Source organism: Pseudoalteromonas sp. SG44-1, assembly GCF_014164315.1.
Classification (GTDB): domain Bacteria; phylum Pseudomonadota; class Gammaproteobacteria; order Enterobacterales; family Alteromonadaceae; genus Pseudoalteromonas; species Pseudoalteromonas rhizosphaerae.
This window is the reverse complement of record NZ_JACJEW010000010.1, coordinates 1-57,671: the sequence shown is the minus strand read 5'-3', so window position 1 is coordinate 57,671 and position 57,671 is coordinate 1. Positions and strand designations below refer to the sequence as shown.

The 57,671-nt window shown below is 38.5% G+C and carries 53 protein-coding genes (1 of these 53 running past the window's edge); 22 read left to right on the top strand and 31 right to left on the bottom strand.

Translation table 11 applies throughout. From position 1 onward, the window contains the following. The 10 genes from fliL to H5187_RS06705 all read right to left on the bottom strand — a co-directional run. On the bottom strand, window positions 1-353 hold the 5' portion of the coding sequence (fliL, locus tag H5187_RS06750) for a flagellar basal body-associated protein FliL (protein WP_149981489.1). 178 nt of this gene lie to the left of the window's left edge; the window shows 353 of its 531 coding nt (coding positions 1-353); it begins with the start codon at window positions 351-353; its stop codon lies beyond the left edge, outside the window. Window positions 354-455: 102 nt separating this feature from the next. After that, entirely contained in the window at window positions 456-2,750 is a 2,295-nt protein-coding gene (locus tag H5187_RS06745) for a flagellar hook-length control protein FliK (protein ID WP_182797665.1), read from the bottom strand. Between the two features lie 129 nt (window positions 2,751-2,879). Next, on the bottom strand, window positions 2,880-3,326 hold the full coding sequence (gene fliJ / locus H5187_RS06740) for a flagellar export protein FliJ (protein ID WP_149981493.1): 447 nt from the start codon (window positions 3,324-3,326) through the stop codon (window positions 2,880-2,882). After that, window positions 3,326-4,660 carry a flagellar protein export ATPase FliI gene (gene fliI, locus H5187_RS06735; RefSeq protein WP_145239400.1) on the bottom strand — a complete coding sequence of 445 codons (1,335 nt, stop codon included), beginning with the start codon at window positions 4,658-4,660 and terminating at the stop codon, window positions 3,326-3,328. Before fliI ends, fliJ begins: the two co-directional genes overlap by 1 nt. A gap of 18 nt (window positions 4,661-4,678) precedes the next feature. Further along, on the bottom strand, window positions 4,679-5,497 hold the full coding sequence (gene fliH / locus H5187_RS06730) for a flagellar assembly protein FliH (protein ID WP_145239404.1): 819 nt from the start codon (window positions 5,495-5,497) through the stop codon (window positions 4,679-4,681). A 3-nt stretch (window positions 5,498-5,500) separates the two neighbouring features. Further along, window positions 5,501-6,541, bottom strand: a complete 1,041-nt coding sequence (gene fliG / locus H5187_RS06725) for a flagellar motor switch protein FliG (protein WP_145239407.1) — start codon at window positions 6,539-6,541, stop codon at window positions 5,501-5,503. Beyond that, a complete protein-coding gene (fliF, locus tag H5187_RS06720; protein WP_182718183.1) occupies window positions 6,534-8,249 on the bottom strand; it encodes a flagellar basal-body MS-ring/collar protein FliF in 1,716 nt (571 codons plus the stop codon). Before fliF ends, fliG begins: the two co-directional genes overlap by 8 nt. A 20-nt stretch (window positions 8,250-8,269) precedes the next feature. Continuing rightward, entirely contained in the window at window positions 8,270-8,602 is a 333-nt protein-coding gene (gene fliE / locus H5187_RS06715) for a flagellar hook-basal body complex protein FliE (RefSeq protein WP_145239413.1), read from the bottom strand. Between the two features lie 178 nt (window positions 8,603-8,780). Then, window positions 8,781-10,259: a sigma-54 dependent transcriptional regulator gene (locus H5187_RS06710; protein ID WP_182718184.1), complete on the bottom strand. Its 1,479-nt coding sequence runs from the start codon at window positions 10,257-10,259 to the stop codon at window positions 8,781-8,783. Next, window positions 10,256-11,368: a PAS domain-containing sensor histidine kinase gene (locus tag H5187_RS06705; protein WP_182739663.1), complete on the bottom strand. Its 1,113-nt coding sequence runs from the start codon at window positions 11,366-11,368 to the stop codon at window positions 10,256-10,258. Before H5187_RS06705 ends, H5187_RS06710 begins: the two co-directional genes overlap by 4 nt. A 140-nt stretch (window positions 11,369-11,508) precedes the next feature. Between H5187_RS06705 and H5187_RS06700 the strand changes: the two genes are divergently transcribed. Continuing rightward, entirely contained in the window at window positions 11,509-12,096 is a 588-nt protein-coding gene (locus H5187_RS06700; RefSeq protein WP_145239421.1) for a DNA-3-methyladenine glycosylase I, read from the top strand. A gap of 418 nt (window positions 12,097-12,514) precedes the next feature. Here H5187_RS06700 and H5187_RS06695 read toward each other — a convergent pair whose 3' ends face one another. Both H5187_RS06695 and H5187_RS06690 read right to left on the bottom strand, forming a co-directional pair. Further along, window positions 12,515-13,951 (bottom strand): sigma-54 dependent transcriptional regulator, encoded by a 1,437-nt coding sequence (locus H5187_RS06695; RefSeq protein WP_149981502.1) that lies wholly within the window; start codon window positions 13,949-13,951, stop codon window positions 12,515-12,517. Between the two features lie 163 nt (window positions 13,952-14,114). Then, window positions 14,115-14,900 (bottom strand): flagellin, encoded by a 786-nt coding sequence (locus H5187_RS06690; protein WP_149981504.1) that lies wholly within the window; start codon window positions 14,898-14,900, stop codon window positions 14,115-14,117. Between the two features lie 210 nt (window positions 14,901-15,110). On the opposite strand from H5187_RS06690, the gene pseB reads away from it, so the two are divergent. From pseB to H5187_RS06675, 3 genes are read left to right on the top strand one after another with little or no spacing between them, the layout of a single operon-like run. Continuing rightward, entirely contained in the window at window positions 15,111-16,112 is a 1,002-nt protein-coding gene (gene pseB / locus H5187_RS06685) for a UDP-N-acetylglucosamine 4,6-dehydratase (inverting) (protein WP_149981506.1), read from the top strand. Next, window positions 16,109-17,263, top strand: a complete 1,155-nt coding sequence (gene pseC / locus H5187_RS06680) for a UDP-4-amino-4,6-dideoxy-N-acetyl-beta-L-altrosamine transaminase (RefSeq protein ID WP_182718186.1) — start codon at window positions 16,109-16,111, stop codon at window positions 17,261-17,263. The genes pseB and pseC overlap by 4 nt, the downstream gene beginning before the upstream one ends. Before the next feature lie 38 nt (window positions 17,264-17,301). Further along, window positions 17,302-18,456 carry a Gfo/Idh/MocA family oxidoreductase gene (locus tag H5187_RS06675; protein WP_310737464.1) on the top strand — a complete coding sequence of 385 codons (1,155 nt, stop codon included), beginning with the start codon at window positions 17,302-17,304 and terminating at the stop codon, window positions 18,454-18,456. 5 nt (window positions 18,457-18,461) lie between these two features. Here the strand turns inward: H5187_RS06675 and H5187_RS06670 are convergent, their stop codons facing one another. The 5 genes from H5187_RS06670 to pseI are packed head-to-tail and all read right to left on the bottom strand — an operon-like array spanning window position 18,462 to window position 23,940. Then, complete coding sequence (locus H5187_RS06670; protein ID WP_182718188.1) at window positions 18,462-19,988, bottom strand: class I adenylate-forming enzyme family protein; 1,527 nt, start codon at window positions 19,986-19,988, stop codon at window positions 18,462-18,464. Beyond that, the gene (locus tag H5187_RS06665) at window positions 19,978-21,561 is read right to left on the bottom strand and encodes a hypothetical protein (protein WP_182718189.1); all 1,584 of its coding nucleotides are present in this window, start codon (window positions 21,559-21,561) and stop codon (window positions 19,978-19,980) included. Before H5187_RS06665 ends, H5187_RS06670 begins: the two co-directional genes overlap by 11 nt. A gap of 2 nt (window positions 21,562-21,563) precedes the next feature. Continuing rightward, window positions 21,564-21,806: an acyl carrier protein gene (locus H5187_RS06660; protein ID WP_076923517.1), complete on the bottom strand. Its 243-nt coding sequence runs from the start codon at window positions 21,804-21,806 to the stop codon at window positions 21,564-21,566. After that, entirely contained in the window at window positions 21,806-22,894 is a 1,089-nt protein-coding gene (locus H5187_RS06655) for an FkbM family methyltransferase (protein ID WP_182718190.1), read from the bottom strand. The genes H5187_RS06660 and H5187_RS06655 overlap by 1 nt, the downstream gene beginning before the upstream one ends. Then, the gene (gene pseI, locus H5187_RS06650; RefSeq protein ID WP_182794261.1) at window positions 22,891-23,940 is read right to left on the bottom strand and encodes a pseudaminic acid synthase; all 1,050 of its coding nucleotides are present in this window, start codon (window positions 23,938-23,940) and stop codon (window positions 22,891-22,893) included. Before pseI ends, H5187_RS06655 begins: the two co-directional genes overlap by 4 nt. A 186-nt stretch (window positions 23,941-24,126) precedes the next feature. Between pseI and H5187_RS06645 the strand changes: the two genes are divergently transcribed. The 18 genes from H5187_RS06645 to H5187_RS06560 all read left to right on the top strand — a co-directional run bounded on the left by H5187_RS06645 (window position 24,127) and on the right by H5187_RS06560 (window position 41,333). After that, window positions 24,127-24,852: a cytidylyltransferase domain-containing protein gene (locus tag H5187_RS06645; protein ID WP_076923520.1), complete on the top strand. Its 726-nt coding sequence runs from the start codon at window positions 24,127-24,129 to the stop codon at window positions 24,850-24,852. Window positions 24,853-24,920: 68 nt separating this feature from the next. Next, the gene (locus H5187_RS06640; RefSeq protein WP_182718192.1) at window positions 24,921-25,868 is read left to right on the top strand and encodes an NAD(P)-dependent oxidoreductase; all 948 of its coding nucleotides are present in this window, start codon (window positions 24,921-24,923) and stop codon (window positions 25,866-25,868) included. Further along, window positions 25,865-26,473, top strand: a complete 609-nt coding sequence (locus H5187_RS06635; protein ID WP_182718193.1) for an SIS domain-containing protein — start codon at window positions 25,865-25,867, stop codon at window positions 26,471-26,473. The genes H5187_RS06640 and H5187_RS06635 overlap by 4 nt, the downstream gene beginning before the upstream one ends. After that, window positions 26,473-27,747 (top strand): hypothetical protein, encoded by a 1,275-nt coding sequence (locus H5187_RS06630; protein ID WP_182718194.1) that lies wholly within the window; start codon window positions 26,473-26,475, stop codon window positions 27,745-27,747. Before H5187_RS06635 ends, H5187_RS06630 begins: the two co-directional genes overlap by 1 nt. Window positions 27,748-27,750: 3 nt before the next feature. Beyond that, entirely contained in the window at window positions 27,751-28,746 is a 996-nt protein-coding gene (locus H5187_RS06625) for a GDP-mannose 4,6-dehydratase (protein ID WP_182718195.1), read from the top strand. Further along, a complete protein-coding gene (locus H5187_RS06620; RefSeq protein WP_259399423.1) occupies window positions 28,724-29,416 on the top strand; it encodes a class I SAM-dependent methyltransferase in 693 nt (230 codons plus the stop codon). The genes H5187_RS06625 and H5187_RS06620 overlap by 23 nt, the downstream gene beginning before the upstream one ends. Beyond that, complete coding sequence (locus H5187_RS06615; protein ID WP_169019240.1) at window positions 29,416-30,372, top strand: thiamine pyrophosphate-dependent dehydrogenase E1 component subunit alpha; 957 nt, start codon at window positions 29,416-29,418, stop codon at window positions 30,370-30,372. Before H5187_RS06620 ends, H5187_RS06615 begins: the two co-directional genes overlap by 1 nt. Further along, a complete protein-coding gene (locus H5187_RS06610) occupies window positions 30,362-31,417 on the top strand; it encodes an alpha-ketoacid dehydrogenase subunit beta (RefSeq protein ID WP_076923526.1) in 1,056 nt (351 codons plus the stop codon). Before H5187_RS06615 ends, H5187_RS06610 begins: the two co-directional genes overlap by 11 nt. Next, window positions 31,417-32,187: an SDR family oxidoreductase gene (locus tag H5187_RS06605; RefSeq protein ID WP_145239465.1), complete on the top strand. Its 771-nt coding sequence runs from the start codon at window positions 31,417-31,419 to the stop codon at window positions 32,185-32,187. Before H5187_RS06610 ends, H5187_RS06605 begins: the two co-directional genes overlap by 1 nt. Then, window positions 32,188-33,966 (top strand): thiamine pyrophosphate-binding protein, encoded by a 1,779-nt coding sequence (locus H5187_RS06600; RefSeq protein ID WP_076923528.1) that lies wholly within the window; start codon window positions 32,188-32,190, stop codon window positions 33,964-33,966. Next, the gene (locus tag H5187_RS06595; RefSeq protein ID WP_145239468.1) at window positions 33,966-34,814 is read left to right on the top strand and encodes an FkbM family methyltransferase; all 849 of its coding nucleotides are present in this window, start codon (window positions 33,966-33,968) and stop codon (window positions 34,812-34,814) included. The genes H5187_RS06600 and H5187_RS06595 overlap by 1 nt, the downstream gene beginning before the upstream one ends. A gap of 3 nt (window positions 34,815-34,817) precedes the next feature. Then, on the top strand, window positions 34,818-35,873 hold the full coding sequence (locus H5187_RS06590; RefSeq protein ID WP_182718196.1) for an alcohol dehydrogenase catalytic domain-containing protein: 1,056 nt from the start codon (window positions 34,818-34,820) through the stop codon (window positions 35,871-35,873). Beyond that, the gene (locus H5187_RS06585; RefSeq protein WP_182718197.1) at window positions 35,870-37,318 is read left to right on the top strand and encodes a PfkB family carbohydrate kinase; all 1,449 of its coding nucleotides are present in this window, start codon (window positions 35,870-35,872) and stop codon (window positions 37,316-37,318) included. The genes H5187_RS06590 and H5187_RS06585 overlap by 4 nt, the downstream gene beginning before the upstream one ends. Then, on the top strand, window positions 37,315-38,034 hold the full coding sequence (locus H5187_RS06580; RefSeq protein ID WP_145239477.1) for a nucleotidyltransferase family protein: 720 nt from the start codon (window positions 37,315-37,317) through the stop codon (window positions 38,032-38,034). The genes H5187_RS06585 and H5187_RS06580 overlap by 4 nt, the downstream gene beginning before the upstream one ends. Before the next feature lie 30 nt (window positions 38,035-38,064). Then, on the top strand, window positions 38,065-39,522 hold the full coding sequence (locus H5187_RS06575) for an AMP-binding protein (RefSeq protein ID WP_182794264.1): 1,458 nt from the start codon (window positions 38,065-38,067) through the stop codon (window positions 39,520-39,522). After that, a complete protein-coding gene (locus H5187_RS06570) occupies window positions 39,522-39,779 on the top strand; it encodes a hypothetical protein (RefSeq protein WP_145239482.1) in 258 nt (85 codons plus the stop codon). Before H5187_RS06575 ends, H5187_RS06570 begins: the two co-directional genes overlap by 1 nt. Then, complete coding sequence (locus H5187_RS06565; RefSeq protein ID WP_182794265.1) at window positions 39,772-40,506, top strand: hypothetical protein; 735 nt, start codon at window positions 39,772-39,774, stop codon at window positions 40,504-40,506. The genes H5187_RS06570 and H5187_RS06565 overlap by 8 nt, the downstream gene beginning before the upstream one ends. After that, on the top strand, window positions 40,503-41,333 hold the full coding sequence (locus H5187_RS06560) for an AAC(3) family N-acetyltransferase (protein ID WP_182794266.1): 831 nt from the start codon (window positions 40,503-40,505) through the stop codon (window positions 41,331-41,333). The genes H5187_RS06565 and H5187_RS06560 overlap by 4 nt, the downstream gene beginning before the upstream one ends. Here the strand turns inward: H5187_RS06560 and H5187_RS06555 are convergent. The 14 genes from H5187_RS06555 to flgJ form a co-directional block, all read right to left on the bottom strand. Further along, window positions 41,315-42,694: an FAD-dependent oxidoreductase gene (locus H5187_RS06555; RefSeq protein ID WP_182739659.1), complete on the bottom strand. Its 1,380-nt coding sequence runs from the start codon at window positions 42,692-42,694 to the stop codon at window positions 41,315-41,317. The genes H5187_RS06560 and H5187_RS06555 overlap by 19 nt on opposite strands. A 51-nt stretch (window positions 42,695-42,745) precedes the next feature. Continuing rightward, on the bottom strand, window positions 42,746-43,411 hold the full coding sequence (locus H5187_RS06550) for a class I SAM-dependent methyltransferase (RefSeq protein ID WP_169019233.1): 666 nt from the start codon (window positions 43,409-43,411) through the stop codon (window positions 42,746-42,748). 1 nt (window position 43,412) lies between these two features. Continuing rightward, window positions 43,413-44,720, bottom strand: coding sequence for a DUF4910 domain-containing protein (locus tag H5187_RS06545; RefSeq protein ID WP_182794267.1), 1,308 nt, complete (start codon window positions 44,718-44,720; stop codon window positions 43,413-43,415). A gap of 2 nt (window positions 44,721-44,722) precedes the next feature. Further along, window positions 44,723-46,804: a 6-hydroxymethylpterin diphosphokinase MptE-like protein gene (locus tag H5187_RS06540; protein ID WP_182739656.1), complete on the bottom strand. Its 2,082-nt coding sequence runs from the start codon at window positions 46,802-46,804 to the stop codon at window positions 44,723-44,725. A 9-nt stretch (window positions 46,805-46,813) separates the two neighbouring features. Beyond that, a complete protein-coding gene (locus H5187_RS06535) occupies window positions 46,814-47,113 on the bottom strand; it encodes a hypothetical protein (protein WP_182718206.1) in 300 nt (99 codons plus the stop codon). Next, entirely contained in the window at window positions 47,103-47,531 is a 429-nt protein-coding gene (fliS, locus tag H5187_RS06530; protein WP_149981556.1) for a flagellar export chaperone FliS, read from the bottom strand. The genes H5187_RS06535 and fliS overlap by 11 nt, the downstream gene beginning before the upstream one ends. Before the next feature lie 28 nt (window positions 47,532-47,559). Further along, window positions 47,560-48,978 carry a flagellar filament capping protein FliD gene (gene fliD, locus H5187_RS06525; protein WP_182734918.1) on the bottom strand — a complete coding sequence of 473 codons (1,419 nt, stop codon included), beginning with the start codon at window positions 48,976-48,978 and terminating at the stop codon, window positions 47,560-47,562. A 31-nt stretch (window positions 48,979-49,009) separates the two neighbouring features. Beyond that, a complete protein-coding gene (locus tag H5187_RS06520; protein WP_149981560.1) occupies window positions 49,010-49,444 on the bottom strand; it encodes a flagellar protein FlaG in 435 nt (144 codons plus the stop codon). Window positions 49,445-49,521: 77 nt separating this feature from the next. After that, window positions 49,522-50,484 (bottom strand): flagellin, encoded by a 963-nt coding sequence (locus H5187_RS06515; RefSeq protein WP_149981562.1) that lies wholly within the window; start codon window positions 50,482-50,484, stop codon window positions 49,522-49,524. A gap of 165 nt (window positions 50,485-50,649) precedes the next feature. Next, complete coding sequence (locus H5187_RS06510; RefSeq protein ID WP_182718208.1) at window positions 50,650-51,618, bottom strand: flagellin; 969 nt, start codon at window positions 51,616-51,618, stop codon at window positions 50,650-50,652. Between the two features lie 430 nt (window positions 51,619-52,048). Further along, the gene (locus H5187_RS06505; protein WP_149981565.1) at window positions 52,049-53,011 is read right to left on the bottom strand and encodes a flagellin; all 963 of its coding nucleotides are present in this window, start codon (window positions 53,009-53,011) and stop codon (window positions 52,049-52,051) included. Between the two features lie 349 nt (window positions 53,012-53,360). Next, on the bottom strand, window positions 53,361-54,593 hold the full coding sequence (gene flgL / locus H5187_RS06500) for a flagellar hook-associated protein FlgL (RefSeq protein WP_149981567.1): 1,233 nt from the start codon (window positions 54,591-54,593) through the stop codon (window positions 53,361-53,363). 2 nt (window positions 54,594-54,595) lie between these two features. Further along, complete coding sequence (locus H5187_RS06495) at window positions 54,596-56,602, bottom strand: FlgK family flagellar hook-associated protein (protein ID WP_182797664.1); 2,007 nt, start codon at window positions 56,600-56,602, stop codon at window positions 54,596-54,598. Window position 56,603: 1 nt separating this feature from the next. Beyond that, window positions 56,604-57,572 carry a flagellar assembly peptidoglycan hydrolase FlgJ gene (gene flgJ / locus H5187_RS06490; RefSeq protein ID WP_182718211.1) on the bottom strand — a complete coding sequence of 323 codons (969 nt, stop codon included), beginning with the start codon at window positions 57,570-57,572 and terminating at the stop codon, window positions 56,604-56,606. Window positions 57,573-57,671 lie beyond the last annotated feature (99 nt).

Below are 57,671 nucleotides of genomic sequence, written 5' to 3'. Positions count from 1 at the left end.
AGTGGAATATGCTTTTTGGCCGTTTCTTCATTCACATCACCGCGCACTAATAATTGCACTTTTATTTGCACAATACGGTCACGACTTGCACCTGGTACGTTAAAAATAAAAGGTCGAGGCATCGCAACATATAAAGCACTGCCAACCTTTGCACCACTGCCACTTACCTCTGCAGTTTCAGTTGCAGGTGCAACCGATTCGTCTGCAAGTGTTTCAGGAGCAGCGTCTGAGCCTGACATCAAGAAAAAGCCAGCGGCACCACCAATTACCAATACCGCAGCAATAATAATTATAATCAGCTTTTTTTTACTTTTACTGCCATCTTCAATTTCTAAATTTGCTTCTTCAGCCATGCCGCTTTCCTTTATGCCTTGATAATAGCGATATTACGAGTGTCACCGCGCACCATCAAGTTATTTATTTTTATAGTCTTATACCTCATATAATAGCAGGTGTTAGGCATAGTAATCTATTGATGATGAAGATTGTTGCCCAGAGCCGCGAATTGGTTGCTGAGTTAATGCAGTTTCCTCTTCATTTTGTTGCTGATTTGCCTGTTGACCACGACCATTTTGTTGTCCGTCACCACCAGTATCACTTTGACTATTCCCCTGCTGGATACTGCTTTCACCCAGTTCAATTCCCTGCTGCGCTAACATTTCCCGTAATCTCGGCATTGATTGCTCAAGGGCTTCTTTGGCTTGCTGATTTTGCACCACAAAGTTAATGTGAGCTTGTTCTGCATCGCTACGAATACGAATTTGCATACTGCCCATTTCTGGCGGATCAAGACGTATTTCAGCTTCTTTATTATTAATGCTTAACAATGCACTCACTCGTTCTTGCAGTAACTTGGCAGCATCACTTTTCATGATATTCAACGCTTGTAACGCAGTTGGATCAATATTTATTTGTCTTGTCTGTGATGTAGGACTCGCTTGCTGAGCATGCATTACTTGCATATCAGCCAAAGCTTGTTGATAACTTTGCTCACTCCCTTCTACAGCCGTGGCTGTTGTAACTGCAGTGGTTAATCCGGTGAGCTGGCCAAACAATTGATTTACACGTGCCAATGTGTTGTCGCGCACAGGGCTTTGCTCTGCTTTAATATTTTCAGCAAATTGCTCGCTTTTTAGAACATTATCTTGTACTGCCAGTTTCACTTCTTGCTCTTTGCTTGCAGCCTTTATAAGTGCATATTGTGGCGCAGATACTTTATTTGTATCTGATTTAGCGGTGCTGCTATTGGTAGTTGTAGTGCTTGCTAAATTATCTGCCATTGACTGAACCGTCAATTGAGCTTTTGACTCAGTCCTTTTTTCAGTACTCTCTGGCTGGGCTAATTCAGTAATCGCCTTATTGATCTGAGTTAATAAAGCCCCTTTGGGCTGCTCATTGCTCACAAAATTTCGTAATTGCTGGCTTAATGCCTGTTTTTGCATAGGGCTTAACAGCGAAATATCTTTACTTAGTTGAGTTAGCTCTGCGGTGTTAATTGTCGCAACTGCAGTGGTAGGTTTTGCAGCTTCTTTACTATTAAGCGCTACAAATTCAGCCAGCATTTTTTTTAAGTCAGTTATGTTAGCCGGTGATGGATCTTGCTGACGAATGACATCAACCTGAGTTTGCAGCTGTTTTTGCTGCTCCGGTGTTAAGCTCGCCAACAGTGGATTTTCATTTTTTTGCACAGTTGTCGTTGAGTTAAGTAATACCTTGCTGATTTGCTCTAATACAGCACTATTATTACGCTTTGACTGTTCAGCTGCTTTTTCTGATACATCAGTTTGAGAGCTTGAAGCAACACCTTTAACCGCTTCAGCGTCCATTGCTACTTCAGTGGCACTTTTGATTGCTTGTTTAGCGTTAGCAGTAACGTTAGTAACTGCTGCATCTGCACTTAGTGCTGCGCTCTGTTGAGGTTTTCCTTGCTGAGCAAGCATAGCGTCGGAACCTTTAGCTAATACTTCACTGTCTTGTGGTTTACCTTGGCTTGTATTTCCAGCAGCAATTATTTGAGCTGCGTCATTGTCAACTTGCCCGCTTTTTAACGTAGTTGTAGTCGCAACTGCTTGTTGGATTGTTGGCTGCATTGCCATCGCTTTATTTTGCGATGTCTCTTTTGCGACTTGAATATCATCAATAATAGGAGTAACTGCATCATCAGGCGGAGTGTTCCCCTTTAGCTGAAGTTGTTTATCAATTGCCTCTGCCAGCACCTTTTTTTCTGTAAGTAACGATGGTTTTAGCTGTTTATCGACTAATTGTGCAATCGGATCATCAGTAGCAGGAGTCTCTGTATCAATAATAGGCGTAACATCATCAATTGGACGGGCTCCAGTGACTTTAACAAGCGTAGGGTCTATTTTTTCCTCGCTGTATTTCCCCAACTTTGAAAGTAATGAGGAATTTTCGACAGTTGGCGTATTATTTACCCGAGTGTCCATGTTATTAGCCGCCGTTATTTGCGCAAGCATTGCATCACCAGACATCGCATTTTCATCACTGTTGTCAGCAGACGTTTCTTGTGCTTTTTCAGCAACAATTACGGCTTCTGCTGAACGTGCCTCAGCACCCGTTGAATTAACCTTTATAGATGTTTCCGCAGCATTATTGGCACTTTGTAATTGGCTAAAAAAGTCACTATCAGTGCTTTCTTTATCTGCTGCTGCACCACCTTTGGCACTGTCTTTTTTATTTAACTGAACATCCTGCTCAGTTGAGATAAACACTGAAAGATCACTAATAGCCATAATTCACCTAGATTAAAAGTGGCAATTTGCCGCCGCAGTTTGCCAGAATAAATACTTATTACATTAAACAAGCAAATAATATGCCTAAGCTGATTTGAATTAATAAATAACCCTATTTTGGGCAATAGGCTATAAAACGCGACGTCTTTGGTAAAATTGATTTGCGGAAAATTCATCAAGCATTTTTTGTTCATTTTTTTGTGCGATCACATTCGCTTTAAGTTGCTGTTTTTCTATTAACTTAGCAACCGCTTTAGCCTTAATCTGCTGTTTCAGCCATAAACTTTGGCGTTGTGAGACAACTTGTTTAGCAGTACTAACTGTATTCGCTTGTTGACGAATGGCTTCTTCGATTTTGGCAATGAAAGCATGATATTGACTAAACCCGGCGCTACTTAAACCGGACTTTCCTTTTACATGTAATTGCTGAGTATATTCTAAGCGAAAGTTATTCAAGCCTTGCAATTTTTGTTGATTGCCTTGCAAGTTTTGCTGCGCTTGTAAATAATTTATCCGTAAAGCTTCTTCTTTATCATTTTCTATTTTCAGCAATAAACTGAGCTTATTGGTTGCCATTATGCTTGTCCTAATAATTGCGCAAGCCCTTGTAGGCCATCGTCATAGCTGATCACATCCTTCATGCCTTGTTGTAAAAATGCATTCACTCTTGGCATCATATTAATGGCCTGATCAAGCATTTGGTCGGTGCCTTTTTGATAAGCACCTAAAGTAATCATATCTTTATTTTGCTGGAACATTGAATACACTTGTTTTAACACTCGCGCTTGTTGCATATGTGCTTCTGAGACAACTTGTGGCATCACCCGTGAAATCGATTTTTCTATATCAATAGCAGGATAATGACCACTGTCAGCGAGCTCTCTGGATAACACGATATGACCGTCTAAAATGGCTCGCGCCGCATCAGCAATCGGATCTTGCATATCATCCCCTTCACTCAGTACAGTAAAAAACGCTGTGATAGAGCCTTGCCCTTCGCCGCCATTACCAGCACGTTCCACCAGCGCGGGTAGCTTTGCAAACACTGAAGGCGGATAACCTTTAGTCGCTGGTGGTTCACCAACCGCAAGCGCTATTTCGCGCTGCGCCATGGCATAACGCGTTACAGAATCCAGTAGCAATAAAACATTTAAACCTTGATCGCGAAAGTACTCCGCGATAGTTACCGCACTTTCACAGCCTTTTAATCGCATTAATGGTGATGCATCAGCGGGCGCGGCAACTACGACAGAACGTTTACGCCCTTCCACACCGAGTATTTCTTCGATAAATTCTTTTACTTCGCGGCCACGCTCCCCCACTAAACCAACAACTATTACATCCGCTTCTGAGCCTCGGGTCATCATACCCAGTAATACCGACTTACCCACGCCTGAGCCTGCAAATAGCCCCATGCGCTGGCCTTGGCCAACAGTTATCACTGAATTAATAGCGCGTACGCCAACATCCATCGGCTGCGTAATTGGTCGTCGAGATAATGGGTTAATGGAATTTTGTGCAAATTTTAAGTAATGCTCTGCTTTAATAGCTCCAAGCCCATCCAACGGACGCCCTAAGCCATCAACAACACGACCAAGTAAACACATACCAACAGGCAGTCCGGTATCATTTACTTGTGGGATAACTCGCGCACCAGGTAGTACACCAGAAATATGGTCATTTGGCATCAAGTAAAGCGTCTGGTCATTAAAACCAACAATTTCAGCATCAACAAAACCATGCATGGTTTCAATTTTACATTGGCTGCCAACTGGCGCGCGTAATCCTTTCGCCTCTAATGTTAACCCTACAACACGGGTTAAAATTCCCGCAACAGCAGGCGTTGGACTATGAATATGTTTTTGATACTGTTGTAAACGTTCACTTAATGGGCGTGGTTGAGAACTCATTGCAAACCAAAAATAGCGTTAGATACCACTACTATGCAAAAAACTATCCAACGTTTCTTTGACGCGGGTTTTTATAGTCATATCAATAGATGATTGTGGTGTTTTTACTTGGCAACCACCGCGATCTAAAGTCGGCTCTGCAACTAACTGCCAATGGTTTTCAGCTAGTGCAGCTTCACCATAACTATTTTTAACCAGTTCAATGTCTTCAGGGTGTAAATGAATACGCACACTTTGCTGCTCATTGGCTAACGCATCGATACACTGCTTTAAACTTTGCAAAATAATTTCAGGGGAGGTTTTAATTTCTTGATAAACTAACGCTTCGGTTAGCATTACGGTTAACTGTACAAGTTGCTTTTCGGCGTCATCATCGACTTTAGCTAATGGCGCTGACAAACTATCCAACAATGCTTTTAGACCCGTTAGCTGTTCTTCAATCAGTGGTTTTACTTCTTCTTGACCTTGTGTTTTACCAAGCTCAATGCCTTCTTTATAACCGGCTTCTTTTCCCTCACCTACGCCTTTTTCAAAACCATCAATATAACCCTGCTCGTGGCCTTGTTTTAAGCCTTCTTCGTAGGCATCTTGACGAATTCGTTCCAGCTCAGCCATCGTTAACGAAGGCAGCTCAGGCTCTTCGGGCTCTAGTGCTTGTTCACTTTCTTCAAGCTCTTTACGATATAAATCGGCCAGCGGTGTACCAAACGCCGTTGAACGACCATCGAATTTTCGAGTGTCTTGCGTAACATCTGGAATTGGCCAGTTTTCTAATAATTCATCAACTGCTTCACTGGCTCGTAAAGGACGACCTTGATATTGAGTAGGTTTGCTCATGGTTTACAAGAACTCCTCACCACCACCACCACCAAGCATAATTTCACCTGAATCAGCGAGACGACGTGCCGTAGATAAGATCTCTTTTTGCGCGGCTTCAACTTCGCTGATCCGCACAGGTGCCATTGCTTCTAAATCATCAGCAAGCATCTCTGCAGCCCGTTTTGACATATTGCCGAGGATTTTCTCTTTCAATGCATCATCTGTACCTTTGATGGCTTTCATCAGTACATCTTGTTGGACTTCTCGCAAGATAGCTTGAATACCACGATCATCAACATCCATTAAGTTTTCAAATACGAACATTAAATCTTGGATTTGTTGTGACATCTCTTCGTCATGCTCGCGGATTGAATCCATCAACTGACCTTCAATATTGGTATCGAGGTAGTTCATAATATCAGCCGCCGCTTTCAAACCGCCCATTTTCGCAGCTTGCGCACCAGCTTGTCCGGCAAATTGTTTTTCCATGATCTCGTTCAATTCTTGTAAAGCCGCAGGTTGTACTTCTTCAAGGTTGGCGATACGCATGGTTAAATCTAAGCGCACTTTTTCAGGAAACTGCGCTAAAATTTCGGCCGATTGCTCAGGCTCCAAATAAGATAAAACAATCGTTTGAATTTGCGGATGCTCATTGCGAATAATATTGGCAACTTGCTTTGAGTCCATCCATTTCAATGAATCAAGGCCTTTGGCACCGGATCCCATAACAATTTGATCTATGAGGCTTGCCGCTTTATCTTCACCAAGTGCCGCAGTAAGCGCTTTTTTGATAAAATCTTCTGATTGGAAGCCAATCGTACTAAAGCTTTGTATTTGTTCTATAAATAAATTGTGCACGGCACTGATTTTGGCTTGCGATAGATCATCTATCGCCGCCATTGCCATACCCACTTTTTGCACCTGTTTAGGTTCAAGGTGCTTTAATATTTGCGCTGCATCTTCTTCGGATAAGCTTAGCAATAAAATTGCGGCTTTATCTACACCGTCTAATTTATCAACATCAAACGCTGCTGGCAGTTGTTTTTGTTCTTGATCAGTCATCTTCAGTTAACCACGCTTTCACAACTTGTGAGGAGAGTTCTGGCTCATTTGCTACTAAGGCACGAACAGCTTTTAATAAGTCTTCATCGCCATGTAGGTCTGGTAACTGTAGTGTACCATCACTTGAGAAGCCAACCGAAGCAGAATCAAAATCTTTATTTAGCATATCTAGGGTGTTATCACCAATATCTACACCAGAACTAAGCGCATCATCATCATACTCTTCAAGGGTATCATCTGGGTAAATCAAGCGTTTCAGCATAGGTTTAACCACCGCCATGATTAGCACTATAATAACCAATGCGCCAAGCACTAAACGCACAACTTTCATAAACCAGTTTTGTTCCCACAGTGGTACTTCAATAGCTAAGTCCATCGGTTCACGTACAAACGGTACTGTCACTACTTCTAATGCATCACCACGCTGTAAGTCAAAACCCACACCACCTTGCAGTAAACGACGAATATTTGACAGTGCTTCAACTGAGCGAGGCTCCATAGTCGTTTCACCATTTTCACCCACTTTTGCCACATAATCGACTGCCACAGACACACTAATTCGACGAATAACACCACTTTGCTGACGTGTATGGGAAATAGTAGTATCAAGTTCATAGTTACGTGTCGCCTCTTTATGAGTGCGACTGGGTGATGAACCAGAGCCTGCACCACCTTGACCGGCAACTTCAGGAATATTCGAATCCACTGGGGGCTGATTTGTCAGCGCGCCAGGAATACCGATAGCTAACCCGCCGATGTTGTTTTCTTCAAAAGTGGTTTCGCTGCGTACCGCTGGTAAATCAGGGTTGTAGCGTTTTTGAGTTTCTTCAATCGCGCTAAAGTCCATACTTAAATCGACTTGTGCAGTGTAGTTACCCATGCCAATAACTGGCATTAAGATACCATCTATTTTATCTAGATATTCTTGTTCACGTTTACGTTCAATATCGTATTCTTTACGTGAGCGAGCAGCTAACGCACTTTGCGATCCTGAATTAAGTAATCGGCCATTTTGGTCTGTTACAGTTACTCGTGACGGCTCTAAACCTTGCACTGCTGAACCAATAATATCAACAATGGCGTCCACTTCTTCACTACCGAGCATACGACCACGTTTTAAAGTTAATACAACTGTTGCGGATGGTTTTTTCTCACGACGAGCAAAAACATTTTCTTTCGGGATTGCCAATAATACTTTAGCACGCGTGACATTTTGTAGTTCCTCGATCGTGCGCGCAAGTTGTTGTTCACGACCGTGCTTTAAACGTTCACGCTCTAAACGCTGACTAACACCAAAACCCATATCTTGCATGATAATATCAGTACCCGAGTTCGGCGCTTGCTCAATACCTTCGCGGGTCATTAACAATTTAATATTTTGATATTCATTTTCAGGAACAGAAACCACATTGCCATCAAGTTGATAGTCAATTTTTTGTGCATCTAAAAAATCGAGCGTTTGAATTAGCTCTTCCGTTGGCATTTTTCCAAGTGGACGCATATCTGGTTGACGTGCCCAAATAATCACAAAAATAGCGATCGCTAAACAAATCGCTAATGCAATAATTAAAGTGACCTGACGTAATACATCAACGCCGTTTAATGCACTTAAATAGCCTGACTTTTGTTCTTGTTGATCGTCATTATCAGTTTGGTCGATACCGCCGCCGGCCAAAGCAAGATCTGTTGATTGATTAGATTGCGCCACAATAATTCTCCACTACCTAGTTAAACAGGCATGTTCATGATTTCTTTATAGGCTTCTACAAGTTTGTTACGAACTTGTACAGTGGCTTCAAAGGCAACCGATGATTTTTGTGATGCGATCATCGCATCCGCTAATGACACATTTCGGTCGCCCATTTCAACCGCTACGACTTTTTGTTTTGCATCAGCTTGAAGGCCATTCACGGTATTGAGTGCATCACTTAACAAATCGCCAAATTGGGCGCTCGAAGTAGGCTGCGCCTGCGTCGGTAATTTGTTTACTTGATTACTACGACCAGCTTCGAGAGCCATAGATTGCATTTCTTGAAATAATGCGCTGTTTTGAATTTTCATAATTGTCTCTGACGATGCAGTTTACTAATAACTTAATAAAGCACAAAGCATGCCAACTAATAAATTAATTAATATCAATAGCTTGAGATGTGTTTTTGTTGTCAGAGTTTTGACAAGTTTACGCCCAGCAAGGCTGAGCGTAAATTAAATAGTGAAGGAAAACAAAAATTATAGAGGCTTAAGCAGGTAAGGTGATCCCCAAATCACGCATTTGTGCCAATTTATAACGTAATGTTCGTGGGCTGATCCCTAATGTTTCAGCTACATCTTTACGCTTGCCTTGACAACGATTTAGGGTCTCTAAAATAATTCTATGCTCTTTATCTTTAAGTTCATCTTTGTAACTTCCCGAATCCAAGCTTGGTAATTCTTCACGCAGCTGATTGCGTTCTGCTGTCGCTTTTATTGCTGGCGCTTGCAGATCATAATAAGCATCATTAGTTGGTGAACTTGTAACCGCCGAAGTAGTGTTTTCTGGTGCTGAATTAACCGGCACTAAACTTGCTGATAAAGCCGCAGTTAGAGGAGTCTGGGTTAAATTTTCAATAAAAATAGCACTTTCGTCAATCATATCACCGTGGCGTAATATCAACGCACGCTGGATCACATTATCCAGTTCACGCACATTACCTGGCCAAGTATGAGCTAATAATTTTTTCTCTGCCGGTTCGCTAAGTACAGCGATAGGCTCTTTGCTTTTATTGAGATGACGTTCAATTAAATGCTTTGCCAACACGACAATATCGCCTGGACGTTGACAAAGTGGACGCCACATCAACGGAAATACATTTAACCGATAATATAAATCTTCTCTAAACTGGTGCTTAGCCACAGCCTCTTTTAAATCACGGTTACTGGTAGCCAAAATACGCACATCTAGCTTAATAGTTTTGCGACCACCTAAACGTTCAACTTCGCGTTCTTGTAATACACGTAGTAACTTAGCCTGTAGGCCTAAATCCATCTCAGTGATTTCATCAAGTAAAATTGTGCCACCTTGTGCTTGCTCAAATTTACCCGGACAAGCTTGAATCGCACCAGTAAACGCGCCTTTCTCGTAGCCAAATAATGTAGCTTCGAGCATATTTTCAGGGATCGCAGCACAGTTTATTGCGACGAATGGCTGCTCTGCGCGATCTGATTTATCATGGATAAAGCGTGCGAGTACTTCTTTACCTGAGCCACTAGGACCAAGCACCATCACACTGGCATCCGATTTAGCAACCCGACTTGCAAGTTCTAATAGCTGAATGCTACTCGGATCGGCGACAATCGGGCCATCAGTTTCTTTTTCTGGCTCAGGTAGATAGCGGCTTACCATATTAAGTAGCACTTCGGGCGCAAACGGTTTGGCCATATAGTCAATTGCCCCTAACCGCATAGCCTCAACAGCATCATCAATAGTCGCATACGCTGTCATCATTAAAACCGGTAGATCAGGGTAATTAAGATTTATGCTGCGCAGTAAATCAAGACCACTCATCGCGCCCATTTGCACATCGCTCACGACCAGCGAAAAGCTGTCTTTTTTAAGTAGCACCATAGCTTGCTCAGCACTGTCAGCCGCAACGCAATCTATTCCAGACATTTCAAGCGTATCAATCAAGGCTTCACGAAGCCCTGCATCATCTTCAACCACTAAAATCGTGTTGTTCATATTGCCTCCGCCGATGTTGACTTTGTACAAATAGGTAACAGTAAACTAAAGCAGGCTCCGCCTTGAGCATTGTTCGTTACTGCAACTCGTCCTTGGTGTGCATTTGCGACTGAACTAACTACCGCTAAGCCTAAACCTGTGCCTTGGCTTCGGGTAGTAAAAAATGGTTCAAATAATTTATCAAGTAAGCTTAAATCGACCCCAGGGCCATTATCACTTACAGTAATACACACTAGCTCGGGGTCACTCGCATCCCGCTGCGCACTTAATTGAACGAGTGCATTACTGCCAATGACTTGAATACTATTGTGAATAAGGTTTTGAATGGCACTGGCAAGCGCAGTTTTATTGCCCATTATCTCGATATCAGGCTCAGGTAAACTGACCTGAAGTTCACTATTATTAAGTGCGACCATAGCATCAGCGCCAGTTTTCACTTCAGTTAATAATTGCTGCATGGAAACATGTTCAACAACTTGCTGATCGCCACTTTTTGCGAACAACAACATATCGTTTACTTGGGTTTCGAGATCTTTTAAACGCGACATTAACTTAGTATGAAAATTGCCTCGCGAGCTTTCGGGTAACCGCTTTGAACCTAAATTAGCGGCATACAAAATCGCAGCAGACAGTGGTGTTCGCACTTGATGTGCCAAAGATGCCACCATTTTACCCAATGCACTTAAACGCTGCATATGTGCAACGCGTGTTTGTAGACGACGCGTTTCGGTTAAGTCAGTCATTAAGATTAATTGCCCTGGCTCTGGCGCTAATGCCGTTATTTCTAACTTAATTAAGCGTCCATCTTTTAGCGATACTTCATGGCCATCATCTTGTTGGGGCCGAAACGAGCGCTGGATCACACTGAACCACTTTTCACCTTCGAGTGGCTCCCCTAGCATGTCTGTTGCAATTTGATTAGCTTTAGCGATCAAACCGCGACCATCAAGCACCACAACACCCGCAGGCATTGTATCTACTAAATGACTTAACCAACTGGCTTGCTGGCGTAATTCACTTAACTCACCAATGTACTCTTCTTGCAGTAAACATGGGTTATACTGGGTCGCTGTGATAAATTGTGGTTTTAAGACATTAGCTAAGGCCATAATGCATTCTCGTTTACAGGATCTAACTAGCTAAATGCACAAATTGTACCAACAATTATATTGATTAATTTCATTTGCTTAGCGTATAAATAACGCGACAAAAAAATGACAAACTAAAATAAGCAAAGCAAGGAGACACTATGAATTCAACAAATTTATGTCGCTGCCCTTGGCTCGATACCAGTAAAGATGACTATGTTGCCTATCACGATGATGAATGGGGGATCCCAGTATATGATGACCAAACACTTTTTGAATTTATTACTCTGGAATCAGCACAAGCAGGATTAAGTTGGTATACGATTTTAAAGAAACGTGATGGCTATCGTCGTGCATTTTTGGATTTTGATGTAGAAAAAGTCGCACAAATGAACGAGCACGATGTTGAACGATTAATGCTTGATGAAACAATTATACGTAATCGTTTAAAAATTGTAGCAACTATAAATAACGCCAAACGTTTTATTGAAATTCAGCAAGAATTTGGCAGCTTCAGTAACTATCAATGGCAGTTTGTAGGTGGTAAGCCGTTAGTGAATGAGTTAGATAAACTTAGTGACTACCCTGCAATCACAGAGGCCTCAACTGCATTTGCAAAAGATTTAAAAAAACGGGGATTTAAGTTTTTAGGTCCAACCACAGTGTACGCCCATATGCAGGCCTGTGGTATGGTGAATGATCACAGTAATGATTGTTTTCGTAAAGCTGAGATTATTGAAAAATACTAGGTGTTAAGAGCTAGAAAAGTGACTAGGCGCTAGGATCCTAAATCTAGCGTCTAGGAATTAATGGCTGAAGCCATTTCCTACAAATGCTTAACCCACATATAAGCAGGCTTCAGCCACGAAAGATTTATATATATTTTTATCTGCTCATTTGATCTCATTCACTTCTCTTTGTGCAAAAGACCTTTAAATGATTGATCCACCACAGAGAACTCCGAGTTCAAAGAGGAAGGGATTAGGGTCCTAGCCCTTCAGCTCCGTGTAGCGCGCAGCGCCTCGGTGGTAAAAATTAAGTAACTATTTGCAAGCACCGAAATGGTAGGTAGTGCTTTAGCGCGTCAATGAACTTATCACCGTAAACGACGACCACACTCTGTAATTACTGATATTGCGAAGTAAAATATTAGCAACTTAGCACGTGTTAATCTCGTGATAGGTTATATTTTTTCATTTTTTCAACTAAGGTTGTGCGGCGTACACCCAAGATCTCCGCAGCACGCGCTACGACATAATCATAACGCTCTAAGGCCTGAGTGATCAGGCTAATTTCCAGCTCAGCTAAATAATCTTTTAGCTCAATCCCTTCGTCGGGTAAAAGGTCTGCTGATGGCTGAATTGCTTCAACTTCTGGCTCATCGTCGTAATCACTAAAACCAGTACTGAAAATATCATTGAAAGCATCACGCTCCATAAGCTCTTCGGGATATTGTGGTTCATAAGCATCAACTTCAATATAACGATATTTTGCTGGTAGATCGGGAATATCAACCACTTTATCTGGCAACATGATCACCATACGCTCAACTAAGTTCGCTAACTCGCGAATATTCCCCGGCCATGTGTGCTCTTTTAAACTATCAATTGCCCGCTCAGTAAACTTAGCGGTAGTACCACTTTGCTCATTAATACGGCGCATTAACTCTTTTAATAATAATGGAATATCATCAGCACGTTCTGCAAGAGATGGGTTTTCGATAGGAAAAACATTGAGTCGATAATATAGATCTTCGCGGAAACTTCCTTGCTCTATCATTTGTTCAAGATCACGGTGTGTAGCAGCAATCACCCGTACATCGGCTTGAATTGGTTTTGTACCACCAACCCGCTCATAGCTGCGCTCTTGTAACACTCGCAATAACTTTACTTGCATTTGCAGCGGCATATCGCCAATTTCATCTAAAAACAGCGTCCCCCCTTGAGCAAGTTCAAAGCGGCCCTTGCGCGCTGAAATAGCACCGGTGAACGCGCCTTTTTCATGACCAAACAACTCACTTTCTAACAGCTCCGCAGGTATAGCCCCACAGTTAACGGGTACAAATGGCCCTGTATTACGTTTTGATAGTAAATGAACATTACGAGCAACCACTTCTTTACCAGTACCTGATTCGCCTAAAATTAATACGTTGGCGTCCGTTTTAGCAACTTGTTCAATTAAAAAGCGTACATCTTTAACCGCTTCAGTTTCACCAACTAAGCCATCAAAGGTTTTGTGCGGTTTTGCGTGTTTATGCTCATTTGGCAACATCCGTTGATACTGTTGGCAATCATGCAGTAATTGAGTCGTTACATCATGGTTAAAAGGTTCACAGATAAGGCCAACTACATTGGCAATGCTCAACAGTGGTTTAAGGGTTTCACCAATTAATAGAAATGGTATTGTTGGATGGCGCTTGATCACGCTTTCATGATCTAAGCTTTGCAATGCACCGAGGATCACCATACATGATTGCTTTTGGTATTTTTCACATTCTTGTTCAAGGCTTGCATCGTCAAGCAGTTGCACTGCCTCACCAATAAAGGTAAGCGCAGCATGTAAACCAATCGCACGATTATTATTATTGTCTAAAATCAAGATCATTATTTAGCGAACCACAGTTACTACAAGCTATTAATAATTTAAATTGTAAGCGAGTTTGACAGGGATGCAAGCACAAAGCGGCAGTTTTTTGACATAGATGCCAAAAAACAGACACTAAGCTAATTGCAAGTAATACTTAAGAATTACTGTTTTATCATAGCCGTTATAATAACCCTAAAATAGATTCAGCCGATTGGTTAGCTTGGCCACGCAGTGCTATTGACGCTTGAGCTAAAATATCATTTGATACCTGCTGTGAAACCGCCTGAGCATAATCGGTATCTTGAATTCGACTTTGGCTCGCGGCAATATTTTCTTGCTGAGTACCCAGGCCTTTAATAGTGCTAGCCAATGTATTTTGAAAAGCACCAAGTTCAGCACGCTGGGCGTTAATTTCGTCCGCCGCTTGGTCACTAATATCAATTGCAGCTTGTGCACCTGCTTGAGTAGAAATATCAATTGTTGATATTACTGATGCAAAACTACCATCCGAAGGAGTAACCGTTTGATTTGCATTCGCATCTGGACCAACTTGAAACGACACCGACTGACCATCAAACAAAGGTTTACCTGCAAAATTGGCATTTTCAAACGTCTCTGTAATCTGACTTTGTAATTGCACCACTTCTTCTTGCAAAGCAGCACGGTCATTATCATTTAATGCGCCATTACCTGCTTGAATAGATAATTCACGAATACGCGAGACAGCATCGTTGACACCCGACAAGTTTGACTCGGTCGCTTGCGAATAAGAAATACCATCATAGGCATTATTCACCGCTTGGCTGTAACCGTCTTGCTGGGAGGTTAACCGATCTATAATTTGCAATGCCGCGGCATCATCTGCCGCAGAGTTGACTTTTTTACCCGTAGCAAGTTGCTCTGCAAGCTTGTTACTGGTTTGCTGTGTTTGGTTTAAAAAACTAGTTGCTGGTGATTGAATTTTCATAACAGGCTCCGACACGCTGATTGGTTAAATTATAGCTTAATTTGCCAAATTTTGCACTTTGTACCATTGTTTAATTAAATTAACTTGGCATCGTGCTTGCTAACCTACTCTGTTAATAGGTAAAGTACTGAGCAGTGTATTAAATTTCACTTTTTGCGTATTTAATTTTTTACTATAACTACGCCAATGATAAATAACTTGGGTAAAACTATGTTCGATAACAAAACAATTTTAATTACCGGTGGTACCGGATCATTCGGTAAAAAATACGTAAAAACGTTACTTGAGCGATACAAGCCAAAAAAAATAATTATTTTCTCTCGTGATGAGTTAAAACAATTTGAAATGCAGCAAGACTTTGATCAACCATGTATGCGTTACTTTATCGGTGATGTACGCGACAAAGACCGCTTACGCCGTGCAATGCGTGGAGTAAATTACGTTATTCATGCTGCAGCTCTTAAACAGGTCCCTGCCGCAGAATATAACCCGATGGAATGCATCAAAACTAACATTAATGGTGCTGAAAATGTCATTGATGCTGCCTTAGACAATAATGTTGAAAAAGTCATTGCGCTTTCTACTGATAAAGCAGCCAACCCAATTAATTTATATGGTGCGACAAAATTAGCATCCGATAAATTGTTTGTTGCCGCTAATAATATTGCCGGTGGTAATCGCACCACATTTTCAGTTGTTCGCTACGGTAATGTAGTCTGCTCGCGCGGTTCAGTAGTGCCTATTTTCCAAAAGTTTATTGATCAAGGCCGCGACCATATCCCTATCACCCATGAAGAAATGACCCGCTTTTGGATCAGCCTTCAGCAAGGTGTTGATTTCGTTTTAACTAACTTTGAGAGGATGTTAGGGGGAGAAATTTTTGTTCCCAAGATCCCATCAATTCGTATTACTGATTTAGCAACAGCAATGGCACCAAACCTGCCACAAAAAAATATCGGTATTCGCCCGGGCGAAAAATTACATGAGGTGATGTGCCCTTCTGATTTGTGTTTTGATACCTACGAATTTGATGATCATTTTGTGATTGCACCTGGCATTAAATTTAGTAGTCGCAGCAATAATTTTGATACAAATGCATTAAATGAGTGCGGTAGGAAAGTTGAGATCGGATTTGAATATAGTTCTTTAAGTAACCCCCACTTCTTAACGATAGAAGAAATAGCAGCTTTTAATATTCAGGCACTTTTATGATCCCATATGGAAAGCAATCTATTGACCAAGCAGATATTGATGCGGTACTCAATGTCTTACAATCTGACTGGCTCACGCAAGGTCCTAAAGTACCCGCATTTGAAGCTGGCATTGCTAGTTACTGTAAAGTAAAGCATGGCATTGCAGTAAATAGTGCAACATCGGCGTTACATATCGCATGCCTAGCATTAGGCGTTGGAGAAAACGATATAGTCTGGACATCTCCTATTTCTTTTGTAGCATCAAGTAATTGCGCACTTTATTGTGGTGCTAAGATTGACTTTGTTGATATTGACTTAGATACCGGCAACATGTCGATTAAGGAACTTGAGCAGAAGCTGATCCTAGCAGAAAAAAATAACTGCTTACCTAAAGTTGTAATACCGGTACACTTGGCGGGTCAATCATGTAATATGCAAGCCATTCATCAGCTCGCTACTAAATATGATTTTAAAATTATCGAAGATGCCTCTCACGCCATTGGTGCTAAATATTTAGATAAGCCTGTTGGTAATTGTGAGTTTTCAGATATTTGCGTATTCAGCTTTCATCCTGTGAAAATCATCACGTCAGCTGAAGGCGGTATGGCGGTTACAAATGATGATAATTTAGCAAAGCGTTTAAAAAGATTAAGAAGCCATGGGATCACATCAGATGAAAGTGAAATGACCGATGCAAGCCATGGGCCTTGGTACTATCAGCAAATCGAGCTTGGCTTTAATTATCGAATGACTGATTTACACGCAGCGTTAGGGCTTAGCCAACTAAGTAAAGTTGACGAATTTATTAAGCAGCGACATCACCTTGCTAAAATATATGATACACATCTTAATTTAAATTTGGTTCGTCCATTGCAACAAATTGATACCTGTTATTCCGCTTATCACTTGTACATAATTCAACTTAATAATAGCGATGCAACTCGTCATAAAAACGCTGTAACTCAGCTTCGAGCAGTAGGGATCATTGGCCACGTTCATTATATTCCAATACATTTACAGCCATACTATCAAGCTCTAGGCTTTAAGGCTGGTGATTTCCCTAATGCTGAAAAATATTATCAAGGTGCTATCACCCTTCCTCTTCATCCATCGTTGAAAGAGCAAGAAGTGCATTTTATACTGAACACTCTACAGCAAATCTTAAATTAAAGTTTTCAACCTTTTTGACGATATAAACATATTATTTAATGAACCTTGAGGCAACTATGTTACAAACTCACCCGACTTTCAAACTTGCTTTTATTGGCGGGGGTAACACGTCAGCTGTTGGCTATGTACACTTTTGCGCAGCTCACATGGATCATAAATTTCAAGTTGTTGCCGGTGCCTTTTGTCGTAATCAAGAAAATAATCAAGCTACAGGTATTCATTGGGGGATCCCAGCAGAATGTGTTTACGCAGATTGGAAAGAAATGGTCGAAGCTGAAAAGGGTCACATTGATGCTTTTGTAGTGCTCACTCCAACACCGCATCATTTAGAAGTTTTACAGTATTTATTCGAAAAAAAATTACCCGTAATCTGTGAAAAAGCGATGGTTTGTGGACCACGAGAAATTGCAATTCTTCGCCCTTATTATGATCCAAAGAAACAATTTTTAGCTGTTACTTTTAACTACAGTGGCTATGCAATGGTACGTGAGTTAAAGCATTTAATAAATTCAGGAAAGCTGGGAACAATTCAAAAAATTCATTTAGAAATGCCGCAAGAAGGCTTTCGCCGCCCCCCCGATATCGCGGGAAAAACATCACAACCGCAGGCGTGGCGTCTGCGAGATGCTGAAGTACCAACCATTTGCTTAGATTTAGGTGTTCACCTTCATCACCTAAGTAGCTTTTTATTGAGTGAGGAACCAACTCACACATTAGCCGAATTTAGTAACCACTCTCAATATGCTAATTTAGTCGATGACGTACAAATGCTAGTAAAGTATGCCAGTGGCGTCAAAGGCAGCATGTGGATGTCAAAAACGGCTATTGGTCATCGTAACGGTTTACAGATCAGAGTGTATGGAGATACCGGAAGTGCTAAATGGTTACAGCTCAACCCCGATGAGTTAGAACTAAATTTTAATGATGGTAGGCGAGAGATATTAGACCGAGCGGGTCAGTGCGACTACGCCCACCAATTTAGATATAACCGCATGAAACCAGGCCACCCCACTGGTTTTGTAGAAGCATTTGCAAACTTATACAGCGACATCGCTGAAGATTTACAATGTTTTCAACTAGGGCAAGAAAATAACCAACCATACGTATTTGGTTTAGAACACGCCGCAGATGGCTTAAAGTTATTTGCTGCTGCTAAACGTTCGACACAAACACTTGGCTGGGAAAGCGTGTAATACGCTTAATTACAACTCTCTAGATATGCCTGCTTGATACTCGGTTTATGGATTTTACCCATTTCGGTTTTTGGCAGTCTTTTCATCTCAAACAAAATTCGCGGTTGCTGATAGTCAGTAAGTTCTTTGAATAAATGCATTTGCAACTGCATTTTTGCATTCACTGGCGCAGTATCATTACAAACAAAAGATAATAAAATGACTTCTCCAAATTTATCATCACTTACTCCAAAAGCCGCACACTCAGCAATCCAAGGTAAGTAATTAGTTACCAACTCAATATCGCTCGGGTAAACATTGATCCCGCCCGATTTAATAACTTCTTTTGTTCGACCAACATAATAAAGATAATTATCATCATCCAAATAACCAAGGTCACCAGTAAAAAAATAACCATCACTGTCGTAACTCTGCGCAGTTTGCTCTGGTAAGTTATAATATTGTGCAAACGCAGTTGGTGAGCGACAAGCTATTTCACCGATATTACCATTAGACAAAGTATTACGTTCAGCATCACATATTTTTATTTTCAGATTTGGTAAAGGCTTACCTACACTATTGATCGGTACATTCGGCTCGGTTATATCAAAATCACTGATCACCCCCATTTCTGATGCCCCATAACATTCATGAAAACGGCAATTCAAGGCTAATAACAGTGACTTTTTGTCGTCGCTTTCAAGCGTTGCAGAAGATGATACAACACACTTCAAGCTTGTTAACTGCGCTTTTGCTAACTCTGGGATCAAGGCCTTTAGTTGACTTGAAACAGCAAATAAAAAACTAATTTTATGAGTATTGATTGCATCAAGCCAAGCATTAACTGAAAACTTGGGTAAAATAACTACACTTGCGCCCAACATTAGTGGCATCAGTAAAGAGCGCTGTGCAAGTGAATGATATAAAGGTGTTGAAACCAACACAACATCGCTTTTATCTAATTGGTAATACTGAGCCGTCGCATCAAATGCGCGAACAATTTTAGTCGCTTGAGTAAATACTATTGGCTTAGGTTGACCAGTAGAACCTGAAGTCATGGTAAGAATATAAGGTAAATTGATATTTTCTACTGGAAACTCATCATATTGCGCCGTGGATGCAGACATTACATTGACCAAATCAATCAAGTTATCACTATTGCCACCTATCGTAATTATATTGTCGGTAGCTAAAACATCATTATTAACAAGTTGTTCAGCCACACTTATCCATGCTATAGCATACTCGCAATCAGCTACTTGTAACGCTTTTGATAAAGCCTGTCCTTTAAGAGTTAGTGGTAATGGCGCAAGCGCAATACCCAGTTTAGCCGCAGCTAATAAACAATATGTAAACTCGAGGTTATTTGGACAAAATAACGCAACTTTATGTCCTTGCTTAATTCCTAACTGAGTCAGGCCAGCAGCTAAAGAATCAACCTTATTTATTAGTTGTTGGTAGTTAATTTGGGTCTGTTGATATATACACGCAATTTTCTCAGGTTGAGTAACCGTATGTGATTGAACAAGCTGGTATATATTTTTATTGTGCATTTGGGTCCCACATTACAAAATTAAACTGCTCATCGGCCAAAGGAAATAACTGTTGCGTTACTTTATATTCTTTTGAATGTATTGGTATTGCCACAAATCCCATATAGCTATTTAGCAAATTTACAAATTTGTTGTCTTTGTGGATCACCGCAAGCCAAATAGCATTGGGATGACTCGCTTTACAAAACTCAAGTTGCCATTGTAAGGCGATCATAGCTATGGGCAAGGAAAGATCTTGATTACAAGAAAACCAGCCGCCATATAAATACTTATCTTTATATAAATTATGCCAGATATACAAACTTTGAGATTGCCTACTGCCTTCTCGCTCTGTAATCACAAAGTTAAAACGTGATTGATTAAACCACCATAAATAATGTTCCAATGGCTTAATAGCATTCTGCACAGTCATTCTCACGCTATTGCTAGGTAAGTTTCTAGCCGATAAATAACTATTTATATGGGTATCATCAACTTGGCAAACAACCAAATTATCTGTTAATTCAGTCTTTACTTCGCAGTGCTGCTCAGCAATAGCAAAACAATTTGTTGATATCTTCTCACCGACAAGAGCTTTAGCTATTCGCCGTGCCCCCTCGCCATCAACCGATACTTTTCTTTTGGCTACCAGCAATTGTAATCTTGGTAATTGACTAAGAGCGATATCAATTAACTCTCCTAATCGCAAAAAATCATCAATAGAAACATCATTAATATGGAGGTAGTGACCTAACCACTCCAAGATATCAATATCATTAGTCTGGTTATCCTCAAGAGAAAAAGTAATCGCTGGTGTTTTAGTCGCAGCACATTCATAAAAAGAGGTGCCTAATGCACCCACAAAAAGTGAGGCTCTTTCATAATACTCTTTCAGGCAAGTTACATTCTCTAAAATATTAATATTTGGAAACTCTTGCCCAATAGCATACATAGTATCTTTATTCGTTGCATAGGGACCTACCACTATATCAAAAAGAACATTTGCTTGAATGGCTCTTGGTAATCCATCAAAGATTCTTTTTAGAATAAAAAGATCACCACCGCCACCTAATGAAAATAAAACTCGAACGGGAAGATCTGACTCCGAAGAGTGCTTTTCAACGGTACGATATGTGGGATCTAAAATACAATAATTCGGGCCTAAAAGACGAACGCAATCAGTCGGTACTAGCGATTCATAACGGCTCTTTGTATTCGGTCCTACCCATTTATAATCAATCAAAAAATCGCAAGTATGTTGTCGCTCGTTATCATCAATAACGGTTAAGGTAAAACCGGATTTCTTTATCAACTGCTCGTATTCATGCGGTAAAGTATAACTATCAACTATTAAATGCGATAAACTATTCTGATGCATATAATTAATTGTTAAAAGTGCGTCCTCTTCATAATTTTGCCAATGAACATCAGCCACTTTAAAATCTGCATACAGCGTTTGGCTAAACTGACATAAATCATCAAGAATTATGTGGACACCTAATTGATGCTGTTTTAATGCAGAAGCCAAATGTTTCATTCGCATTAAATGACCAATGCCATTGTCTTGCTTATTAGTGATACGAATTGCAAACATAATTATTGCTTTGCCATAACCATATCAACAAATCCACTCACATAATTCGTCTTTGGATCAAGCAATTCCTGAGGTTCAATTTTTATACCGAAAGTCAATTCAATCTGCATTACTAATGTCAGAATCTCAAATGAATCCAAAGCTATATCATCCTTGAATGAAAGCTCTAAAATATTATCAATATCAACAGCGCAACCTCTGTCTGTAAAAAACTGATATAAAAAGTTAATAAGTTGATTTTTCATTAATGAGAACCTTTTGGAATACAATACAAAACGGTGCTTAACCCTAAATGTTCATGTACTCGTAAATACATATCGTAATTAGGCTGCAATTGATCGATAAATTGAGGGAGTTCCCATAAATCTTTCGGTTTATGGTAAACACAAATAGCTAGCACAGGCTGTTGGGTTTGAATTAAACTTTTGGCACCTTCAAGAGCAGCTAATTCGGCCCCCTCTATGTCCATTTTTATATAGTTTATATCCATAGCTTGACAAGTTGAGTCTAAATCAACAACAGATACTGAAGAATCATTTATAACTTCACTTTGTATAATATTGCTGGAGCTTGTTTGCCCTTGATTAAAATTAAGTAAATCAACACATTTCCAAACCCCCGAAGGGAATGCTTGAAAAGAAATTTCAGGATTATTTTTCTTTAGCCTGTTTTGTGTATTTGTAAGTGTTTGATAATTATTTGTATCGGGTTCAAATGAGGAAATATGCTCAAGTGTTATAATATTTTTTTTATGAAGTTCTACAAACGCCTCTACTGTATCCCCAGTATAAGCACCACAATCGATAAAACGAATTGGTGATTGAAAATTGAAAGGTATATCATCTGGGAAGTACTCAATTTTTCTATCCGGTTCAGGGTAGTCATCAATAGAAAGGGATGCCCTAAAAGCACACAATTTATCTAATATATTTTTACTTTTATCATCCCCCAAACGCGCTCGTAACCACTTAATACTTGGTAAATTCAACATATCATGATGACTTGTGCGCATCCATAAATGCTCTAGCTGTGCATATTCCTTAAACACTTCTGGGAACTCTCGTGCAGCCTCAAAAAAGCCAAGAACATTATTATAACCGAGCTCTTGTAGGCGCTCTTTGATTTGCCCTCTATTAGAGTTAACTAACGGCGTTACAGCAACAATGACTGTCATATTACGATCAGCTGTATGCTCATCAAAAATAGGTAAATTATACTTCATCTGGCTAACTAAACGTTGATCGATCCACCCATTAACTTGTAGCTTTTGCTTTACTAAAATTCTATAAAAACATTCTCCAAAATGACCCGCTCCGTAAATTAGATAGTTCATTTAATCGCTCCAACGTGATGCCAAGTCAAAGGCATACCTTTTTTAATCGCTTTCGTTGCGAGTCTGCCCGTTATAAATCCTAAATCCTTTGGCATCAGCTCACCTACACCAGGCCTTAGATTGACCACATTCTCTTTGTTCAAAACTTCACCAGCAGCAATATCCCTCACTGCAAATAGGCAACGCCTTGCTTTACTGGGCTCACTAGGGAAATGTACACTGCCAATAGCCAACTCAACTTGCCTAACTCCTTGAACTAAATCTTCAAGTTCATCTGGTGTCATGGAAAAAAAGCTATCAGCCGTTTCATCTTCTTTACTCATCACAAAATGCTTTTCTATAATTGTCGCCCCCATAGCTACAGAGGCGACAGGTATATGGTTACCTAATGTGTGATCCGATAAGCCTATTGGTACTTTAAAAACATCTGTTAAATGAGGGATTGTTTTTAAATTAATGCTTTGCGGGGGAGCTGGGTAGCTACTTGTACATTTCAATATAGCTAAATCTGTTACTCCTGCTTGGTGAGCAACTTTCACAGCTTCGTCAATCTCAGCAAGCGTTGCTCCACCTGTTGACATAATCACCGGCTTTCCAGTCGCAGCAACTTTTCGAATGAGGTCATGATCGATCAACTCTGGCGAAGCTATTTTATATGCAGGTGAATCAAAAGATTCCAATAAATCGACTGCAGAATCATCAAATGGTGAAGAAAAAATAGTGATACCGATTTCATTCGCCAGCTGAATTAAAGGGGCGTGAAAATCCCATGGCATATATGCCCCTTCGTATAAATCATATAAATATTGTCCTTGCCATGGACCTGTTGCTTCAAAATGCGGTAATTTACAATCCATTGTTAAAGTATCTGCGCGGTAAGTTTGTAACTTTATCGCATCAGCTCCGGCCTCTTTTGCGGCTCTAACTAACGCTTTCGCCTGCTCTAAATTTTGACCATGGTTTGCTGACATTTCGGCAATAATATACACAGGATGACCTGGCCCAATTTTTCTACCATCGATGGTAATTTCAGAATTAAACGCCATTTGCGCCCCTTAAATTGCACTGTCAAAAAATCATTAAATCAAAGCAAATTTCATACCTAATTATCTACAATAGCTTACAATTTGATAAACTATATTGATCCAAAAGGATTTTAACTTTTAAGTTATGTGCAAGAGTGTAATGATTTGCTATATTTATCTCAATAATAATTACGATTACCAGTGACCATGTCTGATGTATTAATAATAATTCAAGCACGTATGACATCAACCAGATTGCCTGCCAAAGTGATGTTGCCGCTGTGTGGCAAACCAGTGTTACAAATTATGCTTGAACGCTTACCAAACTGGCACGATCAAATCATTGTCGCAACAACTAATGATGGCACTGAGCAGCCTATCTTGGATTTATGCACACAGCTGAATATTAAAACCTACCAAGGGGATACACAAGACGTACTAAGCCGCTATTATCTGGCTGCTAAACATTATAATGCTCAATCATCTACAACCATAGTTAGGCTAACGAGTGATTGTCCACTGATTGATGAAGAGCTATGTAACAAAGTGATTAATGAAAGAGTGACTCAAACCTATGACATGGTTAATTTAGGTCCTCATAGTGGTTACCCTAGAGGACTTGACTGCTGCGCATTTTCATTTGATTTACTAGAGAATACCCATCTAAAAGCAACATCACCGGACGATCGTGAGCATGTTACGTTAGGCATGGCAAAATTTAATACTATAACGACTCACACATTCAGTGCGTATGAAGATTATAGCCACTTTCGCCTAACACTTGATGAACCAGACGATTACAAAGCAATTACCGCTGTTTATGAGCATTTTTTGAATAAAGTAGATTTTTCCTATAATGATTTAATAAAAACATTAAAGGAAAACCCTCACATCACCGATATAAATAAACATGTAGAGCAAAAATCTACTTAAGTTAGGCATAATAATTGTATGTCATTGAACATTATATTTATGACTACCAAAGAATTAGAGAATATTAAATGAATCCAAAAACAATATTAGTTACCGGTGCAACTGGCTATAAAGGAACTGTACTGGTTCCAAAACTACTGGCTTTAGGCCATCGCGTAATCGCGTTTGACATCCAATGGTTTGGTAATTTTTTGCCCTCTCATGACAACCTCTCAGTCATTAAAGGTGACGTACGCGACACTGATACGATTAACTTAGACGGTGTGGATTCTATTATTCATCTTGCTTCTATCGCAAACGATCCCTGTGGTGATTTAAACCCTAAATTAACATGGGAAGTGAGTGCGTTAGCAACTATGCGCTTAGCCGATAAAGCAAAGCGCTGTGGAATAAAACAGTTTATTTATGCGTCATCGGGTAGCGTATACGGCGTTAAAGATGAAGAGCAAGTAACTGAGGACTTAACGCTTGAGCCTATTTCTGAATACAACAAAACGAAAATGGTTGCAGAGCGTGTACTTCTTAGTTATGCCGACGACATGGCGGTACAAATTGTACGCCCAGCAACTGTATGCGGTTTATCTAAACGAATGCGCTTAGATGTTTCTGTCAATATGCTGACAATGCAAGCTCTAAAAAATGGAAAAATCACAGTGTTTGGCGGCGATCAAGTCAGACCAAATATTCATATTGACGATATTACTGATCTCTATATTTATATGCTGGATAATCCAGAGAAAGTCTCTGGTGTCTTTAATGCAGGGTTTGAAAATATCTCAATTATGGATATAGCAAAAATGGTACAGGCTAAAATAGCATGTGAGATTGAGGTTACTCCTTCAAATGACCCTCGTTGTTACCGTATTAATTCAGATAAGTTACTATCTAGCGGTTTTACACCCAATAAAAATGTCGACACAGCCATTACCGAAATTATTACAGCTTACAAACAAGACTTACTTAAAGATGAAGACCATTTTTACAACCTTAAATGGATGCAAAGAGAAGTTTTATGACTAACAACCAATCTGCAACCACTATAGCCAAGGATTCAGTGAAAAAACTGACAACAAACTATGTGAACACCCTAACGGATGTATTAAAACAGTTAGATAGTGAACAAGTTAAGAGTCTTGTTGATACCTTACTTACTATGAAGGCAAATAACGGCACTTTATATTTATGTGGCAATGGCGGCTCAGCAGCAAATGCAATCCACCTTGCAAATGACTTTACATTTGGTATTAGCCCAGAAGGTAATGCATTAAAAGTTGAAGCATTACCAGCAAACAGCTCTGTTTTAACTTGCCTAGGCAATGACATTGGTTATGAAAATATTTTTGCACATCAGCTAAAAGTTAAAGCAAATAGCAATGATATTTTACTTGTTTTATCTGGTAGCGGTAACTCTGAAAATATAATTAGAGCGACTCAACAAGCACTCGACATTGGCATGAAAACAGTGGGCATTTTAGGATTTTCTGGCGGTAAAGTTAAGCCGATGCTTGACCAAGTTTTCCATTTCGAAGTCCAAGATATGCAGATATCAGAAGATACTCAAGTTATTGTCGGGCATATCTTAATGAAAGCTCTATACAATGCATTACGTGAGGCTAATTAATGACCACCATTGTCTACGGAATTACAGCCTCAACAGAAATGTTTATCCGATCAGAATATAATACTGACAATAATATTTTTGCTTGTACAAATGGTGGCGAATCATACAAAGGCACGCCTGCAAAATCATTAGAAGAATTATCAAAACTAGAAAAAAAACAAACGCTCCAAGTAGTAATTTGTTCTGAATTTGTCTTTGATATCTTACAATCTTTAAATAAAATTGGTATTACCACTAATCAATGTTCTTTTTTTAACCACATGAGCGGTAAGCTCATTCCTTGTATACAAATGCAATTTGCTATTGATACTAAATCAACGTTATATGCTTTTTATGATCTCTCTTATAATTTGCCCTGCTTTGATGTAACTACTTTTATCGTTTTAGCTGAAATAGAACGAAAAAAACAAAATAAAAAAAATATTCAATTTGTAATTATCCCTAGCCATAGTGACGATACTCCAGGATTAAATGTATATCACGATAACGTTGATGCTAAATGGCGTATCGAAAAGGTTATTAAACCCATGTTTAATTGTCTTGCCTCATGCATAGGTATTGATCAGCCGATTTCGCAAAGTAGCCTTGTATACTATAAAAGCTTGAACCCTAGCATATATCCAAATAACTACTTTCAAAACCCTAGACAAGCAGCTGGAGATTTTAAATTATTAAAATCTTATGCCGAGCAAAATATTAAATTAAGTAACTTAGCACCTCCACAACAAGCTTATACTATTGTTAATGACTTCATAAGACATAACGTGGGCAAAAAAAAGCTAATAACAATTACATTGAGAGAATATTGGGCAAATTCCGAGCACAGAAATAGCAATACAACGGCATGGCTTGATTTTGCATTATCACTAGACCTCAATGAATACTTTCCGCTAATTATTAGAGATACTTATAAAGTAAGTGAGCCCCTTGAAGAAAAATATCAATCGCTTACAACGTATCCCCTTGCAGCTGTAGATTTAAGTATCAGGCTCGCCTTATACCATGAAGCGTATATAAATATGGGTGTTGACAGTGGTCCTCTTTATCCGATTAGCTATCTTGAAGGGGCTCGCTCAATCATTTTTAGATGGTGTTCGAATGATATTCCAAATCTATCAGACAGAACAAATAGCATGCACGGCTTTGAAGTTGGAAAAAATCATTACTTTAATGATAATGAATTTCAAATAAATGCATGGATGGATGATTCATTTGAAAATATTCAAACTCAATTTTCTCTTCTTGAGAATAAAATAAATAAGGCGGCAATCTAAACTATGAATGACTCATCAATTTTAGTTTTAGGAAGCAATTCATTTTCAGGGGCATCATTTTGTGCGCATATGCTAAAAAATGAGCAGCAAATTATTGCTGTTAGTCGCTCACCAGAACCTAATTCAGCATTACTCCCATATAGTTGGCAAAAAAATGCAGATAAATTGCAATTTAGTCAACTGGATATAAATCATCATCTGCAAAAAATTATTGATATTGTTAAACAAAAAAAAATTAAAAAAATATATAACTTTGCAGCCCAGAGTATGGTTGGTCAAAGCTGGCAATATCCAGAACATTGGTTTATGACTAACACTGTTTCAACGATCAAGTTACACAATTCTCTCCGACAATTAGATTTCCTTGAAAAATACATCCATATATCAACTCCCGAAGTTTATGGTAGTTGTAACGGATTAGTACCAGAGCATACTAATTATCAACCCAGTACACCATATGCAGTCTCCCGTGCTGCTGCAGATATGAGTCTACATACATTTGCAGATGTTTATGACTTTCCAGTGGTATTTACACGAGCTGCCAATGTTTATGGTGAAGGCCAACAGCTTTATCGCATAATCCCTCGTACTATTTTATATGCCCTACTAGGCAAAAAATTACAGCTGCATGGCGGAGGGCATTCAACACGATCATTTATACATATTGACGATGTATCTTCAGCGACACAACTTATTGGCGAAAAGGGTAAAAATGGTGATATTTACCATATTTCAACAGATAAAATGATCTCTATTCGAGTACTCGTTGAAACAATCTGCAATATGCTTAAGCTCCCATTTGAACAAGTGTGCCAATCGACTGAAGATCGATTAGGAAAAGATGCAGCATATTTATTAGACACAAAAAAAATTCGCTCCGAGCTAAATTGGCAAGATTCTATTTCATTAGAAAACGGCTTAGAACGAACAATTTATTGGATGAAGCAAAATTTAGATGTACTCGCCAAGCAAGAACATGACTATATTCACAAACCTTGAGGTAATCATGATAGGACAAGAAATAGATTTACTAAAAAATTACCCTAAGTCTAAGCGTGATCTTTCTGGTAGATTAGAAGCCAAAAGTGAAGCAGTTAGAGCTATAGCGCGCCAATTTGACGAGGAATTCTTTGATGGTGATAGAGAGCACGGCTATGGTGGTTTTAACTATCATTCACGGTTTTGGCAGCCAGTCGTGCCTGACTTTATTACGCACTTTGGCCTGCAAGAAAATAGCAGTTTATTAGACGTAGGCTGTGCAAAAGGATTTATGCTTTATGATATTTTACAACAGCTACCAACAATGATATTGAGTGGAATAGATATATCCCATTACGCATTAGACAATGCCAAACAGGAAGTAAAGCACTTATTACAACAAGGTTGCGCTACTAAATTACCTTTCGAAGACAATAGTTTTGATACTGTAATATCAATTAACACTATTCATAATTTAGATCTTAATAATTGTGCAAAAGCACTGCAAGAAATAGAGCGAGTTTCTAAAGCTAAAGCATTTATTACTGTTGATGCATATAGAAATGAACAAGAAAAAGAACGCATGGAAGCCTGGAATCTAACAGCCAAAACAATGATGCATGTTGATCAGTGGAAAGAGTTTTTCAAAGATACAGGCTACACTGGCGATTTTTATTGGTTTATACCCTAATGAAAAAACTTGATGCATATTTCGAATCATTAAGAATTCGAAAAATAGAAGAAATGATAGCCTTACGCTACCCTGAGCAAGAAATGAGATGCCCAACACATCTGTCAATAGGTCAAGAGCTAGTACCTGTTGTTGTTTCTAATTTTTTATCTAAAGATGATAAGGCTTTCAGTTCACATAGAGCACATGCCCACTATCTAGCCAAAGGCGGATCATTAAAGAAAATGATAGCTGAATTATATGGCAAGGCGACAGGCTGCACAGGTGGCAGAGGTGGCTCTATGCACTTAACAGACTTGGATTGCGGTTTTATAGCTAGCACTGCAATTGTGGGTAATAGTATACCACTGGCGGTTGGCAGTGCGCTAAGTCAAAAACTACAAAATAGCAATTTTTTGACCGTAAGTTATTTTGGTGACGGTGCAACGGAAGAAGGCGCTTTTTACGAGTCGTTAAATTTTGCAGCAGTTAAATCTCTTCCTATATTATTCATATGTGAGAATAACCGCTATTCAGTGTATAGCCCATTAGAAGTTCGCCAGCCGGTTAATAGAAGCATTACGGATTTATCGCAATCAATTGGAGTTGAAAGCTTTCACGCTGATGGAAATCTTTTAATACCACTAACCCATGCCGTTGAGAGTGCTATTGAATATATTAGAAAGAATAATGCCCCAGCACTCTTAGAGCTTGATACATATCGTCACAGAGAGCATTGCGGTCCTAATTTTGATGATGACTTAAACTACAGAGCCGCAGGTGAAGTCAAAACATGGCTTGAAAAAGATCCGTTAAAATTATTATTCGCGGAACTATCAGCAGATCAACATTTCGAGAAAACTCATAACGAAATGATTATCAAAATAAAAAATGAAATAGAAGATGCTTTTCTTTTTGCTGAAAATAGCCCTTTTCCAAATCCACAGTTAAACGAAGAGTTTCTTTATGCAAAATAAAACAACAACATTCGCTGAAGAAATAAACCAAGCACAGCACTGTGCCATGGCTGAAGACGATAGCATGATTTGTATGGGATTAGGTATTAATGATCCAAAAGCTATTTTTGGTACAACTACAGGCTTACAATCAAAGTTTGGCTCAGACCGTGTCTTTGATATGCCAACATCTGAAAATGCAATGACGGGTGTAGGGATTGGCGCAGCTATTACTGGCACACGTGTATTAATGACCCATCAACGAGTCGATTTTTTCTTGCTTGCCATGGACCAACTTGTAAATAATGCCGCTAAGTGGCACTACATGTTTAATGGGCAAATGACTGTACCTTTAACAATACGTTTAATCATAGGTAGGGGTTGGGGTCAAGGACCCACTCATCAACAAAGCTTGCAATCATGGTTTGCACATATCCCTGGACTTAAAGTTGTTACTCCAAGCTTAACTGATAATGTAGGACAGCTACTTTATCAAAGTATAATGGATAATAATCCAACTATTTTCCTTGAACATCGATGGCTGCATAACCAAAACATCGACAAAGAAACGTGCGTCGATTACAACTCAAACATGCAAACAACGAGAGTCATCAAAGAAGGTGAAGATGTCACTATCATCGCTAATAGCTATATGCTCCTAGAAGCCATACACTGCCACAACTTCCTAAAAAAACAAGGTGTTAACTGCGAGGTAATTGAGGTATCTGAACCGACAAATATTGATTGGCAAACTATTTATAACTCTGTCAATAAGACTCAAACCTGCATATGCACTGATATAGGACATAACTCATTTTCTGTCTCTAGTGAAATTTCAGCAAAAATATATGAAGCATGCTTTACTTCCTTAAAAAAACCAATAAAACGAATAGCACTCCCCTCTTACCCTGAACCTACGAGCTTTGGATTAACAAAAAAATACTACAAAACCAGAACTGAGATTACTAAAGCTGTATCTGAACTCCTTGATAGGGAAATATTTATGACCGAAGATGTAGAATTTCCTCACGATGTTCCTGGTAACTGGTTTAAAGGCCCGTTTTAATGAATCGAGTATTAATTACAGGAATAAATAGTGGTATTGGGCAAGCACTTGCTGAGCGCTTAAGCCAAAATACGATTATTCACGGTACTTATCGAGGGCGAAAATCAAACTTAGATTTTGCTGAACTAACAAAAGTTGATTTTAGCTCACAAAAAAACGTTGACGATTGGTGCCATAAAACGAACTTTTCAATATATGATAGTATAATTTTTGTTCATGGCACACTCGAGCCAATCGGTTCTCTATCAGATTGCTCTTATGACGATTGGGAAAATGCATATAGAATTAATTACTTATCTATAGTGCAAGTGTTAAGTTCAGCAGTTCTAAAAATGAAATCAAACTGCAAAATCCTGACTTTTGCTGGCGGAGGCGTCAATAGCGCCCCGACGAAGTTCAACTCTTATATAAATGCGAAAGTAGCATTAATAAAAATGACTGAAGTTTTAGCTGCTGAATATCCCGATTTAATCTTTCTAAATGTTGGTCCTGGCTGGGTAGATACACCTATTCACCAACAAACACTCCACGCAAAAGAAATAGTGCCGGAAGCATATAAGGAAACAGCCAGAAGATATGAGGAAAATGACTTTGTGTCTATGCAACTGGTCATCGACTCCTTAATTTTTCTTCTTGATAATGCAAATAGTAAGTTTAGTGGACGAAACTATAGCATTGCATCCAAAGAAATTTTTCATGAGGATTTTTTGGAGTCTCTTGAAAACCCAAATATCTACAAATTGCGTAGACTCAATAAAGAGCATACATAAATGAAACTAACGGATTATATTGCATCTTACCTTGCTCAATTAGATATCAAGCATGTATTTGTTCTGCAAGGCGGTGCTGCTTTACATTTAATTGACTCAATTGAAAAACACCCTTCGCTTTCAGCTATTGCAATGCAACATGAGCAATCATGTGCGATGGCTGCTGATAGTTATGCAAAAACACACCATGTACTAGGCGTGACTATAGCCACATCAGGCCCAGGCGCTACAAATTTATTAACAGGTATCGCAAGCTCCTACTTTGACTCTGTAGCTACTTTACATATAACTGGAAATGTAGCTTCATTTAGGCAATCGCATAAATTAGGGGTTCGCCAATATGGTTTCCAAGAAACCGATATTGTTTCTATGGCAAAGCCAATAACAAAGTACGCAATACAATTAAAAAGACCTAATGACATTATCACTGTATTACCTGAAGCTATAAAAGCAGCATTAAGTGGCCGGCCAGGGCCTGTGTTAATAGATATTCCTGATGACTTTCAGCGAGAGATATTAGATATAAAAAAAATACCATTTGAAGCTTTTAATCAATCAACTGTAAACCATAAAGTAATTCAAGAAAACATATTTAATAACTTCATAGTGTCATTAAAACAAGCGAAAAAACCTTTATTTATTCTTGGTGCTGGGTGCCATAACTCAGCAGAACGGTTAATTTCACTTGCAACAAAACTAAAAATCCCCTTTCTATCGACTTGGCCGCTCAAAGGGATTGCAAATCATGATGACGAGCTAAATCTAGGGAATTTTGGAACTCATTCTTTACGTGGGAATAATATCGTTTTACAAAATTGCGATTTTATCATTTCTATTGGGTGCAGACTAGATTCAAAAGCCACAGCAAAATTAGATACCTTTGCACGTGAAGCTAAAATCGCAATGGTGGATATTGACCATAACGAAATAGAGAAATTTGCCCAATTAGGCAAAGTAATCAACTATCAATTTCCTGTATCTGTACAAGTTTTTTTAGATGCTTTTTCACTGCATTGTGAAGATTTAATTGAAATATTTAAAAATAACGATGTGTGGCTAAATTATATTACGGATGTCACACAAGAGTTTAACTACATACCTGAATATAATTACGGTGGTGTAAACCCATATTTAGCTGTTGAGTTGTTTAGTGGTGCTTTCTGTGATGACCAAAATATATGTGTGGATACAGGTACTTGCTTACCTTTAACTCTTGTCTACGGTAAAGAGAAAAAAGGCCAGCAGTATATTTCTTCATATAATAATACCCCCATGGGCTATGCTTTACCTGCATCGATTGGTGTTGCCCTAGCAAAAGAAAAAGAAGTATTTTGTATAGTTGGCGATGGTGGTTTGCAAATGAATATCCAAGAACTTTCAACGTTAAATCACTTGAAACTTCCAGTCATTATTATTGTATTTAACAATAGTGGTCATTGTATGATAAAACAAACCCAAGATGATTGGCTAGACTCAAATTATTTTTCTGCTGATTGTAATAATGGCTTGCCTCACATAAATTTTTCTGAAGTTGCTAAAGCTTATGGGATCGACTCTGAAAAAGTTGAAAATAATGAGCAATTAAAATTATTAGTAGAACGTTTACACCTTCGCATGGATCAAGAAGGGCCAAAGCTTATCGAATTAGTAATTAACCCAAACTTTAGATATGAACCGATTATCAAGTATGGCAATCCATTAGAGAATATGAGCCCTGAACTTGCTTACATAAAACAAAAAAAAGCTATGCTTATACCCAGTTTGAAGGAAAATCTATAATGATAAACTTACACCAAGAGCTGGTTATGCTAGCTAGGAATACACAATCACACGTACAATCAAGCAGTGATTACCAGCTTCTTAACAAAAAACTATCAAAAGTAATTGCCAGCGCTTATAACACGACATCAACACCAACATTTTTATTAACGGATAATATTACATTTTCTCTTCCGTATTACGATATGGGCAATATTAATACGACTCATTTATTTGGTATTGATGAGCTAATCATTTTAAGCTTTTACTTGAAAAATAAAAATAACTATAAGAATGTGTTAGATCTTGGCGCTAATATCGGTCTGCATTCAATAGTGCTGAGCTTATTAGATTATCAAGTTACATGTTTTGAAGCGGACCCTGAAACATTCCGCGTTTTAAAACAAAACCTAGAATTAAATAATTGTAAAAAGATTAAGCCAATAAATGAAGCCGCGGCAAGTTTTGATGGCAAAGCTGAATTTACACGAGTATGTGGAAACTTAACTGGAAGTCATTTGAGCGGCGCAAAAAGTAATCCCTATGGAGAGCTAGATAAATTTGAAGTTAAAGTTAATAACATAGGTAATATAGCTAAAGAATTTGACTTAATTAAAATTGATATTGAAGGTCAAGAAGCAGATGTATTAACTTCAATTTCTTCGGAGGACGCTTTAAAAATTGATTTTATGATGGAAATTAATGGCGAAAAAAATGCAAAAACTATTTTCGACTACAGTTTACAAGTCGGCTTAAATATTTTTCTTCAAAAAAATGATTGGAAAAAAGTGAACTCTCTTGCCGAATTACCCCTAAGTCATAGAGAAGGTAGTGTTTTCCTTTCTAGTAAAAATAAGATGCCTTGGTAAAATATGAATATTCCAACTTATTTTAAAGCAGGTGTATTAATAGATATAGAGCAGCCCCTTCAACTACTCGATTTAAAAATACCGTATTTGAAAGATAATCAAGTTCTGGTGAAAATGCATATGGCTGGCTTGTGTAGAAGCCAGCTGATGGAGAGTAAAGGCCTTAGAGGAGAAGACAAGTATTTGCCCCACTTAATGGGTCATGAAGGTGTAGGTGAAGTAATAGCAGTTGGCAATAGTGTTACCAAGGTTAAACAAGGAAATCGTGTCGTTCTTGGTTGGCTAAAAGGCAGTGGAATCGATTCCGGTGGGACACATATAATTAGCAAAGAGGGTCAAATTATCAATGCAGGTCCAGTTACGACTTTTTCAGAGTACTCTGTTATATCTGAGAATAGAGTAACCATTTGCCCTGAAGGTATTTCAAATGAGTTAGCTGTTTTACTCGGTTGCGCCCTCCCCACAGGAGCCGGTATGGTTCTTAACCAGATACAACCACACTCTAATAGTAATGTGATATTAATCGGACTAGGTGGTATAGGCATAAGTGCACTATTAATGCTTAAACATTTCAGACCAAAAAAAATCATAGTTGTAGATATTGAACAATCTAAATGTGACTTAGCACTACAACTAGGCGCCGATGAAGCTTATTTATATGAAGAAGCAAGCCTAGCTTTACTCAAAGAGCAACACCCTAACGGCTTTGATTATGCTATTGAGAGTGCTGGACTATGTGAAACCATAGAATTCGCTTTTAATAATATACATAACAGCGGTAAATGCTATTTTGCCTCACATCCAAAAACTGGCGATTTTATAAAGTTAGATCCTCATCAACTAATTTGTGGAAAGCAAATTTTTGGAACTTGGGGAGGTAATTGTAATCCAGACAAAGATTTAAAATCGATTGCAGATATTATTCAAAAACTTGAAATATCTATTAATTCTTTGATAAGCCATCGCTATTCTTTGAATCAAATCAATGAAGCAATATCGGCGCTCGAACGAAGAGAAATTACCAGAGCCATCATTACTTTTGAGAATATTGAAGTATGAATAAGCAAGTCCTTGTTCAAGGAAATTTTGACATTTTACACCCTGGCCACATTCGCTTACTTCGTTTTGCAAAAGAGTGTGGTGATAAACTAATTGTTGCTGTTAACAGCGACAAATCTATGGGGTTAAAGAGTCGGGTAAACGAACAACATCGCCTAGAGATGGTTCAATCCCTCGAATGTGTGAATGAAGCATTTTTATCAGATTTAACTCCAGCAGAAACCGTAAAGAGCCTCAAGCCTCATATTGTCGTGAAAGGTAAAGAGTTTGAAAGTAGGCACAATCCTGAGCATGCTCTTGTTGAAATGTACGGAGGAAAGCTTATTTTTGGCTCTGGTGAGTTCGAATCTAATTCCGAACAATATATTACAAGAACAATAAGCCATGGTCATAACTTTGATTATAAAAAATGCCAAAGTTATGCAACAAGGCATCAGTTTAATTATCAATCAATCAACACGGTATTTTCTCAATTTAGTGAAAACCGTGTTGCTGTAATTGGCGAAATAATCGTCGATGAATATATCCAAGGTACTGCGGTAGGCTTATCTCAGGAGGATCCTACCATAGTGATGACACCAGATAGAACGGATACATTTTTAGGCGGAGCAGCAATTACAGCAGGTCATATAAAAGGGCTAGGAGCTAATCAAGTTACGCTTTTCTCGGTACTTGGCAAAGATGATAAAGCTGATTACGTAAAAAATCATATTAACGCATACAATATTGATACTATACTTTTCGATGATGGCAGTCGCCCAACACCATTAAAATCACGATATAGAGCTGGCAATAAAACACTTCTAAGGGTCAATCAAGTTCGACAGCATAAAATTTCTAAAGAAATTCAAACAGATTTATACATGCAACTTGAAAGTAGTATTAACAACTTCGATTTACTGGTATTTTCTGATTTTAATTATGGATTATTACCTCAAACTCTGGTCGATAAAGTCATTGCTTTATGCAAAGAAAACAATGTACGTGTTGTCGCAGACAGCCAAACATCTTCTCAAGTTGGTGACATTGCCCGTTATAAAGATATGATGCTAATAACACCAACAGAAAAAGAAGTACGCGTAGCATTGAATAATATTGATGATGGTCTACCTATATTGGCCCAAAAACTTTGCGAAAAAGCAAATCCAACGTCTTTAGTTATTACCCTCGCAGGAGAAGGTATTTTTATCCATCTACCAGATCAAAACGGCCAATGGGAAAATGATATGCTTCCTGCGATTAACCGTAATGCGGTTGATCCTGCGGGAGCTGGTGATTGCTTCTTAGCTGCCAGTAGCCTGGCATTGTGCTCAGGTGCGACACCTTGGCAAGCTTTTTATATTGCAAGTATTGCAGCCGCTTGCCAAGTAGATACTCTCGGAAATCAGCCACTGTCCTTCAACACGCTACAGCAACGAGTACTGGAGTCATTCAAAAATATATGAAAGCAATATTGCTTGCAGCAGGGTTAGGCACTCGGTTAAAACCTTTGACTAATACAATTCCAAAATGTTTAGTGCCTATTAAAGGCAAGCCTTTATTGGCTTATTGGCTAGAAAAGCTCGATAAACTTGGTGTCAGCGACATACTCATTAATGTGCACTATTTCGCTGAACAAGTAGAAGAGTTTGTGTCAAAGTCCGAATACCGTAATAAAATAACAATCGTTAGAGAGAAAAAGTTACTCGGTACAGGCGGCACTTTGATTAGTAATAAAGAGTTTTGGCATTGTAGTCCCACAATGGTCATTCATGCTGATAACTATTGCGAAGATACCCTTACTAATTTTGTAGAAGCCCATTCAAAAAGGCCCAAAAAGTGTGATGCTACGCTTTTACTTTTTGAATCTGCTTCTCCCTCCTCATGTGGTATTGTTGAACTTGATTCAGACGCTTCAATCCAAAGGTTTCATGAAAAAGTATCCAATCCACCAAGTAACCTAGCAAGCGGGGCATTGTTTTTATTCTCCGCAGGAGTGTATGAAAAATACTTTTCACACTTTAAACAGGAAAGCTTCTATGAAATTAGCCACGACATGGTGCCTTTATTATTGGGCAGTCTTTATAGCTATAAAACCCATCTGAGATATATAGATATAGGCACTCCACAAGCTTATAATAAACTTCAAACTGAATTGCTGGCTATCAACAAACCTGCTTAATATTAAGATAAATAAAAACTAGGATATAAAGTGAAGTTATCTGAAAAACTTAAAAACAGCATTGCAAGCCATGCAAAACTTCCTGCAATTTTTGTTGATAATCAATACATTACTTATAAACAGCTTGCAAGTTACGCTAATAATATTAACACGAGCGAAATAAGTGAAGCTGAGCAAGTTGGAATTTTAAGTTACCGAGATACTCACTATTATAGCGCCGTACTTGCCTGCGCTTTAGATTCACGAACATTTATACCACTTGGGGTAAAACTGCCAATAGCTAGATTGGCTTTTATCATAAAGCAAGGCAACTTAAAGTATGTTTTATACAGTAAAAAATATTTGTCGATCAGCCAAGCATTAATAAAAGCACTCCCAGATAGAGTATTTGTATGTTTGGACGATATAGTCAATAAAAGCATTGTATCAACTAAATCACTACAAGCTCGCAGCCTATCCAATATCGCTTATGTTTTATTTACTTCAGGTTCTACAGGCTCACCAAAAGGTGTGCCTATTAGCATTGCGAATCTTAAGTCTTATCTTGATACTATGTGTGAGTCTTTACCCCTCAGTAATACAGATAAGGTAAGCCAAGTATTTGATCCAACGTTTGATCTAAGCATGCATGATATATTTGTTACTTGGCTGCAAGGTGCTTGTCTTTATGTAGTGCCTGAAACCGCTATATTTGCGCCAGGTAAATTCATTAAACAACACGGGCTTACAGTGTGGTTTAGTGTCCCTTCTACTGCATCAATTATGGCTAAACTAGGAATGCTTAAAAATGATGCCTATCCTAGCCTTCGTGTGAGTCAGTTTTGTGGTGAGCCCTTACCTAGAACACTCGCTCTGCAATGGCAAAAAGCAGCACCAAACAGCAAGGTTATTAATTTATACGGACCAACTGAGGCTACAATAGCATGCAGTAGATATGTATTTGATTGTAATGATGATAGTGATAGTAGCTATATTCCCCTGGGTAAAGCACTTAAAAACATGAGCTTTGATTTAGATGCACAAGGTGAGCTTTTGATTTCGGGGCCTCAAGTATTTTCTGGGTATTTAAATGACAATATTAAAACTCAGCAATGTTTAATTAAAACAAATAACATTACCCATTATCGAAGTGGTGATCTCGTAAATCGTGATGCTCAAGGAGTATTTCACTATATTAGCCGTGTAGATGACCAAGTTAAAATCCAGGGATACCGCGTTGAGCTATCCGAAGTAAATACACTAGCACAAAATTTTTTATCAAACCCTTTGGTACAGGCTATCGCAACGCCAATACAACAACCTCAAAGTTTGACTTTATTTATTTGTAATCCAGCCGATAAAGAAAGTGAGCAAACACTGATTGATTACTTAAAGCAACAGCTGCCACTTTATATGGTGCCCAAAAAGATTATATGGATCGATTCCATGCCACTAAATAGTAATGGTAAAATTGATAAAAGCGCCCTACATACCATGATGGAGAAATAATGAGCTTAACAAATTCGATTGAACAAGCTATCAATAATAAATTAATAGAAAAGCATGGTCAGGACATACTCATATCATTAGATAAAAAAAATAGTTTAATAAGTTTAGGTCTTTTAGATTCGCTTGATTTTATTAGTATGTTAATGGAAATAGAAAACAGCTTAAACCTTGATATTGATTTCGAAGAAGCTGACCCTGTGCAATTTACATCTTACAGTGGCCTAATAAAGCTACTTAGTGAGTCTACTAATGCCTAACAAAGTGAATTGGCAAGAAATATATAATACGGAATATGTGAATGCCCCTGAGTGTTGGAAAACATGCGGTGGCTACTGCTGTAAAAATTTTTACGGAGAGCATTTTAATATCCTAGACAAAAGTGGTGTATCTTTACCTCTTCTCGAAAATGAGTATGAGTACTATAAATCTATTGGTGGTATTAAAAATATTACTACACCAGCTAAAAAGCGTACATTTACGCTTTCAAACGGTAAAAGCTTCAATATCTATTTGCTCTCTTGCCAATGTGGTGGTTTATGCGAACCCCATGGACATAGACCCTTAGTTTGCAGAATATATCCCTACTTCCCTATAGTAGATGCGTTTGGTACTGTTATTGATTTTGAGTACTCCGCTTTAATGGATCTTTTTTACCGTGATCCAGATAATAACCATAAATGTACGCTGGTTAGAGAGCAAGCCATAAAGTTGAAACGTGAACTTACAGTTTCTATGAAGCCATTGTTACGTGATCCTGAAGTTGTGTTTATCTTTAGGTGTTTGAAGGAACTTGTAGACCGCCTCAAAGAAAAAATGGGGGGCTTTATTGATACCTTAGATGAATCACAGAAAAAAAAGTTTATTGCTAAATATGAATGGATGATTCTATCAGGCAAGCCGTGGAAAGATCCCGCTTTTTCAAAAAGAATTGATACTATCTACGACGAAGTTAAAGCAGCTTTCGGTAATGAGGACTTTTTGTGAGAAGTATCAGCCAAGAACAAATTATCGCAACATTACATTCAGTTGGTATCAACATGAATGACAGTGTGTTTATACACTCTTCATTATTTACACTTGGCGCTATAGAAAATCACTCAGTAAAAGAAGTGCCTGAGGCGTTCCTAAACTGCTTTAAAACTGCAATTGGTGATAACGGTAATATATTTATGCCAGCCTTTAATTATCAATTCCCACGCAGTCGCAAAGAAGATTTGCGCTCACAAGAATGTGTCTTAGGGTATTGGCCTGAGTGGTTTCGACAACAACCAAATGTAGTACGCTCAGGGCACCCTATGTTCTCAATCTGCGGTTTAGGGCCTGATGTGGCAAAAATCTGTTTACCCAAAAAACCTGAATATTATGCCTTTGCAGAAAACTCAACGTTTAGTAGGTTAATAGAACAAGATACAGTGCTTGTACTGCAAGGCATTGGCCTTAGAGTCGCCACGGTGATTGTTCAAATAGAAGCAATGTTAGGATTAAAATACCGGTTTAATAAACCTTTTACCGGTGTGACAACGCTCACAAATGGAGAAGAGGCTAACGGTACTTTTTACCACTTTTGCTTTCCTATAAATAATGCCTACAGGGAAGACTATTCCAAGTTAGAAGCTGCATTATTAAACTCAGGGATTATGAAACAAGCCCAACTTGGAAGATCATTTATCTATACAATAAAGATGAAAGCACTTTATCATTTTGTAAAAGACTTTGTTGCTGATAACCAATTTGCATTGCTTAACTGTAACCCATCTGAACTATATCGTTTTGATAATGGAAAAGAAGTCTCTTATTCTGTCGATAAATAATTGTTTATATCGTTATATGCGGCAACAAGTACATCAGCTTGTCGCCATTGTTTACCGCCTGATCTGCCTGAAATAATTATATTATCGACACTGTTTTTTAATGTATCAAAATTAGCTTGATTATTTTTTTCAAATTCTAAAGTTGGCACAGGAAAAGTGCCATGTATGACCTGTTTAATATGACTGATACATGTAGCATCTTGGCCGACAACTTGCATTTTCTTTAATGTATTCACAATTTCATCCACGTCATACTGCTCCACCTCTTCTGGCCTGCATAATATTTCTGCCGACAAGTTCGCATGCTGACTTTTAGTGCTGAGGTTAGGGTATAACGTCAACCTAAATATATCCGTTTGATGATCCCACACCCATAGATAATGCGATTTTTGATCAAGTAAAGGCAAGTCAAAATTCAAATGAAATACAATAGCAGTTCTCAGTTCTGGCTTGTTATAAACTAAAGGTAAGCCTAATGCTTTTAAGGCAATAAACGGAGGAGCACTCCAAAATAACAACTGACACTCAAGGATTTCTGCTTTATTAGTAAGCTTTACTCCCGTGATCTGCCGTCCATTAGTCTCTATCTTCTCTATTGATGAAGAAAGTACAACCTCAACTCCAGCGCTTTTAACTTTAGTTACTAAATACTCAACCCAAGACTCAATGCCTTTATTTTCTAATGGATAAAAGTAATTTGGAGTTTTTGAGTTGTCTTTGGTTTGTCTTTCATGAAAATGCGCTTGCGTTTGATATCCAATTTTAGCATCAAAAGTAGGAATATTTTTCAGTGCATTTGCAACATCGGGCTCAAAAGCAAGAATGCGAGTAAAGCCAAATAGTCCTGCTGCGACCGTTAATGTATTTAAATCTGTATGTTTACCATAGAGCTTATACAGAATTGGTTTAATAATATGCTGGGTAAACGTCTTGCCTAATGTTTCTTCGCAATAAGGGAGTATAAGCGAACTGCCACTAGAAGAGGTTGCTTGAATAAGCTCAGCACAACCTTGATAATACTCTTCGCTTGGCAGTTTGTGACTATCTGGAAACGGAGAGTTTAAATCCCATTCACCGGCAAAGTAATTACCTGATTGCAGTTTTTCTATTACGTGCCAATAGTAATCACGATTTTCTAGCTCGCCAAATAACAGAGTATCAAGCGCTTCTATGCCCGTTGCGTTCGGTATATGTGATCCCATATCATAATATGCACCTAACTCATCTTTTATAGAACAAAATAATCCCCCAACACGCTCACTTTGCTCAATTATTGTAACTTTTTTAAAAGACTGTTTGAGTAGTAATGCCGCCATTAAACCACATACCCCACCACCAACAACGATAGCTGAATTTCGCATAATAATTCTCCAGAAACTAGTAAGTAGTAGCTATATGATAACCACTCATGATTACGTAATTTGAGCAATAGGTGATTTATATGCAACGATACTTCTTTGTGCAGAAGTGATCTTATCGTTCTGATCATAAGAAACATCATACGATTGCTGCGTTATTGCAAATTTACTGAATAGTTCGCAAACATCTGCTTTAGAAGCAAAAAATAGGCCATCAATGTCAGAGAAATAATCCGGCGAAAATTGTCGCGCAAACCCATCATGCTGATATCCTGAGTTTATAAATGCAGGATGAGTATCAGCATACATAATAGAAAATATACAACCGCCTGGTTTTAACACTCGGTAAGATTCACTAAGGGCAACTAAAATATCTGAGCGAGGAACACAGTTTAAAGCGCTTCTGTCTATCACTAAGTCGAACGAATTATCTTGCCAAGGTAACTGAGTAAAATGACCATTAACTAAATCAGCTTTAAGTTGTAACCTTGTTAGACGCTCTTGAGCAAAATCTAAAGCAACTGAAGATATATCAATACCAGCAACATCAACTCCCTCTTCAGCCATAAAAACGATATTATTTCCAGCACCACAGCCTAACTCTAATGCGCTTAAACTTGAATTAGTGTGCCTTAATCGCATCACCAATGATACGATTGCATCATAAGGGTATTTATTTAATTGCCTGCCCTGCTGATAAATATTCTGCCAATTACCCATTTCACTTCATGACCAAGAGTGTTTGTTGCTCTAGCTTGTCAATTGCAGACGCCATATCTAAAACACTGCATCCATATTTATCCGCAATATCAATAGAGTCGTGCTCTCCATCACTATAATTTAATAACATCTTAATGTGATTAAGCTCATCGAGTTGGCTTACACGCTCTTTACTAAAAAAACTTAACGTTGGATACAACCCTTTACTACCTAAGTTAGGTTCACCAAAAGGTAGTGTATTCTCAAAAGTCGCAGCTTGTTCAAACGCCAAAAATATTTTCTCTAATTTATCAATACTATCAAGCAGTGGTTTTATTCCCATAAACGCTTTAGTATCAAGGGAAGTATGATACTGGTGGTAGCCAGAATGAAAACTACGGCTGACACAGCACACTGGCAATTGAAAGCCGGGAGAATTATATTGCCTTTCATCAGAACCACTTAAAGGACTAAATTGTATGTTTTCATGGTTATAATCATGTTGATTTAGATGATATAAAAGTTTATCTAGCATACCATTATCATTCCGACTATGTTTAAAAACTAATTTTTCAGGTTCTCCACCCATACAATTAATAACCAGTCCAGAAACCATGTTTGCAGTAAAATGCTCCCCCATTAAATGAAGCAATCCTAAACTACCTATTGTTTCAGGGTGTAATGCAAAACGGTAGGAGTAACGACGTTTTGGCCATTTTTTAATACGATTAAATAAGCCTAAAAGAACTAAAGGGCCGCTCAGCTCATTATTCGCCATTGATGGATGACATAGATATGAACTTAGTAATACTTCTTGTTTTGATTCACCATTTAAAACTGATTGGGCGATATCCAACGAACCATCTACAAACTGACTCTTAATTACAGCTTTGTATGTTCCCTCTTTAAGTTGTTCACGTATTTCATGAGCGATACAAAAACCCCAACGCTTTTTATAGTAGCTAGTAACATAAGGGATTGCCGTTGGCTGCTCAGGTAGGCTATATAAGTGCTTTTGAAGCTCTTCAAGGCTAAGCTCTATTTCTACAGATTCTGAGTAATTAACGACCTCAATATTCAATCGCTGCATATCAGCAATTTTCTCTCCATCAGGCCCTAATAAATAAGCATCTTCACAATGCCACTCCTTAGGTACAGTCCAATCAAATATTTTTTCACCAGAAGCAATAGAAGAAATATTAAGCGGCATATACCGCGAGAGAATACTATAACTTTGTCGTAAGCCTGGACCTGTTATAGAACGAAGAATAGGGAAAAGCTCATCAAATAACTCATTGTAGAAAGCCTCTGATTCTTGGTAATCTGTCACTATTATTCCTTTCCTAAGTCACATTTTTCATCATAGTGGATTTTATAATCAGCCATTATCTCTTGGATATAACATTTCCATAACTTATTTAGCTGTTTATATTTTTCTAAACAAAATACTTCGTCTTCATATTGATACAAAAGCGTAATCATCGGGCAGTGATAATATAAGAGCGCGCCTTTTATTATATGAAATATATGCCCTAAGCTAGTATTTCTTAAAGAGTAAACATACCTAGCTTGACGCTGTAATTGCTTAGCAGCAATACTACGACTTGTAATATCTTCATCAATAATTGAGAGTAGATGCTCGCAAATATCCTGAAGTCTATCCACTGCAATCAATCTATCTTCTACATCATCAACAGGTAATACTGTAAAATAATTATTCTTGATATTGCTGATAACCAACTCTTTATCAATCTCTTTTTCAATATCAATTAAATTATCTGCTGCAGTAGGAATAGCACCTTGAAGTTTTGCACCGTTTCCTACATTTATGCAGTTATTCACTTTGTAAAGACTTAGAAGCTTTTCTAACTGCGCATGAGCCACAAGAAAGAGATCATTTGAAACAACATGGCCACCCAAATTACCTTCAATCAATCGACCATTGAACTCTAAACTACCGTACCCCTCTGAATCATCATCATTATTTACTTTGTAAATACTATCTTTACTGTGATGTGAGCCTGATGGCTGTTTACCGTTATCAATACCAAAAAGATAGATATTTCTAAATCCCATATGAAGTAAAAACGAAAGGGCTGCATTTGCAACAACAGGATTACAGTAAGGGATCAATGGTAAAATTTGGGACAAATGAACTTGAGATATAACGTCCATTAAACATGTTCCCGCCTCATTACCTTTTCCCGCTATTCCTGCCCATTTATAACGTTTATTCGTATCAGGATATAAAGTATTAAGGCCCAGCAAGTTCACTTTTTTGTATTCATCAGCAGGGAAAATATCACCAAAAATTTTATAGTTCGAATATGGACGTTCAACTAACACATGAAAGTCAACTGGGATACCCTTCTTATATAATGACGCTATGGCGGTTCCCGCAGCGATTACGATCCCTTTTTGATGGTTATTTTTTAAAAATACTTCAGCTTCATCCAGCGATGGACCATTACCAACAATAAATATAGGTGTATCAAAGTCTATTTCCTGGGTCGTCTTCGTTAGTAACGCAGCTTTATTTCGAATATGATGGATACTATGAGCAAGCCCAGTTATTGCATCGTTGTAAAACCCATGACCAAACTGAAAACGGAAGTAATCTTCACTCCACTGCTTAATCAAAACATTTAGTTCTGTACCGGGTGTATGCTGATAGCAAAAACTGCGCACTAAGGAAAATGCACCAATGTCTTCGGCTATTTTTTCAAGGTCAATTATAAATGATTTATGATCAACACCTAAATGAAAAAACAAGCACCCTCCATTGGAATCAATTTTTTTTATAATTTCAAACCAATCAGTGCAAAATAAACTCGCAAAAAATTGTTCAAAATCTGGTTCAACTAAAAATATATAGTCAAATTGAGTATCTTCCAAAAGAAGCGGAACATGATAACCTAGCCCGATACCAAAAATAACTGCGGAAGGAAATGAAGATGGTAAGTTACGAACTACAGGTTTACTTTCGGCTCTGACTTTTTTCATAAAGCGAGTTAACTTTACCATATATCGAGAGTGAATACGGGTATCGTCATCATCTTCAGGATAACCAGTGTAGTCAGTTAAACTAAATACGGGCCTTTCTCTTTGTGCCTGTATTTGTTTTTCAGTTTGAGTAATGGGGTCTTGTGAATAAAGTAAAGTATTTCCACCACTTGGTATAAAATTACCATGCCCGGACTCTGTAACATGTAAGCAAAAGTCATCTTTGGTTTTAAAGTTTTTTATTGCTATTGCTATATCAGGGAAAAACTCAGAAAAACACTCAAAATTCTTTTCAAATCGCTCATTTGCTTCTGTAGCAAAAATCGCCTCTCTTTCTTGATGTTTTATAGTTTTTTCAAGTTTTTCTGAGATGTGCTCAAGCTCGTTATTAATATCTATATTCTTTATCATGTCGGTTACCTACTTGATATTTTTATACACATTTATTTTTTTTTGCGTATTAATATGAATACCAAGTTCTTTTGCAGCCTGCTGTTTTTTGAGGCTTATTTCTAATACCGTAGTATTCAATTTGATTGAAAAATCCGATAAAAATAACACATCGTTTTCGCTGAGGTTCTCAGGTGAGGTAAAGAGTGCTTTCAATGTTCTATCAATTAATAGTAACTTGCTTTGAGCTGACTCTATATCACCTTCAGCTAAATATTGATTAATTACAGACAAATCGGGGGCTAACTGAGACAATAAACTAGCCGACATTAGCATCTATACCATTTTCACTAAGTGTTTTTTCTCGAACGTCATGAGGAATAGCATCCCAAGCAGACTTTATTTCTTTCAATAAATTAGATACTTCTTCAACAATTGCAGGATCATTTTTTATTGTTGCATCAACTAAGCGATCTATCATATAAGAATAAAGTGCATATAAATTATCAGTCACTTCACCACCAACTTTAAAATCTAAACAGCCCCTTAAGGCTTCAATAATAGCAGTCGCTTTAGATAAATGTTCGGCCTTCGCTTCCATATGTTTTCTTTCAATAGCAACTTTAGACATCACCATTTTTTCAATCGCACCCGCCATTAACATTTGAATTATTTCATAGCGATCAGCACCGGCAACACGGGTCTTGAGTGCTTCTTTCTGATAATTTTTTACTTTGGCGTTATACATATTAAAACCCTTTTAAATCAAAATTAATTTATGATTTGTTTCTTGTAAATCCCGGTAAGCTCGCAAGCTGCGCTCCTAAGTACTGTTGTGTTGATTGCATTTGCGCCAGTAACACATCTAAACCCGCATATTGCTTTCTAAGCCTACTTTCTAATTCGGTCATTCTAAATTCATGCTTTAGTACATCATCTTCTAAATCAGTGACCTGTGTATTTAAATTATCTTCTCGTTGCTTTAAAATGCCTTTTGAACTTACGTAATTATCTAAAAAAGATTCGAACTGTTTAGCAACACCATTTTCACCAGCAAAAGCCTTTCCGATATCATCAAAATTTTCATCCATTGCTGTATTTAAACTGCGGACTAAAGTTGATTTTTCTAGATAACCTTTCTTATCAACACCCAAGCCAATATCGAAAATACTTGTGAAAGGCCCTGCATCCGTTAAATTTGTAGAAAGCATATTGACCATTTGCGAGCTCAAAGTACGAATGGTTGCATCGCTATTTAAAGGTTTACCAACTCTCGATTGCAGACCTAACTGCCCTATAGCATTGTTATAATTAGCAATAAATTCATCAATTAATGTTGTAACGCTCTCACGGTCATAGCTAACAGCTAACTTTGCCGTCTCTCCATCAACGCTTTGTCGTTTAGCAGTGATCGTCATATCTTGTACAGCATCTTTAAAGGTATTGGTGTCATTTGTTATTGTTATGCCATCTACTTTTATAACTGCACTTTTTGCTTCATTTCCAGCTGTTATACCAATACCACCGCTACCAGAAGCTCCACCATTAGCATCTGTAGATACATTGTCTAGCTCAGCATTATCATTGGTAATTACCAAGTCATTACCAGCGCCACTCACACTCGAAGTAAGAACCAACTTTGACTCAGTACCAGTATTTATTATATTTGCTGTTACACCAAAATTATCATCCGAGTCATTAATTGCGTCACGCAAATCAGCTAATGTCGCACCCGCATCAAGAGTTAGGTCAAAGCTTTTGTCTCCAGCAGCAAATGACAAGGTGCCTCCAGAAGCAGTGACCACATCGTCAGTAGATGTAAACAAAGGAGGTACGGCATCGTTTGACGTTGCACGACTGCCTTGAGCAAGTGCAACAACTTCAATTTTAAAATTACCAGGCGTAATATCTTTTGTTGGGGTAACTGAGACGAGATCACCGTCATCACTTGTTGGTTGAGTGATATTAGCAATACGTTTATTAAAATTATCAGGATCTGCTAGCTTTTTTATTGTGTCTTGTAGCTTGGATAACGCAGACTTGATCTCTCCGATTGAAGATAATTCAACTTCTAACGACTTGTCCTTTTTTGCAAAGGCATTCATTTTTGGAACATTTTCGGCATCAACAGATGCTGTAATGATACTTTCGAGATCCAGCCCAGATCCAATACCTGCGGATGTTATAAGTGGCATACTTCTCTCCTACTATCTGTTCCAAAAAATATTATACAGTTTGATTTAGTAACAAACCTTTGTTAGTTAGTTTATCGGCAAATTCATCTAAAGCTTTAGCAACTTCTCTAAACTCTTCAGTTGGAATTTCACGAATAACTTCTTCGCTTGTTTTATCAAACACTTTAATTATTGGTGGATCACCCTGCTCATCAAATTCAAATTTTAAATTTGTTGCCGTCACAGGAATATATTTATTTAATTTCTCTAAGTTTTCTTTCACTTCGTCGATCAGTGCTTTTCTTTCACTTTCAGAATCAAGTTGCTGACTATTATCAACAAGTGCGGGCTCTCTACCAGCAATTTTTGTACCAGCTTTTTCAACAGTTGCTTTTTTACTTGCTTCGTTTAACTCATTTTTATTTGTAAAAGATGAATTAGCGGTGAAGTTTTCACTCGATTTAATTATTCCACCTAAGTCAGCCATAGTAGCTCTCCTTCAAAATACAAACAAAGTATAAGTCATTATCGAGACAATATCTCAATAATGACCTAATTAACCGTCTAGCCTAGTAACGATAATGCTACTTGTGGACGCTGGTTTGCTTGACTCAAAATAGATTGGCTTGCTTGTTGTAATATTTGAGATTTAGTCAAATTAGCTGTTTCGGCAGCGAAATCAGTATCTTTAATACGTGACTTAGCAGCACTCAAGTTTTCTGAAATGTTAGATTGGTTACGAATAGTTGATTGAAAACGATTTTGTACAGCACCGAGTTCGGCACGTTTTTTATCAACTACTGCAATCATTGCATCCATACCTGCCATTACTGCTTGTGCGTTAGCTTGAGAAGATACACTAATACCACTTGCTGTAAATACAGTTGCAAAGTCGGTATTATCAGCTGAAGCACCAACCTGCGAACTAATTGTTCCCGCAGTAGCACTTAAGCTTGCACCTGTCACAGCACTTGCTACACCTGCAATACCTGACATAGTAAAGCCATTATTACCCGCAACCGAGTTTGCAGTGCCACCAACAGAAGCCATACTAAAGCTAATATTCTGTACAGCATCAGCACCAACTTGGAAGTTAGCTGAGAATGAACCATCTAGTAGATTTTGACCACCAAATGTTGTATCTGCAGCAACACGATTTACTTCTTCTGATAATGAACGAATTTCTTCTTGTACTGCTAAACGATCTTCATCTGTATTTGAACCGTTTGAAGCTTGTTGAGCAAGAGTACGAATACGCTGGAACATTGACGTAGTCTCATCAAGTGCGCCTTCAGCAGTCTGCGCAAGTGAGATCCCATCATTAGCATTTCGGTTACCTTGATTCAAACCATTTATTTGACTAGTTAAACGGTTAGATATTTGCATGCCTGCAGCATCATCTTTTGCACTATTAATGCGAAAACCTGATGATAGACGTTGAAAGGATGTATCGAGCTGGTTACCAGATTTCATCAACTGGCGCTGTGCGTTCAATGAACTCACATTAGTATTTACATATAAAGCCATAATAGCCTCCGCTTTATCATTTTAAATAGAATAACAACGGGATACCCCTACCCTGTTATTACTCCAGACTGAGAGTCCTAGATTTTTAGTTCTCTAAGTCAGTTATCGTCAGATAAAACGGAAACTTTAGCTTTATTTATAAATTTTTAACAACGTTATACTATTTTAACCCTGTAACAAGCTTAATGCAGCCTGAGGCCTTTGATTTGCTTGGCCTAATATTGTTTGGCTCGCTTGTTGTAAAATTTGGTTTTTAGTTAAGTTAGCTGTCTCCATTGCAAAATCAGCATCTTTAATTCTTGATTTAGCAGAGGCTAAATTTTCAGAAATATTAGCTTGATTTCGTATTGTCGACTGAAAACGGTTTTGTACCGCACCTAATTCAGCGCGTTTTTTATCAACCACCGCTATTAGAGAATCCATACCCGCAAACACAGCCTGTGCATTTACTTGTGATGACACACTAATACCTGCAGCTGTAAATACAGAAGAAAAATCTAATGTTGTTGATGCCGTTGCGCCATCAACTGAGCTTACATTAGCTGCGAGCGTTGAAAGTGCTTTACCACCCACGGCTGAAGCAACACCGGCAACACCTGATATAGTAAAACCACCATTAGCAGCGAGAGAATTAGCTGTATCGCCAACAGACTGCATACTAAAACCAATAGTCTGTACAGCATCAGCACCAACCTGAAAGCTTGCAGAATAAGAGCCATCCAATAAATTTTGACCACCGAATGTAGTGTCCGTGGCAATTCGGTTAACCTCATCAGATAACTGTCTAATCTCTTCTTGGATAGCGAGCCTATCTTCATCTGTATTAGAGCCATTTGCTGATTGCTGAGCAAGTGTTCGGATACGTTGAAATGTAGAAGTAATTTCATCAAGCGCACCTTCAGCCGTTTGTGCCAGCGAGATACCGTCATTCGCATTACGGTTGCCTTGGTTTAAACCCAAGATTTGCGATTGCAAACGATCCGATATTTGTAAACCAGCAGCATCATCCGCCGCGCTGTTAATACGCAGACCAGATGATAAACGTTTAAAGGAAGTATCTAAGTCGTTGCCAGTTCTTTCAAGCTGTCTTTGCGCATTAAGCGCGCTGACATTCGTATTTACAAATAAAGCCATAATAAACTCTCTTCTTATCTGTCAAATTAAAGCCACTCTTTAATTTAATGAGTGGAATTTTGACAAAGTGACCTGTTACTACAGTCAAGTTAAGTTGACTGGGGGCAATAAACTGCCACTTTGCAGATTAATTTAAATCGTAATAAGTATTCAGCAATCTTTAGGCCAACTTTATAGATAGAGTTGCATTGAATTATAAAAAACGAGAAAAGGGCCTATAAGGCCCTTTGAAGATAAGTTTGAGAGTGGGTATGCCTAACACTTACTATTGGCATAGTTTGTGCTTTAACAATTATGTTCTTACAAATGTTAGAACAATACAGGATTTTTAAGCGCCTCCGCTTTATCAATCCGTTTCAGCGCCTTTGTTAATACCCCATTAAACAAAGGCGCTACATTCTTAGTCAATTAATTGACTATTTCCAACCTATTATCCTAGAAGACTTAATGCAGCCTGTGGACGTTGATTAGCCTGACTAAGAATTGTTTGGCTAGCCTGTTGTAGAATCTGCATTTTTGTTAAGTTTGCAGTTTCTTGCGCAAAGTCTGTATCTTTAATACGTGATTTTGCAGCACTTAGGTTTTCTGAAATATTTGACTGGTTACGAATCGTTGATTGAAAACGATTTTGTACCGCACCCAGCTCAGCGCGTTTTTTATCAACAACCGCGATTAATGAATCCATGCCGGCCATTACCGCTTGCGCATTCGCTTGTGAAGATACGCTTATGCCGCTTGCTGTAAATACCGCAGCAAAACCTGTAGCATCAGCTGATGAACCTACTTGCGAACTAATTGTTCCAGCTGTAGCACTTAAACTTGCGCCTGTTACCGCACTGGCAACCCCTGCAATACCTGACATGGTAAAACCGTTATTACCAGCGATTGAGTTAGCCGTACCGCCAACTGACGCCATACTAAAGCTGATATTCTGTACAGCATCTGCGCCAACTTGGAAATTCGCGGAGAAAGAACCGTCTAAAAGGTTTTGACCACCAAACGTTGTATCTGCTGCAACACGATTTACTTCTTCAGATAATGAACGAATCTCTTCTTGCACCGCTAAACGGTCTTCATCAGTATTTGAACCATTTGCTGCTTGCTGTGATAATGTTCTGATACGTTGGAACATTGATGTTACTTCATCTAATGCACCCTCAGCTGTTTGTGCTAATGAAATACCATCGTTTGCGTTACGGTTACCTTGGTTCAAACCGTTAATTTGTGATGTTAAACGGTCAGAAATTTGTAGACCTGCCGCATCATCTTTCGCACTGTTAATACGAAAACCTGATGATAAACGTTGGAATGATGTATCCAGTGCATTACCAGAATTATTTAATTGTCTTTGTGCGTTTAACGCGCTAACATTTGTATTTACATATAAAGCCATGATATCTCTCCAGAAGTAAACTTATCATTTACTCTCAAACTTACTAGATTAAGCAGTGGTTGTTATTTACAACGCTTTGCTTGGTTAATTAAGTTATCGGTCTAGCAAAAAAATCCTTTAGCTTTTTTTTTTATTTTTTTTCCATTATTTTTTAAGCTCATGTAATTTAATGAATTTTATAGTGACTAAATTAATAAAGCTCATTAAAAAACTAAAAGGATTATTGTGCAGGTCTTTTTCTTCAGGAAATTATTAAGCTGTTAAATAGTAAGGAGATGATCTTAAAAGGCTGGAAAAATACGAGAGTAAGGCAATATATTGCCTTACTCTTGATGTTCTTATAACTTACTTATAAGTAATCGAACAGTGATAATTTAGCTAAGCGGCCAAAAGTTGCCTGCGACGCTTGCAGTGCAGTTTCTTGCTTCGTGAGTTCAGTAATAGCCTCAGCCATATCAAGTTCAATTAAATCTGCACGGGAGGATTTATTATTTACATCCAGATCACTATTAGATTGCGTGATTTTCTCAGCTGTATTTAACCGCCCACCTAAACCAGCCTGTGTTAAAGAGACCTGATTTTTACTGTTATCGATTTGGACCATGGCCGATGCCAATACTTGGTCATAATCTTCTTGACTAATTGTTGGGTCAGTTAACCCAGCAATTAAATCGCTTAATGTGTTTAAAATATTTTCTTTTTTCGGCGCTTCTAAAGTAAAGTCTACCTGCCCGTTTGCAACTGGGCTAATATCAATTTCCATCCCAGCAAATTTAATTTTTGATCCCTCAAAGCTGCCAGAGCTGATCACACTTCCACCTTGTTCAACCTGATATGTATTAGGTGTACCTGGGGTTGTTATAATATTAAACGTATTTGCTCCGGCCGCGGCTGCGGGATCAGCGTTATAATTTGCTTTATGAAAAGCATCAAACTGAGCTTGCTCGCGTACATACACTTTTGCGCTAGTGATCCCTCCTGAAACAACGCCGTCATTAGAGGCAACATTCAACCGGGCATTGACCTTTTCAAACGTATCAACCCCATTATCACTGGATTTAATTTCAACTCCTTCCGCTACTTTAATTTTATGCTGGCCTTGGTCGCCACCATAAACATATTTGCCAGTTGAAGAATCAAGCGAATAGGTTTGGGTGTTATCTTGATAGCCTGAAAATATATACTTACCATCTTCAGTTTTAGCATTCATTAAATCAAGCACACTACTTTGTATAGATTTAATCTCTTCAGCAATACCTTCACGATCGATATCGGTATAAACACCATTACCTGCTTGAATTGCCAATGTATAGGCTTTTTCAAGTGAGCCTTTAATATTTTCAAGCACACTGTCTTGAGTCTTTAATCGACTCGTTAGCATGGTAATGTTTTTACTGTATTGCTCATTCGCTTGTATACGATCGGTATACAGTAACGCCCGTGCTGTTGCCGATGGATCATCTGAAGCTGTAAGCACTCGCTTTTGGGTATTAACTTGCTCTTGTGCTTTATTGACATTTTGCTGATTATTCAAAATCGAATTAACACTGTTTTGATACATCAAATTATTAGATAAACGCATAATTACCTCGCAGCATTAAGTAAAGTGTCAAATATAGAACGGGCTGTTGAAAGCACTTGTGCAGACGCCGCATAAGATTGTTGAAACCGCAATAAATTGGCAGCCTCTTCATCAAGGTTAACTCCCGAGAGTGATTCATACCAGGCTTCAGACTGTTGAGCTAATGCCTCAAAAGCAGCACCATTGGTCTTCGCTTGATTGGTAACAACACCAATATCAGTAACTAACCCTGCATAGGCTTGATTAAATGTTTTATGATTATCAGCCGATGCGGTTGTGGTAACATTTTGCCGCACTAGCTCGCCACTTTGTAACCCAGCTAACATTAAGCCATTGCGGTTATCGTCAAAACCACCTTCATTAAACTCCAGTGTAAAACTATCACCTACCGCTGTGGTGCCTTCAATATCAAAATCAAAACCGTAACTATCATAAGGAGGGCCAGCTTGCTCTAGTAGATTTTTAGCAGGTGGAGTAATCGTAAAAGTCGAGCTGCCGTTATTGTCTGTAATTGTATATTCATTAGCATTAGCGGTTTTCACTATCGTGATATCACCATTTGCTAGATCCGGAGGCGTCGTGGCTGTAAAGCCACCCGAAGTCACACTAGTAACAGTCCCTGCTGATATATTGCCATTACCTGTATTGTTTATATTATCTGCCGTACGAATTGGAGAAGCCAGCGCTAGCGCTTCTGGTCTATCGGTAGCCAGTGTTAAACTCGATGCAGCCTCGGCATTCAGTTTAACTGCAAATTTATCGCCAACATTACCAGTCCCTGTAACGTTTAATTGTAAACCAAAAGATTCCCCACCGGTCATAGTCGATGAATCAATAACGCCAGCAACTATATTGGCGGTTGAGGGAGAGCCTAATGGTTCACCTTTATTATCGACCGGTTGTATTTCTACCGTTGTGCCACTGGTATAAGTAACAATAAAGTCACTGGCAGGAATTTCACTGCCTTTACCTGGTTCTAAGGTAGCCGTTATGCTTGAATTGCCTGTATTGGCTTGATAAGCGTGACCGCCAATCGTTGGGATTGTAAAAATATCACCACCGAGCTCGCCATTACCGTCCATTCCTAAACGGTTTTGTTGATTAAAAGCATCAGCAATCGCAAGCCCCATTTGGCCAAGTTGGTTTTGTGCTGGCACTAAAATGTCATCACGAAATGCTAATAATCCGCCAATTTTACCTTTAAGCTTAGTCACATCAGCATCAAGCGGCACAGCTTTGCCGCCATCTATGTCTAAATGTAATTCTTTAAAATTAGGATCAGGATCGCCCGCCATCGAAAATAAATTAAATGCGCCATCTTGCATTACTAATGATTCGCCGGTGCCCATAAATACGAGCTTTTCACCGTTGGGGCCATCAAGTGTCTCTACATCAATTAATTCCGATAACTTACGAATAGCAAGGTCTCTTTCGTTGTACGTGGTGCTTGAGTTTGCCTCGTTACGCGTACCATTTACGGTAGCTATTTGCTTATTCAAGCTGCTAATATTTTGAATTAATGTATTCGCTTCATCAGAAAATATTTCTAACTGATCATTCACGATATTTTTTTGATTAAATACAATGCCTGATAAGCGATCCATTTGATCAATCAAATTTTTTGCATCCGTCATTACGAGCGATCGTGCAACTGAGGATGATGGCTGATTTAAACTTTCCTGCACATTATTGAATAACGAATTCATACTAGTCGATAGACTATTGGATTCTTGAGAAAACAAACTATCAACCCGGCCAGCCTCAGTCACAAATTGGTCGAAAAAGGTTTTATTTGAGGTATCACGATTGAGTTGCTTTTGTGCAAACTCATTTAATAAACGATAGGTTTCTCCACGACCGACTTGGTTATCAATCATGGTCATATGCTCTGTACGCTCGCGTACATAACCTACCGTATTAACATTGGTAATGTTCTTACTGGTGGTTTGCAGTAACTCAGAGCTAGCTCGAACTCCTGAGCTTGCAATGTCAAATAAGTTAAACGACATGTTAATTTACTCCTTGGCGAACCAATGATGTCGCCAATGTCTTAAGCTCTGTGTGGTTTAGCACTTGCTTAATTTTGTCAGCGTAATTGGGGTCAGTGGCATAACCAGCTTTTTGTAATGAATCTAAAAAGGCAGCCGGTTTTGCGGTATTTTGTAGCGCTTCTTGGTAACGTGGGTTTTCTATCAAAAACTGCACAAAGTCATTCACACTCTCTTTAATAGAATCATATGCACGAAAACTAGCTTGTTTTTTAACTGGTGTGCCTTGCTCAAATTCAAGCGTCATTTTGTTGGCTTTCTCACCTTGCCAGCTTTTATCTGATTTAATATTGAATAAATTAAAGCTGCTATTACCATCACTTTTATTAATGATATGTTTCCCCCAGCCAGTCTCAAGAGCTGCTTGTGCAACCATCACAGCGGGGTTCAAACCAATTTTCTCAGCAGCTGTTTTGGCATGTTCCCAAACACTACTGATAAAATCTTCTGCATTTTCAAACTGAGGTTTTTGCGCTGTTGATGAGCTGCTATTGACAGCCTGAGTGTCAGCCGCCTTATCAGCATTCTTGCTGGTTGCACGTTGATCACTGGTAAAATCATCGACGGTGCGCAGCACTGAACTAGGGGTAAATTTTTTCCCGTCAGGAGAGAGTTGTTGCACTATGAGATCGGCTAAGCCCAATGAACCTTTTGAAGATAAATCAACCGATAACTGTTGATCATGCATTTCTTCAAAAAACTTTACTCCACTGGAGTTAAAAGGGCTGTCTTCGTCTTCAAACGCTTCGTTTGCTTTACGCATACTTTTTAAAAGCATTTGCGTAAAAATAGATTCAAATTGTGCCGCTGCTTTTTTTAGCGCTTCTTTTGATGCTTCAGGCGAGGCACCACTTTTTAAGGCATCTTGACGTAATGTATTGAGATTGCCTAAATCAAAGAAGTTTTGTTTATCGAGATGATTAGTATCCATCAGCAATTTGACACAGTGATTAATAATAGTATTAACAATGCAATAATTAAGCCAATGCGAGTTTGCGAGTTTGCGAGTTTGCGAGTTTGCGAGTTTGCG

Excerpts from the sequence above, each read along its gene's own strand:
- H5187_RS06745 (WP_182797665.1), bottom strand. The coding sequence starts at position 2,750 with ATGGCTATTAGTGATCTTTCAGTGTTTATCTCAACTGAGCAGGATGTT.
- fliJ (WP_149981493.1), bottom strand. The coding sequence starts at position 3,326 with ATGGCAACCAATAAGCTCAGTTTATTGCTGAAAATAGAAAATGATAAA.
- fliI (WP_145239400.1), bottom strand. The coding sequence starts at position 4,660 with ATGAGTTCTCAACCACGCCCATTAAGTGAACGTTTACAACAGTATCAA.
- fliH (WP_145239404.1), bottom strand. The coding sequence starts at position 5,497 with ATGAGCAAACCTACTCAATATCAAGGTCGTCCTTTACGAGCCAGTGAA.
- fliG (WP_145239407.1), bottom strand. The coding sequence starts at position 6,541 with ATGACTGATCAAGAACAAAAACAACTGCCAGCAGCGTTTGATGTTGAT.
- fliE (WP_145239413.1), bottom strand. The coding sequence starts at position 8,602 with ATGAAAATTCAAAACAGCGCATTATTTCAAGAAATGCAATCTATGGCT.
- H5187_RS06710 (WP_182718184.1), bottom strand. The coding sequence starts at position 10,259 with ATGAACAACACGATTTTAGTGGTTGAAGATGATGCAGGGCTTCGTGAA.
- H5187_RS06705 (WP_182739663.1), bottom strand. The coding sequence starts at position 11,368 with ATGGCCTTAGCTAATGTCTTAAAACCACAATTTATCACAGCGACCCAG.
- H5187_RS06700 (WP_145239421.1), top strand. The coding sequence starts at position 11,509 with ATGAATTCAACAAATTTATGTCGCTGCCCTTGGCTCGATACCAGTAAA.
- H5187_RS06695 (WP_149981502.1), bottom strand. The coding sequence starts at position 13,951 with ATGATCTTGATTTTAGACAATAATAATAATCGTGCGATTGGTTTACAT.
- H5187_RS06690 (WP_149981504.1), bottom strand. The coding sequence starts at position 14,900 with ATGAAAATTCAATCACCAGCAACTAGTTTTTTAAACCAAACACAGCAA.
- pseB (WP_149981506.1), top strand. The coding sequence starts at position 15,111 with ATGTTCGATAACAAAACAATTTTAATTACCGGTGGTACCGGATCATTC.
- pseC (WP_182718186.1), top strand. The coding sequence starts at position 16,109 with ATGATCCCATATGGAAAGCAATCTATTGACCAAGCAGATATTGATGCG.
- H5187_RS06675 (WP_310737464.1), top strand. The coding sequence starts at position 17,302 with ATGAACCTTGAGGCAACTATGTTACAAACTCACCCGACTTTCAAACTT.
- H5187_RS06670 (WP_182718188.1), bottom strand. The coding sequence starts at position 19,988 with ATGCACAATAAAAATATATACCAGCTTGTTCAATCACATACGGTTACT.
- H5187_RS06665 (WP_182718189.1), bottom strand. The coding sequence starts at position 21,561 with ATGTTTGCAATTCGTATCACTAATAAGCAAGACAATGGCATTGGTCAT.
- H5187_RS06660 (WP_076923517.1), bottom strand. The coding sequence starts at position 21,806 with ATGAAAAATCAACTTATTAACTTTTTATATCAGTTTTTTACAGACAGA.
- H5187_RS06655 (WP_182718190.1), bottom strand. The coding sequence starts at position 22,894 with ATGAACTATCTAATTTACGGAGCGGGTCATTTTGGAGAATGTTTTTAT.
- pseI (WP_182794261.1), bottom strand. The coding sequence starts at position 23,940 with ATGGCGTTTAATTCTGAAATTACCATCGATGGTAGAAAAATTGGGCCA.
- H5187_RS06645 (WP_076923520.1), top strand. The coding sequence starts at position 24,127 with ATGTCTGATGTATTAATAATAATTCAAGCACGTATGACATCAACCAGA.
- H5187_RS06640 (WP_182718192.1), top strand. The coding sequence starts at position 24,921 with ATGAATCCAAAAACAATATTAGTTACCGGTGCAACTGGCTATAAAGGA.
- H5187_RS06635 (WP_182718193.1), top strand. The coding sequence starts at position 25,865 with ATGACTAACAACCAATCTGCAACCACTATAGCCAAGGATTCAGTGAAA.
- H5187_RS06630 (WP_182718194.1), top strand. The coding sequence starts at position 26,473 with ATGACCACCATTGTCTACGGAATTACAGCCTCAACAGAAATGTTTATC.
- H5187_RS06625 (WP_182718195.1), top strand. The coding sequence starts at position 27,751 with ATGAATGACTCATCAATTTTAGTTTTAGGAAGCAATTCATTTTCAGGG.
- H5187_RS06620 (WP_259399423.1), top strand. The coding sequence starts at position 28,724 with ATGACTATATTCACAAACCTTGAGGTAATCATGATAGGACAAGAAATA.
- H5187_RS06615 (WP_169019240.1), top strand. The coding sequence starts at position 29,416 with ATGAAAAAACTTGATGCATATTTCGAATCATTAAGAATTCGAAAAATA.
- H5187_RS06610 (WP_076923526.1), top strand. The coding sequence starts at position 30,362 with ATGCAAAATAAAACAACAACATTCGCTGAAGAAATAAACCAAGCACAG.
- H5187_RS06605 (WP_145239465.1), top strand. The coding sequence starts at position 31,417 with ATGAATCGAGTATTAATTACAGGAATAAATAGTGGTATTGGGCAAGCA.
- H5187_RS06600 (WP_076923528.1), top strand. The coding sequence starts at position 32,188 with ATGAAACTAACGGATTATATTGCATCTTACCTTGCTCAATTAGATATC.
- H5187_RS06595 (WP_145239468.1), top strand. The coding sequence starts at position 33,966 with ATGATAAACTTACACCAAGAGCTGGTTATGCTAGCTAGGAATACACAA.
- H5187_RS06590 (WP_182718196.1), top strand. The coding sequence starts at position 34,818 with ATGAATATTCCAACTTATTTTAAAGCAGGTGTATTAATAGATATAGAG.
- H5187_RS06585 (WP_182718197.1), top strand. The coding sequence starts at position 35,870 with ATGAATAAGCAAGTCCTTGTTCAAGGAAATTTTGACATTTTACACCCT.
- H5187_RS06580 (WP_145239477.1), top strand. The coding sequence starts at position 37,315 with ATGAAAGCAATATTGCTTGCAGCAGGGTTAGGCACTCGGTTAAAACCT.
- H5187_RS06570 (WP_145239482.1), top strand. The coding sequence starts at position 39,522 with ATGAGCTTAACAAATTCGATTGAACAAGCTATCAATAATAAATTAATA.
- H5187_RS06565 (WP_182794265.1), top strand. The coding sequence starts at position 39,772 with ATGCCTAACAAAGTGAATTGGCAAGAAATATATAATACGGAATATGTG.
- H5187_RS06555 (WP_182739659.1), bottom strand. The coding sequence starts at position 42,694 with ATGCGAAATTCAGCTATCGTTGTTGGTGGTGGGGTATGTGGTTTAATG.
- H5187_RS06550 (WP_169019233.1), bottom strand. The coding sequence starts at position 43,411 with ATGGGTAATTGGCAGAATATTTATCAGCAGGGCAGGCAATTAAATAAA.
- H5187_RS06540 (WP_182739656.1), bottom strand. The coding sequence starts at position 46,804 with ATGATAAAGAATATAGATATTAATAACGAGCTTGAGCACATCTCAGAA.
- H5187_RS06535 (WP_182718206.1), bottom strand. The coding sequence starts at position 47,113 with ATGTCGGCTAGTTTATTGTCTCAGTTAGCCCCCGATTTGTCTGTAATT.
- fliS (WP_149981556.1), bottom strand. The coding sequence starts at position 47,531 with ATGTATAACGCCAAAGTAAAAAATTATCAGAAAGAAGCACTCAAGACC.
- fliD (WP_182734918.1), bottom strand. The coding sequence starts at position 48,978 with ATGCCACTTATAACATCCGCAGGTATTGGATCTGGGCTGGATCTCGAA.
- H5187_RS06520 (WP_149981560.1), bottom strand. The coding sequence starts at position 49,444 with ATGGCTGACTTAGGTGGAATAATTAAATCGAGTGAAAACTTCACCGCT.
- H5187_RS06515 (WP_149981562.1), bottom strand. The coding sequence starts at position 50,484 with ATGGCTTTATATGTAAATACTAATGTGAGTTCATTGAACGCACAGCGC.
- H5187_RS06510 (WP_182718208.1), bottom strand. The coding sequence starts at position 51,618 with ATGGCTTTATTTGTAAATACGAATGTCAGCGCGCTTAATGCGCAAAGA.
- H5187_RS06505 (WP_149981565.1), bottom strand. The coding sequence starts at position 53,011 with ATGGCTTTATATGTAAATACAAATGTTAGCGCGTTAAACGCACAAAGA.
- flgL (WP_149981567.1), bottom strand. The coding sequence starts at position 54,593 with ATGCGTTTATCTAATAATTTGATGTATCAAAACAGTGTTAATTCGATT.
- H5187_RS06495 (WP_182797664.1), bottom strand. The coding sequence starts at position 56,602 with ATGTCGTTTAACTTATTTGACATTGCAAGCTCAGGAGTTCGAGCTAGC.
- flgJ (WP_182718211.1), bottom strand. The coding sequence starts at position 57,572 with ATGGATACTAATCATCTCGATAAACAAAACTTCTTTGATTTAGGCAAT.